Genomic DNA, 57,671 nt, shown 5'->3' on the forward strand with positions numbered 1-57,671 from the left:
GTTGATCTTCACGGTAGCCATAGCCATCCAGAATCACCAGTACCATAGGTTTTTTAGAAACCGACATTGCGACAACCTCATGCTCAAGAGTCAAAATTTGCGTAATTTTACTACAGCTGAATCGATCAAATAGCCGCAGAAGATCAAAGAAAGCGCAGGGGCAAGGTGCTTAGCGGACGCTTTTGAGGCAATTTTTTAGGTGGCAGGCCTCAGAAAATGGATTAGGTTATGGTCGCTGGCTGTATTTGCCACAACGCACAGGTATACTCCTGTCCTGGTTTTTTTAATCACTAAGTCGGAGTAGTTACCCTCCATGCAAGAAATTATGCAATTCGTTAGCCGCCATCCGGTTCTGAGCATCGCGTGGATTGGCCTGCTGGCTGCTGTGCTGTTCACCACATTTAAAGGCCTGACGTCTAAGATTAAGGTTATCACCCGTGGTGAAGCGACGCGTCTGATTAACAAAGAAGATGCCGTCGTGGTCGATCTGCGTCAGCGTGACGATTTCCGTAAAGGTCACATTGCTGGTGCTATCAACCTGTTACCTGCTGAAATCAAAGCGAACAACGTTGGCGAGCTTGAGAAACATAAAGCCCAGCCGATTATCGTTGTTGACGCGACCGGTATGCAGGCGCAGGAATCTGCCAGCGCGCTGCATAAAGCAGGCTTCGAAAACGTAACGGTTCTGAAAGAAGGTATTTCCGGCTGGAGCGGGGAAAATCTTCCTTTGGTTCGCGGTAAATAAGGAGTTCAGTAATGGCCAATATCGAGATCTACACCAAAGCAACGTGCCCGTTCTGCCACCGTGCAAAAGCGCTTCTGAACAGCAAAGGCGTAGCGTTCAAAGAACTGCCGATTGACGGTGACGCGATTAAACGCGAAGAGATGATCCAACGTAGTGGTCGTACGACGGTTCCGCAGATTTTTATTGATGCGCAGCACATTGGCGGCTGTGATGACTTGTATGCGCTCGATGCCCGTGGTGGACTCGATCCGCTGCTGAGCTAAGAGACTTTAGGACAATTAAAAAGGGTTTTTCCATGTCAGAACAAAACAACACCGAAATGACTTTCCAGATCCAGCGTATCTACACCAAGGATGTCTCTTTCGAAGCGCCAAATGCGCCACACGTTTTCCAGAAAGATTGGCAGCCAGAGGTTAAACTTGATCTTGATACCGCATCTACCCAACTGGCGGATGACGTGTATGAAGTCGTACTGCGTGTGACTGTTACTGCCTCTCTGGGCGAAGAGACTGCATTCCTGTGTGAAGTTCAGCAGGGCGGCATCTTCTCCATTGGCGGCATCGAAGGCAACCAGATGGCGCACTGCCTGGGTGCATACTGCCCGAACATTCTGTTCCCGTATGCTCGCGAATGCATCACCAGCCTGGTTTCTCGCGGTACATTCCCGCAACTGAACCTTGCGCCAGTTAACTTTGATGCGCTGTTCATGAACTATCTGCAGCAGCAAGCTGGCGAAGGTACTGAACAACATCAGGATGCCTGATGAGCACTCTTAATGCGTCAATGACTGTGATCGGTGCCGGCTCATACGGCACCGCTCTTGCCATCACGCTGGCAAGAAATGGTCACGAAGTGGTTCTCTGGGGCCACGACCCAAAACATATCGCGACGCTGCAACGCGACCGTTGCAACGTGGCGTTCCTCCCGGACGTTCCGTTCCCAGACTCCCTGCACCTTGAAAGTGACCTTGCGACCGCGCTGGCGGCCAGCCGCAACATTCTGATTGTGGTGCCGAGCCATGTGTTTGGCGAAGTACTGCGTCAGATCAAGCCGCTGATGCGCCCTGATGCGCGCATTGTATGGGCCACCAAAGGGCTGGAAGCCGAAACCGGACGCTTGTTGCAGGATGTCGCCCGCGAAGCGCTGGGTGATGACATCCCGCTGGCGGTTATCTCGGGGCCGACGTTTGCTAAAGAGCTGGCCGCTGGCCTGCCGACGGCGATCTCGCTGGCATCAACCGATCAGGCCTTCTCCGACGATCTTCAGCATTTGCTGCACTGCGGCAAAAGCTTCCGCGTTTACAGCAACCCCGATTTTATCGGTGTACAGCTGGGCGGTGCGGTGAAGAACGTGATTGCGATCGGCGCCGGAATGTCCGACGGAATTGGCTTTGGTGCCAACGCACGTACCGCACTGATTACGCGCGGCTTAACCGAGATGTCCCGCCTTGGCGCAGCACTGGGTGCCGATCCGACCACCTTCATGGGCATGGCGGGCCTGGGCGATCTGGTGCTGACCTGTACCGACAACCAGTCCCGTAACCGCCGCTTTGGCATGATGCTCGGTGAGGGCATGGATGTGAAAGGCGCGCAGGAGAAGATTGGTCAGGTGGTTGAAGGCTATCGCAATACCAAAGAAGTTCGCGAATTGGCGCACCGTTTTGGTGTCGAAATGCCAATAACCGAGGAAATTTATCAGGTATTGTATTGCGGAAAAAATGCGCGCGAGGCAGCATTGACCTTATTAGGTCGTTCGCGCAAGGATGAGCGCAGCAGTAACTAGTCGCAGGGATTCTTGTTAGCACTATGACCCGGCCAGCACAGAACTGGCCGGTCATTAACATGTCGTCTGGAGTAAGCAATGCCGTGTGAAGAACTGGATATCGTCTGGAACAATATTAAAGCTGAAGCCCGGGCTTTGGCTGACTGCGAGCCAATGCTGGCCAGTTTCTATCATGCGACGCTACTCAAGCACGAAAACCTCGGCAGCGCCCTGAGCTATATGCTCGCCAATAAACTGGCTTCCTCGATTATGCCCGCTATCGCCATTCGTGAAGTGGTGGAAGAGGCCTATGCCGCTGACCCTGAAATGATCGCTTCTGCTGCCTGTGATATCCAGGCCGTGCGCACGCGTGACCCGGCGGTGGACAAATACTCTACGCCGTTGCTGTATCTGAAGGGCTTTCATGCCTTGCAGGCGTATCGCATCGGCCACTGGCTGTGGAATGAAGGCCGCCGCGCGCTGGCTATCTTCCTGCAAAACCAGGTTTCCGTGACCTTCCAGGTGGATATTCACCCGGCAGCGAAAATTGGCCGCGGGATCATGCTTGACCACGCCACCGGCATTGTCGTCGGTGAAACCGCGGTGATTGAAGATGACGTTTCGATTCTGCAGTCGGTCACGTTAGGCGGTACCGGTAAAACCAGCGGGGATCGCCATCCGAAAATCCGTGAAGGGGTGATGATTGGCGCGGGCGCCAAGATCCTCGGCAACATCGAAGTGGGTCGTGGTGCGAAGATTGGCGCCGGTTCGGTTGTTCTGCAGCCTGTTCCGCCGCACACGACCGCCGCTGGCGTACCGGCTCGTATTGTCGGTAAACCAGACAGCGACAAACCGTCGATGGATATGGATCAGCACTTCAACGGTATTCACCATACGTTTGAGTATGGTGACGGTATTTAACTTCTGAGAATGGCGCCCGGGTATCCCAGCTGGCGCCATGCTTCATACACCACCACCGACACCGCATTTGACAGGTTCATGCTGCGGCTGTCCGGCATCATCGGAATACGAATCTTCTGCTCAGCGGGCAGGGCATCAAGAATGGTGGCCGGCAGGCCGCGCGTTTCCGGGCCAAACATCAGATAATCACCGTCCTGATAGCGCACGGCGCTATGTGCCGGCGTGCCTTTGGTGGTCAGGGCGAACATGCGCTGTGGGTTTTCGCTTTCCAGAAACGCGGCGTAATCATGATGGCGAACCACGGCCGTAAATTCATGATAATCCAGCCCCGCGCGGCGCAGACGTTTGTCGTCCCACGTAAAACCCATCGGCTCGATGATATGCAGACGAAAACCGGTGTTGGCGCACAGGCGGATAATATTGCCGGTATTCGGCGGAATTTCTGGTTCGAATAAAACGATGTTAAGCATGCTGCCCCCTTAATTGCGGGGGCAGAATAGCAGAAACCGGGCCGCTTATGCGACGCCGAGATCCTGCGAGCGGCAACGGAGCATTTTGTAGAAGGTTGCCGCGGCCGCCAGCAGGGCGGGCAGGCTAAGGATCATCAAAATGCTGTCTGCCTGCCACTGCATGGAGAGAAGCTGCGCGCTGGTCATGGTGCCCGCCACGCCACCAAAGCGGCCAATGCCCTGCATCCAGGCAATGCCCGTTGCGCGACACTCGGTAGGATAAAAGGTGGCTGCCAGCGTCTGCATTCCCGATTGCGCGCCGTTCATCGCGATCCCCATCAGGAAAATCAAGCCGCCAAACAGGGCGATATGGTTATGTTCAATGCCGAGCGCCAGAATGAGCAGCATGGTCAGGACAAAGCCACCTGCGACCACTTTGTGTGCCTCCCAGCGATCCATCATCCAGCCCGCGAGAAGGATGCCTGCGGTACCGCCGAAGGTGAACAGCGAGGTGAGCCATGCGGATTCCGCGAGGGGATAGCCCATCCCCAGCATGAGCGTCGGCATCCAGCTAAGCAGGACGTAATAAATCACCAGCCCCATAAAATAGGTTACCCATAGCATCAGGGTGCCGGGCAGCCAGGGCTGTGAAAACAGCTGTGCTACGCTCCCCTTTTTGGCGGCGACCCGATCCTCTGCGAGAAAGAAACCGGTGACACCGTCGAGGGTCGTGCGGGCGAAACGGCTGGCGATACGGCGGATCTGCATCATGTCTTTCCCGCGCTGCACCAGATATTTCACCGATTCCGGTAAAAACAGCATCAGCAGCAGCGTTAATATCAGCGGTGCTATCGCGCCGGTCAGCAGTACGCTTCGCCAGCCATGATGCGGGATAAGCCAGGATGATATCGCCCCACCGCCGGCCGCGCCCAGCGGGAAGCCGCAGTACATGGTATTAATCGCCATGGCGCGACAGCGCTGAGGGGCAAACTCTGAGATGAGGGTGATGGCGTTCGGCATGGCGGCACCCAGCCCCAGACCCGTCAGAAACCGCCATAGCGTCAGGGTGTTAAGGCTTTGTGCCCAGGCCGTCCCCAGGCTTGAAAGGCCGAAGAACAGACAAGAAAAGACCAGTACGCGCTTGCGGCCTATCCGGTCCGATACCGGGCCTGCGACCAGCGCTCCCAGCGACAGCCCGAGCAGTGCTGCGCTCAGTACCGGTCCCAGATCCTGTTTGTGTATGCCCCATTCTGCCGACAGCGTGGGCGCAATGTAGCCCATTGCTGCGGTATCGAAACCATCGATCGCCAGCACCAGAAAGCCCAGCACGATGAGCACCCAGTGAAACCCGGAAAAGGGACTGTCGTCGATCACCTGCTGAATATCCACCTGACCTGAATATCTCATACGCTCCCCTCTGATGTGATGGCGTTTTTGTGTTCTTGTATTTGCTTGTCTATACAATTGCGTGTGGCACAGATATGTCAAATTTTCTTATCCAATATGTTACCTGGATGTTATTTTTGACAAAAAAAAGCGCCCGAGGGGAGTTCGGACGCGAGGAGAGGGGGAAGGGGAATCAGACGGGCGTCAGGCTGCGTCACCCTGGGCAAGCGGTGCCAGTGCGGCGGGTAATTTACCCAACTCCTGCACCAGGGAGTCCTTGCTGATTTCGCGAATCGTTTTTGCACCGGTCAACGTCATCGCCACTTTCATCTCTTTTTCGATCAGATTGAGCAGATTCGCCACCCCTGCCTGACCAGCCGTAGCCAGTGCATAAAGATATGCGCGTCCGAGCAATACGCTGTCTGCGCCAAGGGCAATCATACGCACCACGTCAAGCCCGTTGCGGATACCGCTGTCGGCGAGGATAGCGATATCACCTTTCACCGCATCGGCAATCGCCGGCAGTGCGCGTGCGGAAGAGAGTACCCCGTCAAGCTGACGTCCACCGTGGTTAGAGACCACAATACCGTCAGCGCCAAAGCGCACGGCATCGCGGGCATCTTCCGGGTCGAGGATCCCTTTGATCACCATCGGGCCGTCCCAGAATTCGCGGATCCACTCCAGGTCTTTCCACGAGATGGACGGATCGAAATTATTCGCCAGCCAGCCGATGTAATCCTCCAGCCCGGTGGGTTTACCGAGATAGGCCGAGATATTCCCCAGATCGTGCGGGCGACCATTCACACCGACATCCCAGGCCCATTGCGGGTGCGTTACTGCCTGCCAGTAGCGACGCAGGGCAGCATTTGGGCCGCTCATCCCGGAGTGGGCATCGCGGTAACGGGCGCCAGGCGTCGGCATATCAACGGTAAAGACCAGCGTTGAACAGCCCGCGGCTTTGGCACGCTCCAGCGCGTTGCGCATAAAGCCGCGATCGCGCAGGACGTACAGCTGGAACCACATCGGACGCTGGAGGGTCGGGGCCACTTCTTCAATCGGGCAGACGGAGACGGTGGAGAGGGTAAACGGAATACCTTTAGCATCCGCTGCCGCTGCCGCCTGGACTTCACCCCGGCGGGCGTACATGCCGCACAAACCGACTGGTGCAAGGGCCACCGGCATGGAAAGCGTTTCGTTAAACAGCGTTGTCTCAAGGCTCAGCTCAGACATATCTTTCAGCACGCGCTGGCGCAGCGCCACTTCCGACAGATCTTCCACGTTGCGGCGCAGGGTGTATTCGGCATATGCCCCACCGTCGATATAGTGGAACAGGAACGGCGGCAAAATGCGCTGCGCTGCGGCGCGATAGTCACTGGCTGCTGAAATAATCATGCTTTGTTCTCCCTGGAAATATCACTGTCGCCAGGCAGACGAGTAATACGCGCCTGTCGGGCCTGATCTTCATCGAATCGTTTAATGGTGGTGTGCACGAACCCCAGATGCGCCATCATCGCTTTGCGCGCGGCCTCTGCATCCCCGGCCAGAATGGCGTTGAGTACCGCCTCGTGCTGTTCGGTCAGTTGGGCAAATACCGGCGGGACCAGATACATACGCTGGCGGCTCTGCTTCACGGAGGATTGCAACAGGTCGAAGAAACCGCGCATGGTCTGGAGCAGAACGACGTTGTGCGACGCTTCGGCAATCGCCAGATGAAACCGCACGTCCGCCTGCGAGGCGATGTCCGGGTCGCTGCTTTGGGTGGCGTCAAAGCAGGCTTTGAGCTTCTCTTTGTCGGCTTCAGTGGCCCGCATGGCCGCATGCCAGGCGGTACTGGTTTCGATGGCGTGCCGCGCTTCAATGATGTCGAAGCTGTAGTCCGGGTCGTTTTCCATCAGTGTTTTAAGCGGCTGCACGATGTTTTGCTCGGACCAGTCATCGTGCTGCCAGCGGACAAATGTGCCGCCGCCCCGACGGCTTACCAGTACCCCTTCGCTGACCAGCGTCGCCAGCGCCTCACGCAGTGAGTTACGAGATACACCCAGTTGGGCGGCGAGCTGGCGCTCGGCGGGCAATTTCATGCCCGCTTCCAGCTGTTGTGCTTCAATCAGCGCCCGTACGCGAGAGGCAATCTCGTCGGACAGGCGTCTGGGCATGACTATCATGGGATCATCCAGGTTAAGACATAGGCCTGCAGGGTCGTGATCACCCCGACCATACAGGTGAATATCAGGCTGTGTTTCACGGTAAAGCGGAACAGGTCCGACTCTTTACCGACCAGTCCCACCGCCGCACAGGCAATGGCGATGGATTGCGGTGAGATCATCTTGCCGGTCACGCCGCCGGTAGTATTGGCGGCCACCAGAAGGATGTCCGACACGCCAATCTGCTGGGCTGCCGTCGCCTGCAGGGCCGCAAACAGGGCGTTAGATGAGGTATCTGAACCGGTCAGGAACACCCCCAGCCAGCCGAGGAACGGCGAGAAGAACGTGAAGGCGTGGCCGGTATGCGCCAGCGCAAGCGCCAGTGTCGATGACAGGCCGGAATAGTTCGAGATAAACGCGAACGCCAGCACCATGCCGATGGAGTAGATCGGCAGCATCAGCTCCTTAATGGTAGCCGCAAAAGTCTGTACTGCAGCCGCTGGCTTCATGCGTAACCACACCACAGACAGGATAGCGGCAAACAGGATTGCGGTGCCGGTTGCTGAGAACCAGTCAAATTTATACACCGCGGCATACGGCGTGGCAGCGTGCACCACGGGCGGCATACGGGCGACCATCTTGTCGAGGAACGGCACGGAGATGTTAATGACCATCTCATACAGTGCGCCACCCGGTGCGAACAGGGCCTTAAACGGTGGAATACTCCAGAGCGTAACCGTGGCGGTCAGGAACAGGAACGGAGACCATGCGCGAATGATTTGTCCCGCGGTATAACCGGTACGTGCCAGGGTTTGATCGACGTGTGAAGCACCCATATCGGCGAAACGGAAGATGCGTACCGGCTGCCAGCGTTTCAGGAACAGCGTCAGGCAGACCAGCGACACCAGTGAAGAGATAATGTCCGGCAATTCGGGGCCGAGGAAATTCGAGCTGAGATACTGGGCAATGGCAAACGAGCCGCCAGCGACGACCACCGCAGGCCATGTCTCTTTCACGCCGCGCCAGCCATCCATAATCGCCATGATCCAGAACAGCACGATGATGGTCAGGAACGGCAGCTGACGGCCAACCATCTGGCCAATTTCAAAGCTGTCCAGACCGGTGACCTGCCCGGCGACCAGAATCGGGATCCCCATCGCACCAAACGCCACCGGCGCGGTGTTAACGATCAGACAAAGACCTGCGGCGTAAAGCGGGTTGAACCCCAGCCCGACTAACAGCGCCGCGGTGATGGCAACCGGTGCGCCAAACCCGGCCGCCCCTTCCAGAAAGGCCCCGAAGGAGAAACCGACAATCAGCATCTGCAAACGCTGGTCCGGGGTAATGGAAAGTATCGATGAGCGGATAATGTCGAACTGCCCGGTTTTCACCGAGATTTTGTAGACAAAGACCGCCGCGATGATGATCCACGCAATCGGCCACAGGCCGTAGAAGAAACCATAGACGACGGAGGCCAGCGCGCGATCGACCGGCATTTTATAGAAGAACAGTGCCACCATCAGCGCGATGGCAACGGTGTACGTCGCGGCCAGGTATCCCTTCAGCTTGAGCTTAATCAGCGCAAAGAAGAAGAACAGGATCGGAAGCGATGCGATCAGGCTCGACAGCCAGATATTGCCAGCCGGATCGTAGTTTTGTTGCCAGAGGCTCATGCAGGTCTCCTGAGGACCAGACAGTCTGCGTAGCGGGTGAGTCTCCGCTCATCTCTGCGTCACAAACTGTGTAAAAGTGGTCCTGCCAATATTGTGTTGTAGGGTGAATGACAATAAATGGTTAACCAGTTGTTATGAGTCGGCAATGATTTTGTGAGGGAAATTAGTGGAATTGTGAACCAGGAAAGTGATTAACGGGAGATTGGTTGGGCCAATTTTAAGCGGTGAGGGGGGCGATGCGGTGTGGTTTTCGCCCTCTCGCCTGGGAGAGAGGGCGGGGGACGATCAAAACGCGGTCTTACAAAAACCCGTCATCTCTTTCAGACCCATTTCGCGACCAAGCTCGGTCATGGGATGAACCACCACCAGGCCACGGACGCTTTTCTTCAGCTTGCCCATGTCGGCCTGCTCTTTTTTAGTGATGGCGCGACGGTGCGGCATGCTCAACAGCTTTTGGGCTTCGTTGCTCAGCTTCTGGCCTTTGACTTCGCGCAGACGCTCGATTTCCGCTTCAAGCTTCTCACTCTCTTTCTCCAGCTCGGCATACTTCTCGGCGGACTCAACCAGTGAGAGACCAGCCATCTGGTGGCGGATCAGATCCAGGCGGTCGCTCAGGCGTTTAATTTCGTTCTTTTCGACTTCTTTCATGACAAATAACTCTGAAAACGGGGAATTTACAGGGAAGGATACACCAATGTGAGCAGGCTTACTTCTGAAACGCTTTTTTTAAGCTGATTCGGGAAATCAGCTCAGTCAGGGAAAGGACCATTGTGGAACGGACAACCTGTTGATAACGCAGCTTTTGCATCGCGTACAGCTCAGGGTCACTGTTATCAAAATGGGGAGCAGGGGGAAGCGCGGAGACGCAGTGTAGCTCGCCGAAGGGGCCAAGGATCTCATCATCGGTAAAGGTGTACTCATTACCGTCATGATTTAACTCTTCGCGCAGCGCCATCAGCAGCTCGGCATCTTCATACTCTTGTCGGTTCAACACGCCAAGACCATAAATCAGCTTCAGACGTACCGATAAATCGCCCAGCGGTCCGTCTCCGTCCAGTAACGGTTCTACAGCATATTTTACCGCGTAGTCGTCTTTGCGAAACACCTGAAGTACCAGAATATTCACCGCCTCGGTTAGCAACTCGACGGCGGCAATCAGGAAACTTCGTACGGTTTTGCCAGCATTCAGACGCTCAAGCACACGATTTTCAAAGGCCTGGGTTTGTTCCATTATTGCCTGCATATCTGACAATCTGTTATTTGGGCGCAGGCTATCCTGCGCCGCACTCTGCATCATTTGATTGCGTTGTAAGCGTTCACCGCCTCCACAACCACGTCGCTGTTGGCATCCAGACCCGAGATCTGCGCCAGCGCACCCTGCGGGCCTTTATCGTTAATCAGCTGAGCCAGCTCCTGCGCCTGTGGATCCTGTTCGCTGCGGTAATGCATCGCGGCGGCAATCCCTTTCACCAGGTTGGCGTGCGCAAGACCATACTCCAGCGTGCCCAGCAGCGGTTTAATCAGGCGATCGCCCGCGCTCAGTTTACGCAGTGGCTGACGGCCTACGCGCTCAACGTCATCTTTCAGATACGGGTTTTCAAAACGACCGAGGATTTTCTGGATGTATGCTGCATGTTTCTCAGCATCAAAACCGTAGCGTTTGATCAGCACCGCGCCGCTCTCTTCCATTGCCCCTTTAACCACCGCACGGATGCTCTCATCGAGGATCGCGTCACGAATGGTCTGATGACCGGCCAATTTTCCGAGGTACGCGGTTATAGCATGCCCGGTGTTCAGCGTGAAGAGTTTACGTTCGACAAAGGCCATCAGGTTATCGGTTAATTCCATCCCCGGAATGGTTGGCAGCGCGCCTTTAAACTGGGTTTTATCAACGATCCACTCGCTGAAGGTTTCCACGGTCACTTCCAGCGGATCGTGGGTGGCGGATTCTGATGGCGGAACGATGCGGTCAACGGCGGAATCCACAAAGCCGACGTGCGCTTCCACCCAGGCTTTATCTTCATCCGCGACGGCGGCGAGCACATGGCCTTTCAGCTGCGTGGTGCCGCGCACCATGTTTTCACAGGCGATGATGTTCAGCGGTGTGTCGATGCCCTGCGCTTTACGTTTTGCCAGGCCTTTCGCCACCGCAGGGGCAATGCGCTCAAGCACCACCGGACCAACGGCCGTGGTCACCAGATCGACACTGGCGATGAGGTCGATAACGTCTTCGCCAATGCTGCTTACCGCATTAACGCCAGACACCGTCTCAACCTGCTCGTTTTCGCCTACCACGTGTACCTGATAGCTATGACGGGCATTCAGGGCATCCAGGACTACCTGATTCACATCGGCGAATGTCAGCGTAATGCCTGCGTCTGCCAGCAGTTTACCGATAAAGCCACGACCGATATTACCTGCGCCAAAATGTAATGCTTTCATAGTATTAACCTTAATCAATGTTTTTACCCGAGAGGGCTGGGGTGAGGCTTTGCCCTCACCCTAACCCTCTCCCCACAGGGGGAGAGGGAAGAGGTTCCGTTACTTGTTCAACAGCGCCAGCACTTCTTCCACGCTGGTGGTGTTGGCCAGACGTTCAATGACAGAGTCGTCATCCAGCGCGTTGGTCAGGCTGGTAATCACCTGGATGTGCTCGTTGTTGCGAGCGGCGATACCAATCACCAGGCGGGCGATGTCGTCTTCTTCTTCACCGAAGCGTACACCATCCGGATACTGGCAGAACACCACGCCGGTTTTCAGTACGCGATCTTTCGCTTCAACCGTACCGTGTGGAACCGCAATGGATTCACCCAGATAGGTTGGGGTCAGCTTTTCACGCTCCAGCATCGCGTCAACGTATTCAGGCTGCACGTAGCCGCCTTTCACCAGCTGTTCACCGGCAAAGCGAATCGCCTCTTCCTTGTGGGACGCCGTGCGGCCCAGGAAGATGTTTTCTGCGCCCAGGCGGAACAGGTGGCTGTCGTTCGCGTCAAAGCTGTCTTTCAGGCTATCGCGGACTTTGACTTCGTTATCTTCATGACGCTGTGCCGCCACCAGACGTTCGGTCAGGTTGGTGTACAGGCCGCTGTCCAGGAAGTTGGTCAGCGAAATGTGCTGTGCCTGAGGAACCTGACGCATCGCACGTTCGGTCAGATCGCGGTGCGTAATCACCAGGTCAACATCTGCAGGCAGGCTGTTGATGGCGCTGTTGGTGACGGAGATGTTGGTCAGACCCGCATCCTGCACTTTCTTACGCAGCACGCCGGCACCCATGGCGCTGGAACCCATACCCGCGTCACAGGCCACGATGATTTTACGTACGTGGCTCAGGTCGTTAGAGACATCGCCCGCCGCCAGCGGCGTGGCGCCTTTTGATTCGGCTTTCATGTCATGCATACGACGGGTTGCCGCTTCGATATCGTCATCTTCTTTCACTTTGCTGGTTTTCAGCAGGATAGAAGAGACCACGAAGGAGACGGCCATTGCCGCACAGATGGCTGCGATGTTAGCGAAATAGGCACCTTTCGGGGTCATCGCCAGGACCGCCAGGATGGAGCCTGGAGAGGCCGGAGAAACCAGACCACCGCCCAGCACGCTCAGGGTGAACACGCCCGTCATACCGCCGAGGATAACGGCCAGGATCAGACGTGGGTTCATCAGCACGTAAGGGAAGTAAATTTCGTGGATACCGCCCAGGAAGTGGATGATAGCCGCACCGCCCGCAGACTGTTTCGCACTGCCGCGACCAAAGAACATGTACGCCAGCAGAACACCCATGCCCGGGCCCGGGTTGGCTTCAATCAGGAAGAAGATGGACTTGCCGAGGTCATGAGACTGCTGAATACCCAGCGGTGAGAAGATACCGTGGTTAATGGCGTTGTTGAGGAACAGGATTTTCGCCGGTTCAACAAAGATAGACGCCAGCGGCAGCATGTCGTGCGCAACCATGAAGTTAACGCCTGCCGCCAGAACTTTGGACAGCACTTCAACCGCAGGGCCAATGCCGAGGAACGCCAGAATCGCGAGGATCATACCGATGATGCCCGCAGAGAAGTTGTTCACCAGCATTTCGAAGCCGGATTTGATCTTGCCATCAACCCAGACGTCGAATTTCTTAATTGCCCAGCCGCCCAGAGGGCCCGCAATCATTGCACCGAGGAACATCGGCATATCCGCACCGACGATAACCCCCATCGTCGTGATGGCACCCACAACGCCACCACGGTCTCCACCCACCAGACGACCCCCGGTAAACCCGATAAGCAGCGGCAGCAGGTAGGTAATCATTGGGCCAACAAGTTTCGCCAGCGTTTCGTTAGGCAACCACCCTGTCGGAATGAACAACGCAGTGATGATACCCCACGCGATAAACGCGCCGATATTTGGCATCACCATATTGCTGAGGAAACGACCAAAGCTTTGAACTTTGATCTTGAAATCGGATGACATAAAACACCCCTTCTTCTGTTTACGCTTAGGCTTGCGGCCCGAGGTTTATTGTTAATGAGGCGGCAGAGGTAGCCGGGCCCTGTTCTGATGCTGTGAAATCTGGCACTGAATCGTTCAACTGTCCAGACGACGGAAATTTGTGTGATATGAATCACGTAAATGTAGGGGGTGCAGACATGAATGAAGTGATCTTCGTCACAAAAATGGTGGATAAAAAAAATACGATGGCGATAAATAACGCAAAAACCACCCACTTCTGTGATGTAAATCACATTTGGTTGTCGTGAGTTTGTTTCTGGATTGTGACTAATTTCACAAAAAATTTTTATGCAGAATTCTCCGGATGTGATCGGCGACAAATTCTGCCTGGCGATTCAACGCCAGGATGTCATGAAGTCACACATAAAGCTAAAAAATGACTTTTCATGTGTGGTATGGCGAAAAGCAATAAGGTACGTTACGCTCATATTGTAAGGTTAAGTCTATTATTATTCAGGATATATTTTGACACGCTTATAAACTTGCATGGAGATATTATAAAAAACGATACTCCCCGGCTCTGAAATATAAGTACACCTCGTATTTATAAAAAATTAATTAGGTTGCGTACCGTTTTATTAATTTAATGAGTTGACGTTGTTTAAGTGAGGAGAATATGTTTCTCAACTATTTTGCGCTGGGCGTATTGATTTTTGTATTTCTGGTTCTTTTTTACGGAATCATCGCCATCCATGATATTCCTTATAATATGGCCAAAAAACGGAATCATCCCCATGCGGATGCCATTCATACGGCGGGATGGATTAGCCTGTTTACTCTCCATGCGATTTGGCCGTTCCTGTGGATTTGGGCCACGTTGTACCGCGAAGATCGCGGCTGGGGGATGCAGAACCACATCTCAAAACCTGATGAGGTCCCGGGTATGGATGCTCTGACTAAACGTGTGGCCGAATTAGAACAAAAACTGGCAGCGGTACCTCCCACGGCTGACAAGAATACGCTGGAGCACTAATCATGGATCTGCTGATTATTTTGACCTATGTGGCCTTTGCATGGGCCATTTTTAAAATATTCCGTATTCCGGTAAACCAGTGGACCCTCGCGACCGCAACATTAGGTGGGGTGTTTATTGTCGCCGGGCTTATCCTGTTGATGAACTATAACCATCCCTATACCTTTACGGCGCAAAAAGCGGTTATTTCCATTCCGATTACGCCGCAGGTTACTGGGGTAGTGAGTGAAGTTACCGATAAAAATAACCAGCTAATTAAAAAAGGCGAAGTGTTATTTAAACTTGATCCGGGCCGCTATCAGGCGCGCGTCGACAGACTGCAGGCCGACCTGGTCACCGCCACGCACAATATCGACAATCTCAAAGCGCAGCTTGCGGAAGCGGTCGCCAATACCACGCGCGTGTCCGCTGAACGTGACCGCCTGTATAAAGATTACCAGCGCTACCTGAAAGGCAGCCGGGCAAAGGTTAACCCGTTCTCTGAAAGCGATATCGACAACGCACGGCAAAACTATCTGGCGCAGGATGCGCTGGTAAAAGGCTCGGTGGCTGAACAGACGCAAATACAAAGTCAGTTAGACAGTATGGTCAACGGTGAGCAATCCCAGGTTGCTTCCCTGCGTGCTCAGCTTGCTGAAGCGAAATACAACCTGGATCAGACCGTGGTGCGTGCGCCGAGCAATGGCTATATCACGCAGGTGCTGATTCGTCCGGGGACCTATGCTGCCGCGCTGCCGCTGCGCCCGGTCATGGTCTTTATTCCTGAACAGAAACGCCAGATTGTGGCCCAGTTCCGTCAGAACTCGCTGCTGCGTCTGAAGCCGGGCGACGAAGCGGAAGTGGTCTTCAACGCGCTGCCGGGCCAGGTCTTCTCCGGCAAGCTCACCAGTATTCTGCCGGTGGTGCCGGGGGGGTCATACCAGGCGCAGGGTGCGCTGCAGTCGCTGACCGTGATCCCTGGCACCGATGGCGTATTAGGCACTATCGAGCTGGAGCCGAATGCTGATGTCGATGCGCTGCCCGACGGCATTTATGCTCAGGTGGCGGTCTATTCGGATCACTTTGCTCACGTCTCGGTAATGCGTAAGGTGCTGCTGCGTATGACCAGCTGGATGCACTACCTCTATCTCGATCACTAACCCCTTCAGGGCAGGAATGCGACACGCATACCTGCCCTTTTTTCATCGCTTGATCCATACTGACTTTTTTCGGCATCAAGGATCAGGCAATGAAACTTATCGGCAGCTACACCAGTCCCTTCGTGCGAAAAATCTCGATTCTCCTGCTGGAGAAAGGGATTGAATTCGAGTTCGTCAATGAACAGCCTTATCACGCTGAAAACGGTGTGGCGCAGTACAACCCGCTGGGAAAAGTGCCGGCGCTGGTAACAGACGAAGGCCAGTACTGGTTTGATTCCCCCATTATTGCGGAGTACATCGAGCTGCTCGGCGTGGCCCCGGCGATGTTACCGGCCGATCCAAACGCGGCGCTGGCAATGAAGCAAATTGAAGCGCTGGCCGACGGTATTATGGATGCGGCGTTAACGTCCGTACGCGAGCAGGCAAGACCCGCCGCCCAGCAGTCTGAAACGGAACTGTTACGCCAGCGTGAAAAAATCAGCCGCAGCCTGGACTGGTGCGAACAGCTTATCCGGGAGGGAAAAATTCAACCCGATAGCCTGAACCTGGCAACGATAGCCATTGCCTGCGCCATCGGTTATCTCAATTTCCGCCACGTTTCCCCCGGCTGGTGCGTCGACCGTCCATTGCTGGTGAAGCTTGCAGAAACGCTCTTTCAGCGCGAGAGCTTTGCCCGTACCGAACCGCCAAAGGCTTGATGCGGGTTATAACACTTCGCAGCAGGAGGCGGTACAATCCCTTCTTATGTTGACTCCCTCTCCCGTCGGGAGGGGGGATGATATTTACTCGCCAGGCGCTTTCATGACAACTCATCACTCCCTGTACAGCCAGATCCCTGCAACCGACCGTCTTCTTCGCGAGCCGCGCGTACATGCTGCCGTTGCGCGGTTCGGCCATACCGCGACGGTTGAAATATTACGTCTGCTTCAGGACGAAGCCCGCAGCCATATTCAGACAGAAAATGCATTGCCGGACTGGTGTGCGGCGTGGGGGCAGGAAGTGGAGCTGAGGCTCGAGGAGAAAGCACAAAGCGCGTTACGCCCGGTCATCAACCTGACGGGAACCGTGCTGCACACCAACCTTGGTCGCGCTCAACAGGCAGAAGAGGCCGTCGCTGCGGTCGTGCAGGCCATGCGTTCCCCCGTGACGCTTGAGTACGATCTGGACGGCGCAGGGCGCGGACATCGCGATCGGGCGCTGGCGGACCTGCTCTGCGAGCTGACCGGCGCAGAAGATGCCTGCATCGTGAATAACAACGCGGCGGCGGTACTGTTAATGCTGGCAGCGACCGCCAGCGGTAAAGAGGTGGTGGTTTCCCGTGGCGAGCTGGTCGAGATTGGCGGTGCGTTTCGCATTCCGGATGTTATGCGCCAGGCGGGCTGTACCCTGCATGAAGTGGGCACCACCAACCGCACGCATGCAAAAGATTATCGCGCGGCAGTGAATGAAAATACCGGGCTGCTGATGAAGGTCCACACCAGTAATTACCAGATAGCCGGATTCACCAAAACCGTTGAAGAGGCGGAGCTGGCGGAGCTGGGCCGTGAGCTGGGTGTGCCGGTGGTGGCCGACCTCGGTAGCGGTTCGCTGGTCGATCTGAGCCAGTACGGTCTGCCAAAAGAGCCCATGCCGCAGGAGATGATTGCGGCGGGCGTCAGTCTCGTGAGTTTCTCCGGCGACAAACTGCTTGGCGGCCCGCAGGCGGGGATTATCGTGGGTAAATGTGCGCTTATTGCGAAGCTGCAGCAGCACCCGCTCAAGCGTGCACTGCGGGCCGATAAAATGACGCTTGCCGCGCTGGAAGCGACGCTGCGCCTTTATCTCCACCCGGAAAAACTGGCTGAACGTCTGCCCACGCTGCGCCTGCTGGCCCGTGATGCCGCCTCAATTCGCGCCCAGGGTGAACTGCTCTTGCCACACGTTGCGCCGCACTACCCCGATTTTGACGTGCGCCTTGAAGCTTGTCAGTCGCAGATCGGCAGCGGTTCACTGCCGGTGGACAGGCTGCCCAGCGCGGCGCTCACGTTTACACCCCGTGACGGGCGCGGCAGCCAGCTTGACGCTTTGTCGGCGCACTGGCGTGCCTTGCCAGCACCGGTTATCGGGCGCATTTACGATGGCCGAATGTGGCTGGATCTACGCTGTCTTGAAGATGAAGCGCGATTTCTGGAGATGCTGTTGAAATGATTATTGCCACCGCCGGTCACGTCGACCACGGAAAAACCACCTTATTACAGGCCCTGACCGGGGTGAATGCCGATCGTCTGCCGGAAGAGAAAAAACGCGGCATGACCATCGATCTGGGCTATGCCTACTGGCCTCAGCCTGATGGCCGGGTGCTGGGTTTTATTGATGTACCGGGACACGAGAAGTTTCTTTCTAACATGCTGGCGGGCGTCGGTGGCATCGATCATGCTCTGCTGGTGGTGGCCTGTGATGACGGCGTGATGGCGCAAACGCGTGAACATCTGGCAATTTTACAGCTGACGGGCAACCCGCAGCTGACCGTTGCGCTGACCAAAGCTGACCGCGTCGATGAGGCGCGACTCAACGCGGTGCGTGAAACCGTGCAGGCGACCTTGCGGGAGTATGGATTTGCCGATGCGCCATTGTTCGTTACCGTGGCGACAGAAGGGCGCGGTATTGACGAACTTCGCCACCATTTGCAGCGGCTTACTTCACGCGAGCATGCCAGCCATCATCGTTTCCGTCTGGCGATCGACCGGGCCTTTACCGTTAAAGGCGCGGGGCTGGTGGTCACCGGTACCGCGCTGAGCGGTGAAGTGAACGTGGGCGATACCTTATGGCTCACGGGTGCCAACGCCCCGATGCGTGTGCGCGGTTTGCATGCACAGAACCAGCCCGTAGAGCATGCCCATGCCGGGCAGCGGATCGCGCTCAATATTGCGGGCGATGCGGAAAAAGAGAAGCTTAACCGTGGCGACTGGCTGCTGGCCGGTGTACCGCCAGAGCCTTCTGAGCGGGCGATCGTCGCCCTGCAGACGCATGTGCCGCTGACCCAATGGCAGCCGCTGCATATCCACCACGCGGCCAGCCATATCACCGGGCGCGTGTCACTGCTGGAAAACGACCTTGCCGAACTGGTTTTCGATTCGCCACTGTGGCTCGCGGATAATGACCGTCTGGTACTGCGTGACATTTCGGCCCGGGAGACGCTGGCCGGGGCGCGGGTAGTAGCGCTCAACCCGCCGCGTCGCGGCAAGCGCAAGCCGGAGTATCTGCAATGGCTGGGAGCGCTGGCGCAGGCCGCGGATGATAAAGCCGCGTTGCTTGTTCATCTTGAGCGCGGTGCCGTCAATCTGAGCGATTTCGCATGGGCTCGTCAGCTCAGCGCGGAAGGATTACGCCTGCTGACCCAGGAGCCCGGTTTTATTCAGGCGGGTAACAATTTACTGAATGCCCCGGTCGCAGCATGCTGGCAGCGCAAGGTACTGACCACGCTCGCCACTTACCATGAACAGCATCAGGATGAACCCGGCCCGGGACGTGAACGCCTGCGACGCATGGCGTTGCCGATGGAAAACGATGCGCTGGTGCTGCTGCTGATTGAAAACATGCGCGAAAGTGGGCTGATAAAAAGCCACCACGGCTGGCTGCATCTGCCGGATCACAAAGCCGGGTTCAACGCCGGGCAAGAGGCGATATGGCAGAAAGTGGCCCCGCTGTTTGGCGACGAGCCGTGGTGGGTTCGCGATCTCGCACGTGAAACGAATACCGACGAACAGGTGATGCGCCAGGTATTGCGCCATGCGGCGCAGCAGGGGTTAATCGTCGCGATCGTGAAAGATCGTTATTACCGTAACGATCGCATTGTGGCGTTTGCTAACCTGATCCGCGAGCTGGATCAGGCGCGAGGCACGACCTGTGCAGCAGATTTCCGCGATCGGCTGAACGTCGGGCGCAAGCTGGCGATTCAGATCCTGGAATATTTCAACCGCATCGGCTTTACCCGTCGTCGTGGCAACGATCATTTATTGCGGGATTCGTTATTATTTCCTGAAACTCCGTGACCCCCGTCGTAAACACCGTTACCGGCTGGCGAGAAAATCGCCAGCCGGAACTACCCTTGCTGTACACCAACAGCAAGGAGACGGTCATGACAAACAATCCTCCCTCATCGCGTATCCAGCCTGGCGAGTATGGTTTTCCCCTCAAGCTGAAGCCCCGTTATGAAAACTTTATCGGCGGCGACTGGGTTGCACCCGTCGGCGGCGAATACTATTCCAATCTGACGCCCGTTACCGGCCAGCCGCTGTGTGAGATAGCCAGCTCCGGCAAGGGGGATATCGATCTGGCGCTGGACGCCGCGCACAAAGCCAAAGACAAATGGGGGCATACCTCTGTTCAGGACAGAGCGGCGATATTGTTCAAAATCGCTGACCGGATGGAACAGAATCTGGAGCTGCTGGCAACGGCGGAAACCTGGGATAACGGTAAGCCAATCCGTGAAACGATGGCGGCAGACGTGCCGCTGGCCATTGACCACTTCCGCTATTTTGCCTCCTGTATTCGTGCTCAGGAGGGCGGAATTAGCGAGGTAGACAGCGACACCGTGGCGTACCACTTCCACGAACCGCTGGGGGTGGTGGGGCAGATCATTCCGTGGAACTTCCCGTTGCTGATGGCGAGCTGGAAAATGGCGCCTGCCCTGGCGGCGGGTAACTGCATTGTGCTCAAACCGGCCCGCCTGACCCCGCTGTCAGTCCTGCTGCTGATGGAAGTCATTGGCGACCTTCTCCCGCCAGGCGTGATTAACGTGGTGAACGGGGCGGGGGGTGAGATAGGGGAATATCTGGCGACCTCAAAACGGATCGCCAAAGTCGCGTTTACCGGGTCGACGGAAGTGGGTCAGCAGATCATGCAGTACGCGACCCAGAACATCATTCCAGTGACCCTGGAGCTGGGCGGTAAATCGCCGAACATTTTCTTCGCCGACGTCATGGAGGAAGAGGATGCCTTCTTCGATAAAGCCCTGGAAGGCTTTGCGCTGTTTGCTTTTAACCAGGGTGAAGTCTGTACCTGCCCAAGCCGCGCGCTGGTGCAGGAGTCTATCTATGAGCGCTTTATGGAGCGAGCCATTCGCCGCGTCGAGTCTATCCGCAGCGGTAACCCGCTTGATAACGTGACCCAGATGGGCGCGCAGGTCTCGCACGGGCAGATGGACACTATCCTCAACTACATTGATATCGGCAAGAAAGAAGGGGCGGATGTCCTGACCGGCGGTCGGCGTAAAATGCTGGGCGGCGATCTGCAGGACGGGTATTACCTGGAGCCGACGATCCTGTTCGGCAAAAACAACATGCGCGTTTTCCAGGAGGAAATTTTCGGACCGGTGCTGGCCGTCACCACCTTCAAAACGATGGAAGAGGCGCTGGAGATTGCTAACGATACGCCGTATGGCCTCGGGGCTGGCGTCTGGAGCCGCAACGGTAATCTGGCTTATAAAATGGGGCGGGGCATTCAGGCCGGGCGCGTGTGGACCAACTGCTACCATGCTTATCCGGCGCACGCGGCTTTTGGGGGCTATAAGCAGTCGGGCATCGGGCGTGAAACCCACAAGATGATGCTGGAGCATTACCAGCAGACGAAATGCCTGCTGGTGAGTTATTCCGATAAACCTCTGGGGCTGTTCTAACCCTCCAGCTCAGGCTGCCCCTGGGCAGCCTGAGCAATTTGCTGACGCAGGCAGTTCAGTACGCCGTCCAGAATGTACTGCACGCGCCAGGGCTGGTATTCACGTTTGCGGAATATCGCCGTCAGGTCGAGCCACCACTCTTCCTGATGGGGGAAGCAGGGAACCAGAGAACCACTCTTAAGCTCTTTTTTCAGGCTTTCTTTCGGCGCAAAAACAATACCGAGATTATTTCGTGCCAGTTCCAGCGCCGTCTGCGTATTGTCGCAAATATAATTCCCGGTCACTCTGTAATCATATACGGTCTCGCTGCCGTGGACGCGAAAACGCCAGATGTTCGCCTCATCCACCAGCATCGAGTCTATTAAAATACAGGAGTGATTCATTAAATCTTCAGGTCCGGTTAAGGGGTGGTTTTTCAAATATTCTTCAGTGGCAAACGCCGTGACGGAATATTTCGTTAACACACTGGCGACCAGACTTTCATCTTTCGGCTGAGCATAGGTAATGAGAATATCGCAATCATCGGGGAACGAGACCCCTTCGGAATATTCATTACGATCCAGGTTGTACGTTTTTAACGAGATGCGGATATCACCGATGTCCTCAATCTGATGGATCACGTGTCGCGCCAGATACATCACGATACCCGTTGGGGCGTAAATGGTCACTTTTCCGCGCTTCTCATGCTTATAATCAGCAATGAAATTAATGAGCTGGCTATTTTTATCCAGCGTGGCGTCAATGTAGGGGAGTAACGCTTCGCCAAACTGGGTTAGCGCCAGTTGACGGGTCGTGCGCTCAAATACCTTAAGACCGACACGCGTTTCAAAATCAGAAAGGTATTTACTGACGTTAGCCTGTGCCATGCCCAGCAGGGCTGCGGCATCGCCAATACTGTGGGTGGCTGCGATGACGGAAATAATTTTTAACTCGCGTGGTTTTAGCTGGAACTTATTCATCATGCGCACCCATCTATATGTTTTTATATATAATATTATATAAACTGCAGCGTTGCATTGGCAAATTTGTAACCATTATTATTCGCCTCGCTTGTTTGGCGTCTAAATGGATTACATGTAATGACTATTAAATACAATTTACTCATCGCAGCCACGTTATTTGCAACATCATCTGCAATGGCTGGTGACTTTTCACTTGGGGCGGGGGCTGTATTTAATGAGTCGCCTTATAAAGGTTATAACGAAAATACCACGGCGGTACCGTTAATTAGCTATGAAGGCGACCGGTTTTATATTCGCCAGACCACCGGCGGATGGATCCTGTGGAAAGACGAAAAAAATGAATTCAGCATGACCGCATCGTGGATGCCACTGCGATTTGATCCTGAAGATAACGACGACGCTCAGATGAAACACCTCGATGAGCGTAAAGCATCAGCGTTTCTCGGCGGGGCGTACTACCGCCATGAACACTGGGGCTCGCTGAAAGTGGCGGTCTCGGGTGATGCGATGGATGAGAGCGGCGGCGTGATCGGTGAAATCTCATACTTCCGTCCGGTTCGGATGGAACGTCTGACGCTGACGCCATCGGTAGGTATTTTCTACAGCGACGAAAGCTATAACGATTACTACTACGGCGTATCCGGCAATGAGTCTCGCCGCTCAGGCCTCAATGAATACACCGCAGGTGATAGCTGGACGCCGTATGTGGGTCTCGCGGCTAAATATCAGTTAACCCAGAATCTGTTCATCAACGCCAGCGCGGTCTATACCGTGTTACCTGACGACGTGAAGAACAGTCCGATGATCGACCGCGAAGACAGTTTCGCGCTGATGACCGGCATGTCCTGGCGTTTCTGATCTAAAGCCGGGTGGCGATTGCCTTACCCGGCCTCGGTTTTTATCTCCCGCGCCTGTGGGAGAGGGTTGGGGTGAGGCTGACAGGATAGATGCCTTCAGGCCTCATCCACCCAAATCCGCATTTCCCCTTCTCCCCGGTTTGCCCAGCTGAACCACGGAATAAAGGTCAACGTCCGGGGCTGGCGCTGCACCGGGGCGCGATCGTACTGCCACAGTGCCTGCGTGCCTTCCTCATCAGCGTGACGCGCGATGCCCTCCGCCTGAATCAGTATCTTGTGCGCAAAGATCCCTTTTCCTTCAAAGACCCGAAATTCGCTCTGCTCAGGCAGGGAGAGGTTATGCAGGTTCGCGCCATTGTCGGCCTCTTCCAGGCAGTAGACCAGCGGGCCACGCTGCAGCGCGACTTTGCCGGCCTGCTGGCGTACCAGCGGGTTACCGTACACGCGCCGGACCGGCATGGGTAAGGTCAGCGTAAGGGTATCTCCCTCCTGCCAGCGGCGGGTGAGGTACAGATACCCCCGGGAGACATCACCCGTGACACTTTCGCCGTTCAGTGACACAGCCGGGCTTGCGCACCAGTCCGGTAAACGTAGTGCCAGCGTGTGGGTCACCGGGACAGGTGAGGTGATCTCGATGTTGACCTCTTCCTGCCATGGATAATTACCGCTAATCCGTAGCTGTAAGGTGCCCTCATCTACCGGTATGGCGACGTCGTTCCCCACATAGAGGTTGATAAAGAGCGCGTTCTGACGAACGGTATAGAGATAGTGGCCCAGCGAAGTGAGCACGCGGGCGATATTGGGCGGGCAACAGGCGCAGCCGAACCAGCGCTGGCGAACCGGCTTAACGTGGTCGTAGACATGATTAAATGCCAGCGTTTTAGGGTGTACCTCCAGCGGGTTCACATAGAAGAAATGTTTACCGTCCAGCGCCATGCCGCCCAGTACCGTGTTGTATAAGGCACGCTCCATCACGTCGGCGTACTGGCTGTCCGCTTCCATCTCCAGCATCCGGCGGGCAAACATCATCAGGCCAATGGAGGCGCAGCTTTCGGCATATACCGTATCGTTAGGCAAATCGTAATCGCTGCTGAAGGCTTCGCCACTGCTTTGCGAGCCGATCCCGCCGGTAATATAGAGCTGTCGCTGGGCCATGTTATTCCACAGCCGCAGGCAGTCCTGGCGTTTACCCTCGTCATGACACAGGCGAGCAAGATGCGCCATGCCCGCCATCAGATAGACAAATCGAACCGCGTGGCCGATGGCGGTATGTTGTTCGGCAAGCGGTTGATGCGCCTGGCTATAGGCTTTGTCCTTGACCATCCACGCCGGGCCGTATGTGTTCCAGTACGATGTCCGGCCCCGTTTCTCATATTCGATATCGTAGAAATGAGGCTGTGTGCCGCGCGTGTCGATAAAATATTTCACAAGGGCCAGGTAACGTGGTTCCTGAGTGACGTCGTAAAGCCGCATCAGCGCCAGCTCAATTTCCGGATGGCCCGGATAACCGTGAAGCTGCTCCTCGCCGGGGCCAAAGACCCGGTCGATATGGTCCGCCAGTTTGCATACCACCTCCAGCAGACGGCGTTTTCCGGTCCCCTGAAAATAGGCCACGCCAGCTTCAATCATATGTCCGGCGCAATACAATTCGTGGCATTCGGCGAGATTCGTCCAGCGCTCACCGGGTGCTTTCACCGTGAAGTAGGTGTTGAGATAGCCATCGTCGCACTGCGCCGCCGCAATCAGCTCAATCACCTCATCGGCGGTTTTTTCACGTTCCGGGTCGGGCTTCTGGCACAACGACCACGCGACGGCTTCCAGCCATTTCGCCACGTCGCTGTCCTGAAACACCATCCCATAGAACTCCCCCTGTTCCAGCCCTGCCGCAATGCGGAAGTTGGTGATGGCGTGACTCGGTTCGGCTTCGGTAACGCGATCGTTTAGCGCATCCCACTGGTAGGGGATCACCACATCACGCACCAGCCGCTGATACTGGCCGAGAAACGGGTCGTTGATGTTCAGTGTGTGCAGGTCGGCTTCCATTATGGACATGTCATTCTCCTCAGGACGATACGTGACGCTGGCGCAGATCGGTGGCAATGCGCGACATCATGGGATTGTTGAGTCTGCACCAGCGGATTGAGACCGCCAGCAGCAGGTGGAAAAGGGCGGGGAGCAGCGTCTCCATCGCAGTAATTCCCTGTAACGAGGCTGGCGTCTGGTTGCCCGCGCCCGGCTGGTAGGCGACGGCGATAAACACCAGGCTGATGATCCCGGCGCTGGACGCCCAGGCGAGCTTGATGAAAAACAGATTGAAAGCGAAGTTCATGCCAGATGAACGTACCCCGTTTTTCCACTCACCATAGTCATCTGCAAATGCCATCAGCGAGAAGTGCAGGGGCAGGGTAAAACCGAGAATGACACCGTTACTCAGAATAACGATCAGCCAGAGCATCTGATGAGCCGGACCGCCTGGCAGAAACCACATACCCGCCGCGAGCGCGGCCAGCACGAGGTTGGTGTAGTAATAGAGTTTGACGGTATCAATCCGGCGAGAAAGGGGATTCACGATCACCGCGCCGAGAATGGCCGCAAAGGTCACCATCGTGAAGAACAGCGAGGTATAAGCGGTACTGCCCTGGAGCACGTAGGTGATGAAGTACATGTAGCCGCCGCCACGAATGTTGAAGACGTTGATCAGCAGGAATGACATCACCAGCATCAGCAGGAGCTGATCGTTGTTGCGCAGGCCGGCCAGGTGCTCGCGTAAGGTGAATTTGCCCATCAGCGCCAGCGGGACGCGCTCACGCACCCAGAAGAAGCAGCAGAGGAACATCACCACGGCGATGGCGCACAACACCCCAACGCCGAGCTGATAACCTCGCGCGGCGTTGCCCTCGCCCAGCGCTGCGACCAGCCACGGCAGGCCAACAGAGACCAAAAAGCCCGCCACACCGCACAGCACAAAGCGCCATGACTGGCAGGAGATGACCTCGCTGTGGCGGGTGGTCATGGTGTTGATCAGCGCGCAGTAGGGCACGTTGATGGCGGTATAGCCCACTGACAACAGCAGATAGGTACCAAACGCCCAGGCGATTTTCACCCCCATGCTGGCGTCAGGCACGGTGAAGGTCAGTACACCGATAACCCCGACAGGAAGCGCCACCCACAGCTGCCACGGGCGAAAACGCCCCCAACGGCTTTGTGTTCGGTCGGCAATCACCCCCATCACCGGATCGGAAATGGCATCAAACACGCGCAGGGCAATAAACAGCGTGCCAACGAGCGCAGGCGTCAGACCAAAAACGTCGGTGTAGAAGAAGGTAAGAAAATTCATGATCAGGCAGGTAATGACCGTGCCACCCGCGTCACCCAGGCCGTAGCCTATTTTTTCGCGGACTGACAGGCGGTCATCCATAGCCCCTTGTACGACCTGTGATTCTGTAATCGGTGTGGAAGTCATGAGGTAACTCCTCGGTAATCGATTTTTATCGTATTTATGCAAGGTACCCCATTCATTCTGCACCGAACGCTCAGGCCAACAAGGGAAGGGAAAAGTATAAAAAGGTGACGATTCCGACCTGATGATAAATTTGTGATTTCGATCGGGAAGGCAGGAAGATATTCATTAATAATCAAAGCATAAGATGAATATTAATGGCAATCAGAGCGGAATGGTGAATATCCATGCTTGAATTATCCATAGCGCTTCCGATTAAAGTGCAAAATGGTGGGCTCTTTATTTCCCGGGGCGTGGGCCGGCATCCGGCGCGCAAATTAACCTCGTGGGAGATTATCTTCGTCGAAAAAGGGACATTAACGATCCAGGAAGAAAACACGCTCTTTGAGGTGAAAGCGGGAGAGAGCTTACTGCTCTGGCCGGCGCGTCGACACGTGGGGACAGAAGATTTCCCGGCGGACCTGCGGTTCTACTGGCTGCATTTTGAGGTCGAAGCGCAATCGTCGCCTTTGCCACATGCTTTTCCGGTGGCCATTGAACAACATTGCTGCGTGCGCGATGCTCAATATGTGATTGCGCTATTCCGGCAATTCCTGAGTGAGCAGGAAAAATTACAGCGAAGCGTGGCGCTGGAAATGATTTTGCTGCTGATTTTACAGCAAGTGTCGATCTCCTCAGGTTATGAAGACAGAGCCGATGAAGCCGGCGCGGCCATGGCATGGAAGGCAAAACAGCTTATTCGCACGCAGTTTCATCTGCCGCTTTCCACATCGCAACTGGCAAAAGCCTTGCACTGCAATGCCGATTATCTGGGACGCGTATTTCGCCGGACCTTTCACTTAACCCTGACGGAAGCGATCCATCGCCAGCGCGTCAGGGCGGCAGAAAAGCTGTTGCTGAACGACTCCGCGTCCCTGACCGAAGTGGCAACCCGCTGCGGTTTTAATGATGTCGGGTATTTCCGGCAGATATTTTCAAAGCATACCGGCTTAACGCCCGCCGTCTGGAAACGGCGGTACTGTAAGGAGCATATTAATTCCGGGTGATCACTGCCCGTAGTAGGCATTTGCTCCATGCTTGCGCAGGTAATGTTTATCGAGCAATTCCTGCTGCATCGTCGGTAGCTGTGGCGCAAGCTGGCGTGAAAACAGCCCCATAAAGGCGCACTCTTCCAGCACCACAGCGTTATGTACCGCATCGGCCGCATTTTTTCCCCAGGTGAACGGGCCGTGAGAATGGACCAGCACCGCCGGGATCTGCATCGGGTTTACGTCGCGCTCCTCAAAGGTTTTGATGATCACTTCACCGGTCTGGTATTCGTATTCACCCGCAATTTCAGCCGGGGTCATCAACCGCGTGCAGGGGATCGCACCATAAAAATAGTCAGCGTGCGTGGTACCCCATGCCGGTAAATCCTGCCCTGCCTGCGCCCAGACAGTGGCGTGGCGGGAATGGGTATGCACAATGCCGCCAATTTCAGGGTAACGGCGATACAGCGCCAGGTGGGTTGGCGTGTCGGAAGAGGGTTTTTTAACCCCCTCGACCACCTGGCCCGTGGCAATGTCCACCACCACCATATCCTCTGCGGACATCACGTCATACTCCACGCCGGAGGGTTTAATCACCATCAGGCCGCGTTCACGATCCACCGCACTGACGTTGCCCCAGGTGAAAGTCACCAGCTGGTGGGCGGGCAGCGCCAGGTTTGCCGCCAGGACCTCGGCTTTGAGTTGTTCTAACATGTCATCCCTCCTTCCTGCATCCGGGCTTCAATCCAGCGGCGTGCCTGGATGATTTCCAGTACCGGCTCTTTGGCTTTTTCAGTCCACATTTCAATCAGAAATACGCCGCGATAATTGAGCTGATTCAGCGTGTTAAATATGCCCACGAAATCGACGCACCCCTCACCGAACGGTACGTCACGAAACTGTCCGGGGCTTTGTTCAGTCACGGGCTGGGTATCTTTCAGGTGGATGGCGGCGATGCGATCGATGCCCAGCGTCAGCTCGGCGGCCACATCGTTACCCCACGCGCTCAGGTTGCCGACGTCCGGATAAACGCTGAACCATGGTGAAGCGAGCATTTCGTCCCACTTTTTCCATTTGCTGATGGAGTTCATAAACGCGGTATCCATGATCTCCACTGCCAGCATGACCTGCGCGGCGGCGGCCTGCTCCACGGCCCATGCCAGCCCTTCGGCAAAGCGTTGCCGGGTGCCTTCGTCATGTTCTTCGTAATAGACGTCATACCCGGCAAGCTGGATGGTGCGAATACCGAGATCGCGCGCCAGACGGATGGCTTTGGTCATGATGGCGCGTGCGCGCTCGCGGACGGTCTCGTCCCGGCTACCAAACGGGAAACGGCGGTGGGCAGACAGACACATCGACGGGATCGCGACCCCGGTTTCCAGCATCGCCTCAACCAGAGAGGCGCGCTGCGCGGTGTTCCATTCAAGGCGGGACAAACGCTCATCAGTTTCATCGATCGACATCTCGACAAAATCAAATCCGCAGCTTTTTGCCAGCACCAGGCGCTCTGGCCAGGTGAGCGCTTTCGGCAGCGCTTTTTCGTAGATACCTAACGGATGCTGACGCATGGTTACTCCCCCCAGATGTCGCGGATGTGTGAATGGAATGCATGGGCCACCTGCGGTGGGTTAGCCGCGCCTGTCAGTGCCCGTCCGGCAATAAACGCTTTCACATTGATCTGCTTAAACAGCGGCAGGTCGGCGGGGGTAATGCCGCCGGTGATCGAGAGCTGCAGGCCGATATCCGAGAGGGCTTTCATGCTGGCGAGATCCACCTCGCCCCACTGCTGGCCGCTGGCCTGTGCGTCGCGCCCACGGTGATAAATGGCCTGTGTGACCCCGATACGGTGCCATTCTCGCGCATCATCCAGCGTCCAGTGACCAAACAGCTCCATCTGAATTTCCCCGCCGCAGCGCAGAGCCACCTCGTGACCCTTCTCGACGGTTGCCAGCGGCGCGGCGCAGATGATGGTCATCCAGTTCGCGCCTGCGCCAAACGCCTGTTCAGCCAGCGTTTCTCCGGCATCGGCCACTTTCCAGTCAGCCACGATCGTTTTTTTCGGACACTGCTGGCGCAGTGCGCGCACGGCATTAAGCCCTTCGGTGAGACACAAAATGGTGCCTGCTTCGATGATATCGACGTGATCCGCAAGCCGCTCGACGTCGCGCTGTGCGGCCTGAATTGAGGTATGGTCGAGCGCCAGCTGCAGTAATGGTCGGCTCATAGGTCGTGCTCCTTAACATGGGCGTGATAGCCCTGTAGTGCTGAAATCAGTAGCTGGTAGCACTGATACTTGCGCTGGTAGGCCGCATGGGCATGCTTGTCGGGTGTGATGACGCGAATGTGATGTCTGACAGCCTGCTGCGCGGTGCGGAAATCGGGATAAACGCCGGTACCCACCAGCGCGGCCAGCGCCGCGCCGGAACAGCCGGTCTCTTCGACCTGTGGCAGTTCTATTGCCAGACCGCTGACGTCCGCGAGCATTTGCATCCACACATCTGAATGGGCAGGGCCGCCGGTTACGCGCAATGCCTGCACGTGCGTGAAGCGCTGTAGCATGCGGTTAAGATGGGTCATGTGGCTGAAGACCACACCTTCATAGACCGCCTGCAACAGATGCGCGCGGGTGTGCAGGGCCTGCATGCCGTAAAACCCGCAGGTCATCTCCAGCCCGGCGTTGCTGCCATAGAGGAACGGCAGGAAGAGCAGATCGCTTCCGGCTTTCGGCAGGCTGGCCACGGCCTGGTTGATCGCATCGAATGACATGTCGCCCCACTGTGTGGTCAGCCATTCGAGGTTACCGGACGAGGTGGGGCTGGCTTCGTGAACGATGTAGTGCTGCGGATGAACGTAGCGCCCATACACATAGGGATACGGCTCGTTATGGCCTATACCGTTGGCGATCCCGCTGGTGACAGCCCAGGTGCCCATCACGGCGTTGAGCGTGCTGTCGTCATGTAACCCGGCGCAGATCGCGGTGGAAACCACATCAAACAGCCCCCCCACAACGGGTGTACCCGCTGCGAGACCGGTCAGGGCGGCGGCCTGAGCGGTGATTTCCCCGCACATTTCTGCTGAACCGACGATCGGCGGCAGCGCGCCGTCAATTTCGTCGATGCCGAGCCAGCGTGTGAGCTGCGGATCGTACTGCCCGGTGTTCATGTTGTAGAGATTGGATTCAGAGATGTTGCTCTCTTCACACCCTTTAACGCCGGTGAGGCACCAGCGCAGGTAGTCGTGCGCCATCATCACACAGCCAATCTGCTGATAACGGTGCGGTTCATTCTCTTTCACCCAACGCAGGAGGGAGGCGGGATGCCCCGTCCATAGCGTCTGGCGCGTATGCGGATAAAGCTTTTCAGGAATACCGTCCTGCTGCCAGCGCTGTACAATCTCCAGCGCCCGGCGGTCAGAGGAGAGGATGGCGTTGCCGAGCGGCTGGTCATACTTGTCCAGTAAAAACAGTCCTTTACCCTGTGCCGATATCCCGACGCCTTTGATTTGTGCGCCGCCAATGTCGGCATTTTTAAGCAGCAGGGCGACGGTGGTGTGGCACTGCTGCCAGAGTTGGTGCATATCCCGCTCAGCGTGGCCTGCGTGTGGGCTGAGTGTGGCAACCGCGCGGCGCTCAATACAGACTTCCTGGCCCTGGCTGGTGTACAGACCGGCTTTCAGATACGTTCCGCCACAATCGATACCCAGCCAGAAGGGCTCTTTTTCACTCATCGTTGACTCTCTTGTCTTACGCCCTCTCTTCAGGAGAGGGCGGGGGGATCAGGCTGCGTGCTTATGCGGGTTCACGCCGGGGTTGGGTTCCGCTCCGGCATCGCATTTCGCCGGTAGCATCAGGGCGAGCAGCGAGGCCAGCGCCAGCGAAACCGCGAGGCAGTACACCCCGGCATCTTTGCTGTAGAGGGTAATCAGCACGCCCACCGCGTAAGGGCCGCAGAACCCACCGAGGTTACCCAGGGCGTTAATCACGCCGCGAGCGCCACCGGCCATCTCTGCGCTGAACAGGCGCGCCGGAATCGTCCAGAACACACCCGCAGCGGACTGCAGGAAGAAGCCACAGCCCACCAGCGCGGCATAGGCCAGCCAGATGTTCTCTTTCAACGCCACGGAGAGGAACATGCAGAGCGCGAAGCCAATCAGTGGCAGGGAGACGAACAGCTTGCGCTTGCCGGTACGGTCAGACAGTGAAGAGAACAGGAACATGCCCGCAATGGCACCGACATAAGGCAGGATGGCGAGCATTCCCACCTGGCCGATGCTGGTATGCGTCAGCTCTTTGAGAATGGTCGGCAGCCAGAGGGTGTAACCGTAAATCCCGGTCTGGTAGAAGAAGTTCAGGGCAATCAGCTGCCACATGGTTTTGTCGGACAGAACCGCACTCAGCGAGGCATTTTTCACCGCTTTTCCGGCAATAGCCTGCTGTTCTGCGGCCAGCGTTTGTATCAGATAATTTTTCTCGGCCTCGGAGATCCAGCGAGCCTCCTGCGGGCGGTCGTAGACGGTGAACACCCAGAGCACCAGCACCACAATGGACATCAGCCCTTCAATGATGAACAACCAGCGCCAGTCGAGTGCGGTGATAATCCAGCCCGACAGGGGCGCGGTGATGATGCCCGCAATGGGAACAAACATGATGACAATCGCATTGGCGCGGCCGCGTTCGGCATCCGGGAACCAGTTACTGATCATCGTGAGCACCACGGGCAGCATCCCGCCTTCTGCCACACCGAGTAAGAAGCGCAGTGCCAGCAGTTGATACTGGTTGGTCACAACGCCGGTCAGGACCGAAATCACCGCCCAGGCAACCAGCGACCAGCCAATAAACTTCTTACCGCTGCCATGCACGGCAATCTTGCCGCCGGGCACCTGCAGGAACAGATAACCGATAAAGAAGATCCCACCCGCCAGGCCTGCCATGGTGGCAGAGATACCTAACTCTTCATCCATACCGCCTGGCATCGCAAATGCGATATTCACGCGGTCCATATATGAAATAATACAGGCGATAAGAATAGGCGGAATGATTCTTAACCAGCGCTGGCGCGGAATATCCGCTTGTAGAGCATGAGTAGAAATATTCATATTTAATATCTCAGTGAATGTAACCGGAATAAGATTTTTATTGTTATTGCGTTGCTTTTTTCATTTCACTAATGCCGTCGCGCAAAATAGCGATGCGATGGCTGACGTTAGCATTAGCATTTATTTCCAGTAATTTAATACCGGAGAATTTCAATGTTGCGGCACTCGCCGCAGTAAAAAGTGCTTTTACCTGGTCGGTGGTCATTAAACTGTCGGCGCAGAACGGGGAAAATGGCGCGTGCAGATCCTGCCATTCGCCGTACGCTCCGCGAACGGAGGTCCCGGAGAACATCAGTGCGCCCAGCTTCCCGGCTTCAAGTGCGGCTTTAACATGTTCAGGCGGCAGCGCGGTATTGCGTCCTTCGATAGCCGACCGCGCCCAGTTGATGCATACGCTGATATCCGTTTCTTTCACCACCTCAAGCACCTGCGCTAAGGGCAAAAACCCCTTGCGTGGCGCGGGGCCGGTCATGGCATCGCAGTGTTCAAGCATCAGGTCGCATGACCAGTCCCATGAGGTGATTTCGCGTACAGAACGGGAAAACGCAGCGGTAGCTTGTTCAACAGACGGGTTTCCCGCCTGCGGCGCGGCCTGCATCTCCAGGGCGATAATTTTGCCTGGAAAGCGAGTATTGATGGCATCAATCTTTCGCAGCAGATGGCGGTAATAGTCAACGCAGGCTTTGCGCTGTTCTTCATCGGCAGAGGCCAGGCCAAACGCGCCATTTGTGCTGCGGCGGCGCATGGTTTCCATCACCGCGGTAACCACCATTTGCCAGTCCCCCGGCGTATGGCGGAACAGCCATTCGTCACCCAACGGATGGAGATCCTCAAGACACGGTTGCTCCAGCCCGCGAATGTCTGGCGTGTCGGAAAGCTCTCGCCAGAAGTCCTGCTCTTCTTGTTCCCCTTGCTGATGAAACGAGGGTGCGCAGGGGTACGCACCAATTATAAAACCGGTGTTAGTCATTTCGCATTCCCAATAGAGTTCAGAAAATTAATCTATTTCGCTGATTGCTACTTTCACCACAATTTTACGAATTGCCGATGCCTTATTTTTAATGCAGGCAGGACGGTGAACATCCTGCGGAAAAAATATGGCGTACGTGCCGGGCGTCATTTCTATAAATGATTCATTTTCGCTGCCGTGATAAAAAATAATATCCCGCTGTTCCAGCAGTGATTCGCTTATTTCGTTATTGCCGGTATCAATGGCGACACCGATTTTCTCTTCACCCCATGCCAGAAACTGAATGTCCAGATAGCGACGGTGCACTTCGGGACGGTTCTCATCCCACGTCCGGGTGGTGAGGTCGAGCACCTGAGCAAAAATGTTACGTCCGTCAATCTCCACCACGCCAGGTGCCAGCGCCGTGAAATCCGTGGTGCGCAGAAAATCGAGCGCTTTCTCTATCGCCCGCGGCAGGCGACACGGATTTGGCTGCGAAATATGTCCTAAAATCATGGCCCACTCCTTACAGAGACTGGATTTTCGCCCACACGCTGTCGTCAATGGTGATGCCGTTGCGGCGGTTCTCTTCGAGCAGACGTGTGAATTCATGACCCGGCAGTCGAACCGCGACGTTGTCATCAGCCCGCTCGGCGTTGATGATAAAGTCCATGATGCGCTGCAGTTTGGCATCGCGGGTGGGTCCGTCGATCAAACGATCGACCTCGATGGCGATAAAGATTTGTGACACGCCATATTCGTCGCTGTTGTCCTGGGTCACTTCCGCAACGGAGGATCCGTTGGAGAGCAGGGTTGCGATCATGTCGAGGACGATGGATAAGCCCGATCCTTTCCAGTAGCCCATCGGCAGAATGCGGCGGTTTTTCTCGATCACGCCAGGTTCTCTGGTGAGGTGCCCTTCATCGTCAAACCCCCCATCCACCGGCAACGTGCGTCCGGCCAGGCGATTCACTTCCAGCATGCCGTAGGAGAACATTGACATCGACATATCGACCATTGTGATCGGCGTAGACGGAATCGCCACGATCAGAGGGTTAGTGCCGATGCAGCACGCTTTTGAGCCCCAGGCTGGCATGACGGCAATGGAGTTAGTCCAGCAGATCCCGATGTACCCCTTCTCTGCGGCCTGCCAGCCGTAGCTGCCGCCGCGCATCCAGTGGTTGGCGTTTCGCAGTGCCACCAGGCCGATACCGTGGTCGGCGGCCAGTTCGGTGGCGCGATCCATCATCTTTTTCGCCGTCAGGTTGCCAATCGAACGTCGGGCATCCCACTGTTCGATGGCACCTAGCGAGGTCACCCGTGTTGGCTGGGCATCAGGAATGATGTCGCCGGCATCAAGCTGCTGAATGAAACGAGGGAAGCGGTTAACCCCGTGTGAATAGACGCCCGATTCCGTGGTGCGGGCAAACATCTCCGCGCAGGCGTCGGCGGTGTCCGCTTTTACGCCGCGATCGACCAGGACCCGCCTGAACGCCGCTTTTAACTCTTCAAAGGTCACTTTCATCCCTGTTCTCCTGTTTTTGTCGGGGCAAGTGCGAGTGCTTTTTTATCGCTAAATTTCACTATGCGAAATCTGATTTCAAATATAGCGATCAAATTTTGCCAGATCAACGACATTCATGATTTTCAAAATCGATTAAAATCAACTGGTTGTGTTTTTTCTGTTGAGATCGTGAACTGAACCACACTTTGCGCTACCATCAGGACGCGATAAAAAGGAGCCATTGGATGAGCACGAAAGAGAGCGAAATGACGCAAGAAAAAGAGAGGCCAGCAGGTAGCCAGAGCTTGTTTCGCGGCCTGATGCTGATTGAGATCCTCAGCAACTACCCGAACGGGTGTCCGTTGGCCCATTTATCGGAACTGGCAGGGCTGAATAAAAGCACCGTGCACCGCTTACTGCAGGGATTACAGTCGTGCGGGTACGTTACCCCGGCGCCTGCAGCGGGCAGCTACCGCCTGACCACCAAATTTATCGCCGTCGGGCAAAAGGCGCTGTCGTCGCTGAATATCATTCACGTGGCGGCCCCGCACCTTGAGACGCTGAATATCGCCACCGGTGAGACGGTGAACTTCTCAAGCCGCGAGGACGATCACGCGATTCTGATTTATAAGCTGGAGCCCACAACCGGTATGCTGCGCACGCGTGCTTACATCGGTCAGCATATGCCGCTCTATTGTTCGGCGATGGGCAAAATCTACATGGCGTTTGGTCATCAGGACTATGTGGCGAGCTACTGGCAGAGCCATCAGGAGCAGATCCAGCCGCTCACCCGCAACACGATTACCGAACTGAGCGCGATGTATGACGAGCTGGCGGAAATCCGCGAGCACAGCATGGCGATGGATAAAGAAGAGAACGAGCTGGGCGTCTCCTGTCTTGCCGTACCGGTGTTTGATATTCATGGCCGCGTGCCGTACGCGATCTCCATTTCGCTCTCGACGTCCCGCATGAAGCAAATTGGTGAAAAAAACCTGCTGAAACCGCTGCGGGAAACGGCAGAGGCTATCTCAAAAGAGTTGGGTTTTAACGTGCGCGGAGCGTGACAGATGAACCGATTTATCCTGGCTGATACGGAAAAATGCATTGGCTGTCGTACCTGCGAAGTGGCCTGCGTGGTGTCGCATCAGGGAATGCTTTCTGCAGGCGCGTTTACGCCCCGCATTCGGGTGGTCAAAGGCGGCGCATTCACTACGGCTGTGGGCTGCCATCAGTGTGAAGATGCCCCTTGTGCCGCTGTTTGTCCGACACAGGCGATTCGCCACACCGCGGGTGCCTGGCGGGTGGAGCCGGCGCGCTGTATTGGCTGTAAAAGTTGTGTGGTAGCGTGCCCGTTTGGGGCAATGCAGGTTCAGCGAGTGGGGAACCGCGTTCAGGCGGTGAAATGTGATTTGTGCGCAGATCGCGAGGCTGGACCCGCCTGTGTGGAGGCGTGCCCAACCCACGCGCTGCGCTGCGTTGACCCCGCCAGATTACGCACCGAACGGCTGCATAATCTGGCGTAACGCGTTACTGGCTATCTTCGCGCCAGGCGTACTCGATCTCTTCGGCGAGAATTTTCACGCCCGCTTCGATTTTCTCCGGATCGGGCACGTAGTTCATGCGCATGCACTGATGCGTATGCGGCCACGGCTTATCCAGACCCGGGAAGAAGTAATCACCCGGCACCATCAACACGCCGCGCTTTTTCAGGCGCTGGTAGAGAAGCTCGGTGGTGATCGGCAGATCCTTAAACCACAGCCACAGGAAAATTGCCCCTTCAGGTTTGTGGATCAGGCAGCGTTCTTCCGGTAAGTAGCGGCGAAGAATGGCGATCGTTTCCTGTACCCGCTGGTAATAGAACGGCTTGATAACCTCGTTCGACAGGCGCAGCAGGTCATTACGTTTGATCATTTCGCACATCATCGCCGGGCCGATTCCCCCCGGGGAAAGGCTGATAATGCCGTTCATGTTGGTAATGGCGGTGATGATTTTTTCATTGGCGATGATGATCCCGCAACGGCTGCCCGGCAGACCCAGCTTGGAAAGGCTCATACACAGGACGATGTTCGGGTTCCACAGCGGACGTGCTTCGCTGAAGATGATCCCCGGGAACGGCACGCCATAAGCGTTATCAATCACCAGCGGGATGTCGTGCTGATTCGCCAGCGCATCCAGCTTCATCAGTTCGTCGTCGGTGATGACGTTGCCCGTTGGGTTGGTTGGACGTGATACGCAGATCATGCCCGTCTCTTCACCAATATGCAGATGTTCAAAGTCGACATGATATTTGAACTGGCCTTCTGGCAGCAGCTCAATATTCGGGCGCGCCGAGACGAACAGATCCTCTTCGAGGCCGGAATCGGCATAGCCGATGTACTCTGGCGCCAGCGGGAACAGCACTTTTTTGGTGGTGCCGTCGGCGCGACGGCCTGCGAACAGATTAAACAAGTAGAAAAATGCGCTCTGACTGCCGTTTGTCAGTGCAATATTCTGTGGTTCGATATCCCAACCCAGCTCTTTGCGCAGCATTTCAGCAAGCAGTGTCAGCAGTTCGGTTTTACCCTGCGGGCCATCGTAGTTGCAAAGCGCATCGGTTGCTTTCCCGCTTTCCAGCATCTGAGCCAGCAGCGTCTGAAAATAGGTGTTCATCTCCGGGATTTGAGCCGGGTTTCCGCCGCCGAGCATGATGGCGCCTGGTGTGCGCAGCCCGTCGTTGAGGTCCTCCATCAGGCGAGTAATGCCTGAATGGCGGGTGAATTTGTCGCCGAAAAGTGAAAACGTCATAGCAGGTGATCTGTCGAGCTTATTTTGAAAGTGGGTAACCATAACGCTAGCACCGTGCTGGTGCAAATCGAGAGATGCGGTCGGGATTGTTGTTTTATGTGGCGGGAAGGTATTTAGGTAGTGGATTGTTCTGGTAAAATATCCCTCTCCCGGAGGGGGAGAGGGAACCGGTTGGCGTCGTTATTGATTACCCGCCCACACCACCATGACCTTATCGCCATTGTGCTCGCGAACGAAGCCGTAGCCTTCTTTCAGCGACAGCGTGGTTTGTTTGCCTTCACCTATTGCGGGATGACGGGCGCGGAACTGGCCCAGAACCTGCCAGTGGGCGACGGTTAAGGCCTGCTTGCCCGTCACGTCCTGCCAGTTCATATCTGAGCGGGTGCCCTGTAATGGATCGGACCCTGTCGGTCCGAATGGCCGCTCGGATTCATCTCCGTAGTAAATTTGTACGCTGCCCGGTGCGAGCAGGAGCAGCTCTGCGGCACGCTGGCCGCCTTCACGGAAAAGGCGTGTGTCATGCGACGAGAGATAGCTCAGGACATTGAAGCTTTGCAGTTTTTCCGCCATCTGCTGCCAGGTCAGGTCGATGTCCGCCAGACAACCGACCGCTTTTGCTGCCTGCTCCTGATAATCAAAGTTGATCATCGCGTCAAACCCGTGGCGGTAATAATCGCTTTGCATCACGCCGTGGCCCCATGACTCGCCGGTCATCCAGAACGGGGTATTGTCGAGTTTTTTGTCGGGGTTCGCGCCTTTCCAGGCTGCCAGCGCCTGGCTTGCCTGATCTTTCAACTGCTGCCAGGCCTCGAGTTCCACGTGTTTTGCCGTATCCACACGGAAACCGTCAATGCCATAGTCGCGTACCCACTGGCTGAGCCAGTGGGTCAGGTAATCACGCGGGGTGTAGCCCGAAATGGCCTTCGCGTGGGTATCAGGTTTATGTTGGTAGAAGTTGGGTAAACCGGAAGGGGTCGTCGACTCCGTTTTCAGGTCCGGCAGGAACGCCAGCGACAGGGTTAAATCGTCGAAGCCGGGATTGTCATAGTCACCAATGTCGGTGCGGATCCACTTTTTACCCCACCATTTTTCCCAGGCGGCTTTGTCGCTGAAGTTGATGTAATCGTTGAAGCTGTGCCAGCTTTGGCCTGCTCCCGGCTTCCAGTCCGTCCAGTGCTCGCCCAGCGTTTTTTTCAGTTCATCACCCTGCAGATAAAGGGCCCCAAACTGGAACGCCTGCATGTCTGCGAGCGTCGCGTAACCCGTGTGGTTCATGACGATATCAAACAGGATGCGGATACCGCGTTTATGCGCTTCATCGACAAGGTGGCGTAAATCATCTTCGGTGCCCATGTTGCCATCAAGCGTGGTCCAGTCCTGGGTGTAGTAGCCATGATAGGCGTAGTGGGGGAAGTCACCTTTGGTGCCACCGCCAACCCAGCCGTGGATCTGCTCCAGCGGGGAGCTTATCCAGAGCGCATTCACGCCCAGCTGCTGTAAATAATCGAGCCGGGTTGTAAGCCCCTTGAGATCGCCACCGTGGAAGGTGCCGATCTCCTGCATGCCATCTTTGTGGCGTCCATAGCTGTTATCGTTAGAGGGATCGCCGTTGACAAAGCGGTCAGTCAGCACGAAATAGACGGTGGCGTTTTGCCAGCTAAAGGGCGCGGGTTTGTCGGTCTCAGCGCGTTCAAGCAGCAGCAGACCGTTGCTGTTGGCGGCGGGTTGCAGGGTGATTTTCCCATTCTGCACTGTTGCAGTCTGTTTGCTGTAGAAATCACGGACCACCGATCCTTCCGGGAAATCGTTGCCAACTTCAAGCGTCAGGGGCTTACCGTCCCACTTCGGACACTGGCGGGTAACGTTTGCAACCGACGGTTCCGCTGCGCTTTGAATAGTCAGCATCAGTGTGGGCGTACCGGAGCGGGTATCGACACGCATCTGATACTCGCCGTCGCGGAACAGTCGCCACTGCGGCGGCGTGCCGTCACATTTTTTAAGCGACAGCATCTCATTGAGTTTTATTGCATCCGTTGGCTGCCAGCACGTGTTGTCAAAACTCAGCGTAAGAGGGCGAGTACCCTTCGCAAGCTTTGCCTGGCTGGTGAATATCCCGGTACCTTCGGCGCTAAAGGCGTTGAAACCCGGTGATGACCAGTCAGCATGAGCCAGTGCGGGTAACATCAGAAAAGCTAATGCGGTGCGTTTCATTCCATTTTCCTGTCGCGGCATTTTTGACCAGTGTGCCATCAGGTGTGGGGTAAAAACTCATCCCCCGGGGCTTTCTGCAAGGATGACGCGTGAGGATGAGTGATCCCGCGCAAAATTAGGAAGTTATCTGCGAGTTCGCGCACAATTTTTCAGAATTGATGCTTATGTGAGCAGGTTTCAGGTGACATAGTTTCGGAATTGGACTATTTCTATACGTGCTCTTGCAGTCTATTTTTGTTATGATTTGAGATTCCGCTCTCAAATTTGTGAAAAAAATAAGGTGTTGGAATGTTTATATCCGACCAGGAGACCTAATGATATCGACTCCCATTCGACGATATGGGGCCGCGATACTCATGTTACTCACCATGGCATTTTCGGGTGAGGTGCTTGCGAAGACGCACACGGATACAACGAGTAAGAAAGCCCACGTAATAAAGACGACAAGTAGTAAGGTTAGCAGTAAACAAGAGTATTCTCGCAATAGTGCAAAGAGTAGTTCACTTCCTGATTTGCGAAAATACCCTTCCGGAACACCAAGGAAAAAAGCGTTTCTCCGGACGGTAATGCCTTACATCACAAGTCAAAACGCCGCGATTACTGCGGATCGTAACTGGTTGATTGCCAAACAGTACGACAGCCGTTGGTCGCCATCAGAACGCGCGCGTCTGAAAGATATCACCAAACGCTACAAGGTGAGCTGGAACGGTAACACGCGCCGTGTGCCGTGGAACTCTCTCTTAGAGCGTGTCGACATTATCCCGGGGAGCATGGTTGCGACCATGGCTGCAGCCGAAAGTGGCTGGGGCACCTCGAAACTGGCGCGTAATAACAACAACCTGTTTGGTATGAAATGTATCAAGGGGCGTTGTAACAATGCACCAGGTAAGGTGAAAGGCTATTCTCAGTTTGAATCGGTGAAAGATTCCGTGAATGCCTACGTGGTGAATCTGAACACGCATCCGGCCTACTCATCGTTCCGTAAATCGCGCGCTCAGCTGCGTAAAGCGGATCAGGAAGTGACGGCCAGCACGATGATCCACAAGCTGAAAGGTTATTCGACCAAGGGACAGAGCTATAACAACTATCTGTTCGCGATGTACCAGGATAACCAGCGATTAATCGCCGCACATATGTAATTCAAAAAAACGCCTTCCATCGGAAGGCGTTTTCTTTTCTCTTTTTTCTACATCATCACTTCGCTGTGACGCTCCCGGTACTCTTTTGGCGTACTTTCATACTCCTTTCGGAACACCGAATAAAAATATTGCAGCGACGGGTAACCGCACATCTGTGAGATTTCGTTGATCGACAATGAGGTGGAGATCAGCAGGCTGCGTGCTTTCTCCAGTTTCTCGGCGTGGATGACCGCATGAATGGTTTCGCCCACTTCCTCTTTAAACCGCTTCTCCAGATTCGAACGGGAAATGCCCACCGAGTCCAGCACCTGATCGACCTTAATCCCTTTGCAGGCGTTGTTGCGAATGTAGTGCATGGCCTGAATAACTGCCGGGTCGCTTAAGGAGCGGTAATCCGTTGAACGGCGTTCGACTACACGGACAGGGGGAACCAGTAAGCGCTGAAGCGGCAACGCTTCTTTATCCAGCAGACGATGCAGTAACTTCGCCGCCTGATAACCCATCTGACGCGTACCCTGTGCAACGGACGAGAGCGCCACGCGAGAGAGGTAACGCGTCAGCTCCTCGTTATCGATGCCAATGACGCACAGTTTTTCCGGCACCGGAATGTGTAAATGTTCGCAGACCTGCAAAACGTGGCGGGCACGAGCATCCGTGACGGCAATAATGCCGGTTTGCGGCGGCAGGGTTTGCAGCCAGTCCGCCAGTCGGTTTTGCGCGTGCTGCCAGTTTTCCGGCGCGGTCTCCAGCCCCTGATAAACCACGCCGCGGTACTTCTCCTGCGCGACAAGCTGGCAGAAAGCATGTTCGCGCTCAACTGCCCAGCGCTTGCCGCTGGTTGACGGTAAACCATAAAACGCGAAGCGATGGACGCCTTTCTCTTTCAAATGCAGGAAGGCGGTCTCAACCAGCGCATGGTTATCGGTGGCGATATAGTGAACCGGCGGATAGTGCTCGGGCGCATGGTAAGACCCGCCGACGCCAACAATCGGAACGTCGACGTCAGTCAGCAATTGCTCAATGACGGGGTCGTCGTAGTCAGCGATGACCCCATCGCCCAGCCACTCTTTGATGTTTTCGAGACGGGTTCGGAAATCTTCTTCGATAAAAATATCCCACTCGGATTGCGACGCCTGCAAATATTCACCAACGCCCTCCACCACCTGACGGTCGTAGGCTTTGTTGGCATTGAATAACAACGTGATGCGGTGACGCTTTTCAAACATGGCTAACTTCCCAAATAAGTCACAATATTGTTATCAGGCTCGTCGCTTGGTTGCAGAGTCCATCCAGACTGCCAGCAAAAGAATGGCCCCCTTGACGATATACTGCCAAAACGTCGGGACGTCCATCATACTCATCCCGTTATCCAACGAAGCCATGATAAATGCCCCCATCACCGCGCCTGCCACGCTGCCGACACCGCCTGCGAGGCTGGTGCCGCCAATGACGCAGGCGGCGATAGCATCCAGCTCGGCGATGTTCCCGGCCGAGGGAGAACCCGCCCCCAGACGCGAGCTGAGGATCAACCCGGCGATAGCAACCATCAGGCCGTTAATGGCGAAGACGGCGAGTTTGGTGCGCTCGACGTTGATCCCTGAAAGACGAGCAGCCTCAAGGTTGCCGCCGATGGCATAAATACGGCGACCAAACGCGGTACGCGTGGCCATAAACATCCCGGCCAGCAGCAACAGTGCCAGCAGCAATACCGGCGTCGGGACACCGCGATAGTCGTTCAGAAGCCAGATTGCGCCCAGTACAATGACCGCAGTGAGTGCCTGACGACCGACTGTGGACGTTGACGCTGGCGATGCCAGACCCAACGCCTGACGGCGCATTCGCCCACGCCACTGCCAGACCACAAACGCCAGCAACCCAATCACACCGAACGTAAAGCCGATGCTATCGGCGAGGTAGCTCTGACCAATTTGTGACATGGCTGCGCTGGTAGGGGAGACGGTGGTGCCGTTGGTGATGCCAATTAGGATCCCGCGGAAGGCCAGCATCCCCGCCAGCGTGACAATGAACGACGGGACTTTACGGTAGGCAACCCACCAGCCGTTCCAGGCGCCCAGCAGCAGGCCCAGCACCAGCGTAACCGCAATGGTCAGCGGCAGTGGCCAGCCAAGCCAGACGTCAAAAATGGCCGCCACGCCACCGAGCAGACCCATCATCGACCCCACCGACAGGTCGATTTCCGCCGAGATAATCACGAATACCATGCCCACCGCGAGGATGCCGGTAATGGCAGTCTGACGCAGCAGGTTAGAGACGTTACGCGCGCTTAAATACGAGCCATCGGTCATCCAGGTAAAGAACAACATGATGGCAATAATCGCCGCGATCATCACGAAAACCTGCAGGTTCAGCGCTTTTAGCCCGGCAAACGCGCCGGGCGTCGGAACAGCGACTTTAATATCAGACGGATTGCTTTTCGACATGACGTTCGCTCCTTAAAGCGGCTTCCATCACCTGCTCCTGCGTCAGGTTCTGGTTAATCAGATTGGCTTTCAGTTTTCCCTCGTGCATGACCAGCACGCGATCGCTCAGGCCGAGCACTTCGGGTAACTCAGACGAGATGACAATGACGGCAATCCCTTGCTGTACAAGCTGATTAATCAGTTTGTAGATTTCGTACTTGGCGCCGATATCGATCCCACGCGTCGGCTCGTCCAGGATCAATATGCGTGGGTTGAGAAGCAGGCAGCGCGCCAGGATTGCCTTCTGCTGGTTGCCCCCGCTCAGACGTCCAATGGCCAGTTCCGGGGAGGATGTTTTGACCTTGAGTCTGGCGAGCGACTGGAGAATGCACTGCTGCTCAGCAGCATCATCGAGGCTGCTCAGCGCACCGGAGAACCTATCGAGCGCGGCAAGCGTGATGTTTTTACCCACCGCCATGACCGGGACGATGCCATCTTTCTTGCGATCTTCCGGTACCATGGCGATACCGTGGGCAATCGCCTGCTGGCAGTTCTCGATTTTTACCGGCTGTCCGTCGATAAAAATACGGCCTTCCCAGCGACCCGGCCATACGCCAAACAGGCACTGGACGGCTTCAGTTCGCCCGGCCCCGACTAACCCCGCAATACCGAGGATTTCGCCGCTGTGAAGGGAAAACGAGACGTCATTAACGCGCTTGATGTGGCGGTTAACGGGATGCCACGCGGTGAGGTTTTCCACCCGTAACACTTCGTCACCCGTGGTGTGCGGTTCGTTTGGATAGAGCGCCGTGAGCTCGCGCCCCACCATCATGGTGATAATGTCATCTTCACTCATGCCGGCAGCTTCACGTGTGCCGATGTGCTGACCGTCGCGGATCACACAGATGGTGTCCGAAATGGCTTTTACCTCATTGAGCTTGTGCGAAATGTAGATGCACGCAATGCCGTGGTTTTGCAGATCGCGAATGATATTGAGCAGGACGGCTGTTTCCTGCTCGGTGAGGGAGGCCGTTGGCTCATCGAGGATCAGCAGCCTTACCTGTTTGTTCAGCGCCTTGGCGATTTCAACCAGCTGTTGTTGCCCGAGGCCAAGATCACCGACGCGCGTATCCGGGGAAATCGCGAGACTTACCTGGGCCAGCAGTTTTTCACAGCGTAGCGTCATGGTGTCGTAATCCAGTACGCCATGACGTGAAATTTCGGCCCCCAGAAAAATGTTCTCCAGCACGGTGAGGTGCTTCACCAGCGCCAGCTCCTGGTGGATGATGGCGATGCCTTTGCGTTCGGTATCGCGAATGTGTGTCGCCTGAATCACTTCACCGGCAAAGACAATTTCGCCTTCGTAACTGCCGTGCGGGTAGATCCCACACAACACTTTCATCAACGTCGATTTGCCCGATCCGTTTTCGCCACACAGCGAGACCACTTCGCCGGGATTGAGCCGCAGACTGACGTTGTCGACCGCTTTCACCGCGCCAAAGCGCTTGGTGATGCTTTTCATTTCAAGTAAATAAGGCATAACTGCTCCACATGGCCCGAGGGAAGAACAGTACAACTCTATGCGCCCCCGCAGAGCAGGGGCGCGCTGGATTACAGTTCACTCTTCTTGTGGAAACCGTCTTTAATGACGGTGGCGTCAATGTTCTCTTTATTGACTTCAATGGGGGTGAGCAGACGAGCCGGAACATCTTTAAGCCCGTTATTCAGCGTCGCGTCTGCCTTAGGTTGCTTACCATTTCCCAGCTCCACGGCAATTTCCGCCGCCGTATTCGCAAGCTGGGTAATCGGTTTGTAGACGGTCATGGTTTGTGTGCCTGCCATGATGCGTTTGACGCCCGCGAGGTCGGCATCCTGACCCGAAATAGCCACTTTACCTGCCAGGCCCTGGGCGCTGAGTGCCTGGATTGCGCCCCCTGCGGTGGCATCGTTGGATGCGACGACAGCATCGATTTTGTTGTTGTTGGCGGTTAAGGCGTTTTCCATGATTTTCAGCGCGTTTTCTGGCAGCCAGCCATCCGCCCACTGATCGCCGACCACTTTAATCTTACCGCTGTCGATATACGGCTTCAGGACTTTCATTTGCCCTTCGCGGAACAGCTTGGCGTTGTTATCAACCGGCGAGCCGCCCATCAGGAAATAATTGCCCTGAGGTACTTTGCCGATCAGGCTTTTAGCCTGTAATTCACCCACTTTTTCATTGTCGAACGAAATATAATAATCGATATCCGCATTATTAATCATGCGGTCATAGGCTAAGACTTTTATGCCTTCTTGTTTGGCTTCTTTAACGACGTTACTTAATACCTGGCCGTTATAAGGGATAATGACCAGCACATCGACGCCGCGGTTGATCATATTCTCAATTTGCGACATTTGCGTTTCTTCGTTGCCGTTCGCGGATTGCACAAACACATTCGCGCCAAGTGATTCCGCTTTTTTCACAAAAATATCGCGATCTTTCTGCCAGCGTTCAAGGCGCAGATCGTCAATCGCCATGCCAATTTTGACTTCCTTGGCATGTCCGGCAAAGCTTGCAAGGAGGAGCGTAGTGCAGAAAGTAAGGGACAGGTTCTTTATCTTCATAATTATAGGGCCTTTTTGTAGGGGTATGTGTTGCTGAGATAAAAGAAATATTCACTGCTGGGACGCAGCAAATTTTTAACGGGGAAAGGCGGGCTGGCAATTACAGATTTTTATCTTCGCATTATGATATTTGGTTTATTTCTGAATTTATGACCGCGATCGAATTTTAAAATACGTAACGTCTTAATTACATTTGATTATGGAAGAGGGACCGAAAAATAGTTTGCCTGCACATTATTTTGCGAGCCAGCGCACAGTTGTGCATTCTCTCAATAGCAGTGTGAAATAACGTAATTGAGCAAGCCAAAATGTCTATTCACTATTACTCCTGTATCAACGACTCGCCGCATACCCTGATTATGGAGCTCAATATGCAAGCTTATTTCGACCAACTCGATCGTGTTCGTTACGAAGGCCCGAAAACAACCAATCCTTTAGCATTTCGTCACTACAACCCGGATGAGCTGGTGCTGGGTAAGCGCATGGAAGATCATTTGCGCTTTGCCGCCTGTTACTGGCATACCTTCTGCTGGAACGGAGCCGATATGTTCGGCGTGGGTTCCTTTGACCGTCCATGGCAGCAGCCGGGTGAGGCCATCGAGCTGGCGAAGCGTAAAGCCGATGTCGCCTTTGAATTCTTCCACAAACTGAACGTGCCGTACTACTGCTTCCATGACGTGGATGTGTCGCCGGAAGGCGCCTCACTGAAAGAGTATCTGAACAATTTCGCGCAGATGGTGGATGTGCTGGCGGCTAAACAGCAGCAAAGCGGCGTGAAGCTGCTGTGGGGCACGGCCAACTGCTTTACCAACCCACGCTATGGCGCGGGTGCGGCAACCAATCCGGATCCGGAAGTGTTTAGCTGGGCGGCAACGCAGGTGGTTACCGCAATGAACGCCACGCATCAGCTGGGCGGCGAAAACTATGTGCTGTGGGGCGGTCGTGAAGGCTATGAAACCCTGCTCAACACCGACCTGCGTCAGGAGCGCGAGCAGATTGGCCGCTTTATGCAGATGGTGGTCGACCATAAACACAAAATCGGTTTCCGCGGTACGCTGCTGATCGAACCGAAGCCTCAGGAACCTACGAAGCACCAGTACGACTACGACGTTGCTACCGTGTACGGCTTCCTGAAACAGTTCGGCCTGGAAAAAGAGATCAAAGTTAACATTGAAGCCAACCATGCCACGCTGGCCGGCCACTCTTTCCATCACGAGATCGCGTCTGCTATCGCGCTGGGTATCTTCGGTTCTGTTGATGCTAACCGCGGCGATGCGCAACTGGGTTGGGATACCGACCAGTTCCCGAACAGCGTGGAAGAGAATGCGCTGGTGATGTATGAAATTATCAAAGCGGGGGGTTTCACCACCGGCGGGCTGAACTTCGATGCCAAAGTGCGCCGTCAGAGCACCGACAAATACGACCTGTTCTACGGCCATATTGGCGCAATGGATACCATGGCGCTGGCGCTGAAAGTCGCCGCCCGTATGATTGAAGACGGTGAACTGGATAAACGTGTCGCGAAGCGTTATAGCGGCTGGAACAGTGAGCTGGGCCAGCAAATTTTGAAAGGCCAGTTATCGCTTGCGGACGTCGCGAAGTACGCTGAACAACATCAACTGGCACCGCAGCATCAGAGCGGGCATCAGGAGCTGCTGGAAAACCTGGTTAATCACTACCTGTTCGATAAATAACAGCGAGTAGATAATAACGTAAGCCCGGTAAGTGTCGCGCCACCGGGCATTTCTGTTAAAGGAGTCACCGAATGTATATCGGGATTGATCTTGGCACATCGGGTGTGAAAGCCATCCTGTTAAGCGAGCAGGGCGACGTGTTAGCAACGCAGACAGAAAAGCTGCAGGTCTCACGTCCGCATCCGCTATGGTCGGAACAGGATCCGGAGCAGTGGTGGCTGGCAACGGATCGTGCAATCAAAGCGCTAGGTGAACAGCACAGTCTGCGTGACGTCAAAGCCCTCGGCATTGCCGGGCAAATGCACGGCGCGACGTTACTGGACAGTCAGCATCACGTCCTGCGACCGGCCATTCTCTGGAACGATGGTCGCTGTGCGGAAGAGTGCGCACTCCTTGAAGAGCGAGTACCCACCTCCCGCAGTATTACCGGCAACCTGATGATGCCCGGTTTTACCGCACCAAAGTTACTGTGGGTACACCGCCACGAGCCGGAAATTTTCCGTCAGGTGGCGAAAGTTTTACTGCCAAAAGATTATCTGCGTTTTCGTATGACGGGTGATTTCGCCAGCGACATGTCCGATGCTGCCGGCACGATGTGGCTCGACGTGGCCAAACGTGACTGGAGCGAGGCCATGCTCGATGCCTGCCATCTGACTCGCGAACATATGCCAGCGCTCTATGAGGGCAGTGAGATAACGGGTACCTTACAGCCTGCCGTCGCAGAACGCTGGAATATGCCTGCTGTCCCGGTGGTGGCCGGTGGCGGTGACAACGCGGCGGGTGCCGTGGGGGTCGGGATGGTGGAAGCCGGGCAGGCGATGCTTTCGCTGGGAACGTCTGGCGTCTATTTTGCGGTCAGCGAGGGTTATCGCAGTAATCCTGAAAGTGCCGTTCACAGTTTCTGCCATGCGCTGCCGGGAAAATGGCATCTGATGTCGGTTATGTTGAGCGCCGCCTCTTGCCTTGACTGGGCCGCGAAACTGACCGGGATGGCTGATGTTCCGGCACTGATTGCTGCTGCACAGCAGGCGGATGAAAGTGCGGGTACCGTCTGGTTTTTACCCTATCTTTCCGGCGAGCGCACGCCGCATAACAACCCGGAAGCGAAAGGGGTATTCTTTGGGTTAACCCATCAGCATGGCCCGGCGGAACTGGCTCGTGCCGTTCTGGAAGGCGTGGGATATGCCCTGGCGGACGGAATGGACGTGGTACATGACTGCGGTGTGACGCCGGCGAGTATCACCCTGATTGGCGGCGGTGCGCGCAGCAGCTACTGGCGCCAGATGCTGTCTGATATCAGCGGACTGCAGCTCGATTTTCGTACCGGTGGTGATGTGGGGCCTGCGCTCGGTGCAGCGCGACTGGCACAGATTGCCATGAACCCGGAAACGCCGCTTTCTCAGCTGTTACCGCAGCTTCAACTGGAACAGGCGCATCTGCCTGACGCGGCACGTCATGCGCGTTATGCGCAAAGACGCGAGGTCTTTCGCAAAATCTACCAACAGCTGCTGCCGCTGATGTCGTAAATACGGTTGTCTGTCAGAGGCACGAGGTTGTCCTTTTTTGGTCTGTGCGGGCCTTTATTTCCTTGCCAGTATGGTGTCATACCCACTGGCGAGGAGATTCAACATGTCACGTACTGCATTAATCAACATCGATACTCAGCAGTCTTTTCATCATCGTCATTACTGGCAGGAGGACGAAATTCCTGCCTTTCAGCAGGCGATGCTGGGGCTGATTGAGGGCTGCCAGGCGCGTGGCATTCCTGTCGTTGATATTTTCCATGTAGATGAAGACGGTCCGTTCACACTGCAAAGCGGCTATGTCAAACCGATGGCCTTTTTACGTCATCAGCCGGACGTGGTCTTCCGGAAACACGTCCATAATGCGTTCACGGATACCGGGCTTGACCGCTGGCTGCGTGAGCGAGACATTAATCAGCTCATCGTGTGCGGCATTCGCACGGAACAATGCTGTGAAACCACTGCGCGGGTGGCATCCGATCTGGGCTATGCTGTGACCTTTGTTAGCGAGGCAACGCTCACGTTTCCAATGACGCACAAGGGGATAACCCTGAGCGCAGAGGAACTGCGTCATCGTACCGAGACGGTACTGGCCGGGCGGTTTGCCGACATTAAAACGGTTGCGGAGACGCTGGAGTTACTGTAATGAGCATCGACGTCTGGTTTGTGATGTTGCCCGGGGTGCTGTCATTAGACATGACGGGCCCGGCAGAGACCTTTGTGCTGGCCGGGGACGCGTTTCGCCTGCATTACATTGGTCCGCAGGCAGAGGTTCCGACGTCGATTGGTCTGATGATGGGCGGTATTCAGCCGCTGCCGGAAAGCTTGCCTGAGGGCAGTTTGCTGGTGCTTCCGGGGGTAAGCGACTCCCGCTTTCAGTTCTCAACGCCGCAGGCGCAGCTGATCCAGCACTGGTTAATGCGCCTGCAGCCAAAAATTCATCGTCAGGATATCACCGTCATGTGTGTCTGTTCAGGGGCGTTGCTGGCGGCAAAATCGGGCTTGCTGAACCACCGGCAGTGCACAACGCATCATGACGTTATAAGCCGTTTGCGTACGGCGGCTCCGACGGCAATCATCAAAGAAAACCGGATCTTCGTGCAGGATGAGAATATCTGGACCAGCGCCGGCATCACCTCGGGCATCGACCTGGCGCTGCATATGATTAACCGTCTGTGTGGCGCAGAAAAAGCGCTGGCCGTGGCGCGCGAAATGGTGGTCTGGTTTCGTCGCTCCGGGGACGATCCCCAGCTGTCGCCATGGTTACGTTACCGCAATCATCTTCACCCGGCCATTCATCGTGCGCAGGATGCGCTTACCACCGAGCCGCACAAAGCCTGGGCTTTACCCGAGATTGCCGCTCTGGCGCATGTCAGCCCGCGCCATTTAACGCGGCTTTTTCAGACGCATTTAGGGATAAGCGTTCGCGACTATCTGGAGCAGTTGCGTCTGGCGGTGGCTGAACAGTGGCTGTTGCAAGGGTGTGGCGTGGAACAGGCCTCACTGGCCGCGGGGTTTTCCTCCCCGCGCCAGTATCATCGTGCCCGACAGCGCAGCGTTAACTGACGAAGCGGCGGGTGTCGACCTTCTGCAGCAGCATTGACAGCAGCAGGCTCGCCATCAGCGTGACGGTAAAAATCCAGAGGATATCCAGCACCGGCCAGCTTTTGAACTCGACCCCTCTCGTTCTCAGGGCGTGGATCACCAGCGCGTGAAAACCGTATATTCCGAGCGAGTGTCGGGAGATAACGCTCAGCACCGGAAGGGGGCGTGCGTTCAGGGTGTTTTTGGCGAGCGTAAGCAGGGATACGGCACAGATGAAGACCATCGGGCCGCAATACAGGTACCAGGTATCGGCAAAATTGCCGCGCCATTGCAGTTCATGCAGCGTCCCACGCGAAATGACGATCACGCCGATGATAAACAGCGCTGCACATAGCCCGTTCATGCCGCGTTTTTGGGTGTCCATCATCCCGATAGCTCGCCCCAGCATGCCGTAGAGTACGTAGTAAAAGGTATCGCCGTTGATATAGAGATTGACCGGTAACCATTCAAAACCATCAATTTTCTGCGAGACCGTATTCGGGTTGGCTATGATGCCAATGACCACCATCAGCGCCAGCAGCATTTTCCCGCTCACGGTTTTCACCTGAATCAGTGGGGAAACCAGATAGATAACGATAATGGCGAAGAAAAACCACAGATGGTAGAAGACGGGTTTTTGCAGAAGGTATTTGAGAGATAGCCCGGCGTTAATCGAGGTGAACAGGGTGATATAGAGCAAGGCCACGGCGCTGTAGAAGCCCAGACAGGCGGCGATGCGGATAAAATGCCGCGGTTGCGCGCTACGCTCGCCAAAAAAGAGAAAGCCGGAAATCATAAAGAACAACGGCACACTGACCCGCGATGCGGAGTTAAGAATATTGGCTATATCCCAGTTAACAGGGCTGATACTGTGCGCATTGGTGACATACCAGGTCGTCGTGTGGATCATGACCACCATCAGACACGCTATTCCTCGCAGATTATCAATCCAGCTAATTTTTGACGACATCAGTTCCTCATCATCCCTTGTAAATTCAGTGTGACTGCGATTGTATTGAAGCCTCTCTCTGGAAAATTCTGAGTTTTATTGAGCAGCCTTGTTTGAAAGCCGCGAGGTTCGCAGAATGCCAGGGCATAATCTATAAAAGCTTTGCTACTAAAAATAACAGCCACTGAACAGGGCGGTAATAAAAATGATGATGAAGCGTGCGGCGTCACTCTTTCTGCTGTTTATCCTGGCAGGATGCAGTACGCCACCCTCTGCACCCGTGCAAAAAGCACAGCAGGGAAAAATCAGCCCGGAACGCTCCCTGAATATGGAGCAGTTCTGTAAGGATCAGGCTGCGCGCCGCTATAACTCGGATGCGCAGAACATTGATGTCACCGGATTTGAGCGATTCCAGGGGAGTTATGAGCTGAAAGGCCATACGTCCCGTAAAGAGGGCTTTGTCTGTTCGTTTGACGCAGACGGTCAGTTTTTACATCTCTCCATGCGCTAAGCCGCTCGCATAATCAACAGCCAGACGCCGGCAACTGCCTGGCGTGGTGGCTTATTTCCCCAATTTTCCCTAAACAAACCCGTTTCGTACTGTATATCTTGCAGGCAGCGGGTATACTGGTCCCTTCCATTTAAAACCACACGTATCCAGCACGACATACTATGCAAAAGTTTGATACCAAGACCTTCCAGGGCCTGATCCTGACCTTACAGGATTACTGGGCTCGTCAGGGCTGTACCATTGTTCAACCTTTGGACATGGAAGTAGGCGCAGGCACTTCACACCCAATGACCAGCTTACGCGCGTTGGGGCCGGAGCCAATGGCGACTGCTTATGTGCAACCTTCACGTCGTCCGACCGATGGCCGTTACGGCGAAAACCCGAACCGTCTGCAGCATTACTATCAGTTCCAGGTGGTGATTAAGCCATCGCCAGACAACATTCAGGAACTGTACCTCGGGTCACTGAAAGAGCTGGGTATGGATCCAACCATTCACGATATCCGTTTCGTGGAAGATAACTGGGAGAACCCAACGCTGGGTGCCTGGGGTCTGGGTTGGGAAGTGTGGCTGAACGGTATGGAAGTGACGCAGTTCACTTACTTCCAGCAGGTTGGCGGTCTGGAATGTAAACCGATTACCGGCGAAATCACCTACGGTCTGGAACGTCTGGCCATGTATATTCAGGGCGTAGACAGCGTTTACGACCTGGTCTGGAGCGACGGCCCGCTGGGTAAAACCACCTACGGCGACGTGTTCCATCAGAACGAAGTGGAGCAATCCACTTATAACTTCGAATACGCGGATGTGGACTTCTTGTTCACCTGCTTCGAGCAGTACGAGAAAGAAGCGCAGCAGTTGCTGGCGCTGGAGTCTCCGCTGCCGCTGCCTGCTTACGAGCGTATTCTGAAGGCCGCCCACAGCTTCAACCTGCTGGACGCCCGCAAAGCCATCTCCGTGACTGAACGTCAGCGCTACATTCTGCGTATTCGTACCCTGACCAAAGCCGTTGCAGAAGCGTACTATGCGTCCCGTGAAGCCCTTGGCTTCCCGATGTGCAACCGAAACAAATAAGAGGCGGCCATGTCTGAGAAAACTTTCCTGGTGGAAATTGGCACCGAAGAGCTGCCACCAAAAGCCCTGCGCAGCCTGGCTGAATCTTTTGCTGCGAACGTGACTGCTGAGCTGGATAACGCTGGCCTGGCACACGGTAAAATTGAATGGTTTGCTGCTCCGCGTCGTCTGGCGCTGAAAGTGGCGAACCTGGCGGCGTCTCAGCCGGATCGTGAAGTTGAAAAACGTGGCCCGGCGATTGCTCAGGCGTTTGATGCTGAAGGCAAGCCAAGCAAAGCGGCTGAAGGCTGGGCGCGTGGTTGTGGTATCACCGTCGATCAGGCTGAGCGTCTGACCACCGATAAAGGCGAGTGGCTGCTGTACCGTGCACATGTGAAAGGTGAAAGTGCGCAAGCGCTGCTGCCTGACATGATCGCCACGTCACTGGCCAAGCTGCCGATTCCAAAACTGATGCGCTGGGGCGCAAGCGACGTGCACTTCGTGCGTCCTGTGCACACCGTGACGCTGCTGCTGGGCGATACCGTTATTCCGGCCACCATCCTGGGTGTGGCGTCCGATCGCGTGATCCGTGGGCACCGCTTCATGGGCGAGCCTGAGTTCACCATCGACAATGCTGACCAGTATCCGCAGATCCTGCTGGAACGCGGTAAAGTTATTGCTGACTACGAACAGCGTAAAGCCAAAATCAAGGCGGATGCGGAAGACGCGGCGCGTAAGATTGGCGGTAAAGCGGATCTGAGCGACAGCCTGCTGGAAGAAGTAACCTCTCTGGTTGAATGGCCAGTGGTACTGACCGCGAAGTTCGAAGAGAAATTCCTGGCCGTGCCGGCTGAAGCGCTGGTGTACACCATGAAGGGTGACCAGAAGTACTTCCCGGTTTATGCCAACGACGGCAAGCTGCTGCCAAACTTCATCTTCGTGGCGAACATTGAATCAAAAGATCCGATCCAGATTATCTCCGGTAACGAGAAAGTGGTGCGTCCACGTCTGGCGGATGCCGAGTTCTTCTTCAACACCGACCGTAAAAAGCGTCTTGAAGATCACCTGCCACGTCTGCAGACCGTGCTGTTCCAGCAACAGCTGGGTACGCTGCGCGACAAGACTGACCGTATTGCGGAGCTGTCTGGCTGGATCGCACGTGAAATCGGTGCGGATGTGAACCACGCAACGCGCGCGGGTTTACTGTCCAAGTGTGACCTGATGACCAATATGGTGTTCGAATTTACCGACACCCAGGGTGTGATGGGGATGCACTACGCGCGTCACGACGGTGAAGCGGAAGATGTGGCCGTGGCCCTGAACGAGCAGTATCAGCCGCGCTTCGCGGGTGACGCGCTGCCGTCTAATCCGGTGGCCTGTGCGGTCGCGATTGCCGATAAGATGGACACCCTTGCAGGTATCTTTGGCATCGGCCAGCATCCAAAAGGCGACAAAGACCCGTTTGCGCTGCGTCGTGCTGCCCTGGGCGTGCTGCGTATCATCGTTGAAAAGAACCTGAACCTGGATCTGCAGACCCTGACTGAAGAAGCGGTACGTCTGTACGGTGATAAGCTGACCAACGCCAACGTGGTCGACGATGTGATCGACTTTATGCTTGGTCGCTTCCGTGCGTGGTATCAGGACGAAGGTTACACCGTCGATACCATTCAGGCGGTACTGGCTCGTCGTCCAACCCGTCCGGCAGATTTCGATGCGCGTATGAAGGCGGTTTCCCACTTCCGTACGCTGGAAGCGGCATCCGCACTGGCAGCGGCTAACAAGCGTGTCTCTAACATTCTGGCGAAATCCGACGAAACGCTGAACGAGCGTGTGAACGCTGCGACGCTGAAAGAGCCAGAAGAGATCGCCCTGGCGATGCAGGTTGTGGTACTGCGTGACAAGCTGGAGCCGTATTTCGCCGAAGGCCGCTACCAGGAAGCCCTGGTGGAGCTGGCGGAACTGCGTGATGTCATCGATGCCTTCTTCGAGAAAGTGATGGTGAACGTGGAAGATAAAGAGCTGCGTATCAACCGTCTCTCTATGCTCGAAAAACTGCGTGAGCTGTTCCTGCGCGTGGCGGATATTTCGCTGCTGCAGTAACGTGCATGTGCCCGGTGACGGGCCAGCAGATGAGAAAAACCCGCTTCGGCGGGTTTTTTTATGTCTCGTTTTTTTGTGGACCAGCTAAGCGCAGTGCAATCGCCTAAAAATTCACCTTGAAATGGTCAGCAAATTACCGTTATCCTGTTTCTCGTTATATTTCTCCCTCAGGAGCGCATCCCGAAAATGAACAAACACGACTGATGAATTTCGATCCTTGCTAAACGCGACCGCGTCGGCAGGGGATGTTTTGATTTCATTCAGGAGTGCTTATGGCTCATTTTGCGCAATCCCCTTCTTTTATTTTGCATCAGGTGACCTGTCAGTTTGCGACGGGCGATACCCTTTTTGGTCCGCTGAATCTTTCTCTGGCGCCGTCACTGTGCGCGCTGGTTGGCCGCAACGGCAGCGGTAAAACACGTCTGCTACGTTTGCTGGCAGGGTGTGATGAACCTGCCAGCGGTCATATCGAACGTTTTGCAACGCACGCTTATGTGGCACAACAGCCCGATATCTCCCCGCGAACCACGCTTGCTGAGCTGCTGGGGTATGAGGCGATTTTTGCGGCGCGTAAGCGCATCGACAGCGGTGACTACCAGCCCGATGATTTGGCGTTACTCGACGGACACTGGGATGTAGCAGAACGTCTGAGCGAGGCGTTTTTCCACGCAAAACTTCCACCATTTGACCCGGATAAATCAGCCATGGAACTCAGCGGCGGCGAGCGCATTCGCGCGTTGCTCTGTGGCGCGTTTACGGCTGATGCGGATTATCTGCTGCTGGACGAACCCACCAACCATCTCGACCGGCAGGGACGTGAGTGGTTCTACGACCAGCTCGCCCGTTATCAGGGGGGCGTGCTGGTGGCCTCCCACGACCGTGAACTGCTGGCGAAGGTACCGCGTATTCTTGAACTGAGCGCCTCGGGTCTTCGCCACTACGGTGGCAGTTACGACGACTATACGCATCAGCGGGACGCCGAACAGCAGGCAGCCCGTGCGGCACTGGAACATGCGGCAACAGAACGCAAACGCACCCGCGCGCGGATGCAAAAAGAGCATGACGAAAGCCAGCGGCGTTCGGCGAAGACGTTACGTACGGTCGATAACCTTAATATCGCCTCGTTCGAGCGGGTCAGATACAAAATGGCCGCCAAAGAGCGCATTGGCACCTGGAAAAAACAGCATGGCGATCAACATGAAGCGCTGAATGCCGCGGTGAACAAGGCCCGGGAGCGAGTTGAAGAGGAGAATCCGGTGATGTTCACGTTGCCTGGAAGCCAGATTGCTGAGGGGAAACAGGTGCTGGTGATGGAGGGGCTGGTGCTGCCACACGTCACTCTCCCGCCGACCAACTGGCGAATGGACGGACCGATGCGCGTGGCGCTAAAAGGACCAAACGGCTGCGGTAAATCGACGCTTTTAAAAGCCATTCTCGGCGAAGTGGCTCCGCTCTCAGGAACGTGTAAGGTATCGGTAAACTGCGCTTATCTCGATCAACATCTGTCGCAGCTCGATCTTTCGCAGTCGGTGATGGCGCATCTCAATCTGAGTCATACACCTCTGGAAGAGGGTGTGCTGCGAACCCGTTTAGCGCAGCTTCAGCTGGGCGCTGACAAAGTGGCGCTTCCGCTGGCTGAGCTGAGCGGCGGGGAACGTCTCAAGGCTGCTCTGGCCTGTGTCTTGTGGCGTGAAGACGCTACGCAGCTTTTACTGCTGGATGAACCGACCAACCATCTGGATCTGGCCTCGGTCGAGGCGATTGAAGCCGCACTGGCCGGTTTCCCCGGGGCATTGCTGGTGGTTTCTCACGATGAGGCTTTTTTGCGGGGGTTAGCATTGACGCATGAACTGGTCTGGGAAGAAGCGGGTTGGCGGTGTGCCCCCCTTTAAACACAAGCCCCCGCAAAGGCGG

At 55.6% G+C, this 57,671-nt stretch carries 52 protein-coding genes (1 of these 52 cut by a window edge); 24 read left to right on the forward strand and 28 right to left on the reverse strand.

Translation table 11 applies throughout. The features are described from left to right. Positions 1–67 carry the beginning of a 2,3-bisphosphoglycerate-independent phosphoglycerate mutase gene (gene gpmM / locus AB6731_RS17785; protein WP_020882671.1) on the reverse strand. Its footprint begins 1,478 nt before the window's first position, so the window shows 67 of its 1,545 coding nt (coding positions 1–67); the start codon lies at positions 65–67; its stop codon lies off the left edge, out of view. A gap of 246 nt (positions 68–313) precedes the next feature. Here gpmM and AB6731_RS17790 point away from each other — a divergent pair, with 246 nt between their 5' ends. From AB6731_RS17790 to cysE, 5 genes are all read left to right on the forward strand, one after another. Then, positions 314–745: a rhodanese-like domain-containing protein gene (locus tag AB6731_RS17790; RefSeq protein WP_014168077.1), complete on the forward strand. Its 432-nt coding sequence runs from the start codon at positions 314–316 to the stop codon at positions 743–745. An 11-nt stretch (positions 746–756) separates the two neighbouring features. Further along, complete coding sequence (grxC, locus tag AB6731_RS17795) at positions 757–1,008, forward strand: glutaredoxin 3 (protein WP_014168078.1); 252 nt, start codon at positions 757–759, stop codon at positions 1,006–1,008. Positions 1,009–1,040: 32 nt separating this feature from the next. Continuing rightward, positions 1,041–1,508, forward strand: a complete 468-nt coding sequence (secB, locus tag AB6731_RS17800) for a protein-export chaperone SecB (protein WP_014168079.1) — start codon at positions 1,041–1,043, stop codon at positions 1,506–1,508. Then, entirely contained in the window at positions 1,508–2,527 is a 1,020-nt protein-coding gene (gene gpsA / locus AB6731_RS17805; protein ID WP_014168080.1) for an NAD(P)H-dependent glycerol-3-phosphate dehydrogenase, read from the forward strand. Before secB ends, gpsA begins: the two co-directional genes overlap by 1 nt. A gap of 78 nt (positions 2,528–2,605) precedes the next feature. After that, positions 2,606–3,427, forward strand: a complete 822-nt coding sequence (cysE, locus tag AB6731_RS17810) for a serine O-acetyltransferase (protein ID WP_008502718.1) — start codon at positions 2,606–2,608, stop codon at positions 3,425–3,427. On the opposite strand, the gene trmL is transcribed toward cysE, so the two are convergent. The 9 genes from trmL to AB6731_RS17855 form a co-directional block, all read right to left on the reverse strand. Next, on the reverse strand, positions 3,424–3,897 hold the full coding sequence (gene trmL, locus AB6731_RS17815; protein WP_014168081.1) for a tRNA (uridine(34)/cytosine(34)/5-carboxymethylaminomethyluridine(34)-2'-O)-methyltransferase TrmL: 474 nt from the start codon (positions 3,895–3,897) through the stop codon (positions 3,424–3,426). The two genes, cysE and trmL, sit on opposite strands and share 4 nt — an antisense overlap. Before the next feature lie 45 nt (positions 3,898–3,942). After that, entirely contained in the window at positions 3,943–5,283 is a 1,341-nt protein-coding gene (locus AB6731_RS17820) for an aromatic acid/H+ symport family MFS transporter (protein ID WP_025206448.1), read from the reverse strand. A 183-nt stretch (positions 5,284–5,466) separates the two neighbouring features. Further along, entirely contained in the window at positions 5,467–6,654 is a 1,188-nt protein-coding gene (gene lldD / locus AB6731_RS17825) for an FMN-dependent L-lactate dehydrogenase LldD (protein WP_025206447.1), read from the reverse strand. After that, the gene (lldR, locus tag AB6731_RS17830; RefSeq protein ID WP_333062786.1) at positions 6,651–7,424 is read right to left on the reverse strand and encodes a transcriptional regulator LldR; all 774 of its coding nucleotides are present in this window, start codon (positions 7,422–7,424) and stop codon (positions 6,651–6,653) included. Before lldR ends, lldD begins: the two co-directional genes overlap by 4 nt. Further along, the gene (gene lldP / locus AB6731_RS17835) at positions 7,421–9,076 is read right to left on the reverse strand and encodes an L-lactate permease (protein WP_032680001.1); all 1,656 of its coding nucleotides are present in this window, start codon (positions 9,074–9,076) and stop codon (positions 7,421–7,423) included. The genes lldR and lldP overlap by 4 nt, the downstream gene beginning before the upstream one ends. 285 nt (positions 9,077–9,361) lie before the next feature. Further along, positions 9,362–9,724, reverse strand: coding sequence for a YibL family ribosome-associated protein (locus AB6731_RS17840; protein ID WP_014168086.1), 363 nt, complete (start codon positions 9,722–9,724; stop codon positions 9,362–9,364). A 58-nt stretch (positions 9,725–9,782) separates the two neighbouring features. Next, complete coding sequence (gene mtlR / locus AB6731_RS17845; RefSeq protein ID WP_192879999.1) at positions 9,783–10,370, reverse strand: mannitol operon repressor MtlR; 588 nt, start codon at positions 10,368–10,370, stop codon at positions 9,783–9,785. Then, a complete protein-coding gene (mtlD, locus tag AB6731_RS17850) occupies positions 10,370–11,518 on the reverse strand; it encodes a mannitol-1-phosphate 5-dehydrogenase (protein WP_020882667.1) in 1,149 nt (382 codons plus the stop codon). Before mtlD ends, mtlR begins: the two co-directional genes overlap by 1 nt. Positions 11,519–11,617: 99 nt before the next feature. Continuing rightward, entirely contained in the window at positions 11,618–13,525 is a 1,908-nt protein-coding gene (locus AB6731_RS17855) for a PTS mannitol transporter subunit IICBA (RefSeq protein WP_014168089.1), read from the reverse strand. 655 nt (positions 13,526–14,180) lie between these two features. On the opposite strand from AB6731_RS17855, the gene AB6731_RS17860 reads away from it, so the two are divergent. The 6 genes from AB6731_RS17860 (at position 14,181) to AB6731_RS17885 (ending at position 21,332) form a co-directional block, all read left to right on the forward strand. Continuing rightward, on the forward strand, positions 14,181–14,537 hold the full coding sequence (locus AB6731_RS17860) for a DUF3302 domain-containing protein (RefSeq protein ID WP_014168090.1): 357 nt from the start codon (positions 14,181–14,183) through the stop codon (positions 14,535–14,537). A 2-nt stretch (positions 14,538–14,539) separates the two neighbouring features. After that, positions 14,540–15,676, forward strand: a complete 1,137-nt coding sequence (locus AB6731_RS17865) for an HlyD family secretion protein (RefSeq protein ID WP_014168091.1) — start codon at positions 14,540–14,542, stop codon at positions 15,674–15,676. An 89-nt stretch (positions 15,677–15,765) separates the two neighbouring features. Next, on the forward strand, positions 15,766–16,374 hold the full coding sequence (locus AB6731_RS17870; RefSeq protein ID WP_014168092.1) for a glutathione S-transferase: 609 nt from the start codon (positions 15,766–15,768) through the stop codon (positions 16,372–16,374). Positions 16,375–16,477: 103 nt separating this feature from the next. Next, positions 16,478–17,863, forward strand: coding sequence for an L-seryl-tRNA(Sec) selenium transferase (gene selA / locus AB6731_RS17875; RefSeq protein WP_333097984.1), 1,386 nt, complete (start codon positions 16,478–16,480; stop codon positions 17,861–17,863). Next, positions 17,860–19,707, forward strand: a complete 1,848-nt coding sequence (gene selB, locus AB6731_RS17880; RefSeq protein ID WP_025206443.1) for a selenocysteine-specific translation elongation factor — start codon at positions 17,860–17,862, stop codon at positions 19,705–19,707. Before selA ends, selB begins: the two co-directional genes overlap by 4 nt. Positions 19,708–19,793: 86 nt before the next feature. After that, the gene (locus AB6731_RS17885; protein ID WP_020882663.1) at positions 19,794–21,332 is read left to right on the forward strand and encodes an aldehyde dehydrogenase family protein; all 1,539 of its coding nucleotides are present in this window, start codon (positions 19,794–19,796) and stop codon (positions 21,330–21,332) included. Here the strand turns inward: AB6731_RS17885 and AB6731_RS17890 are convergent. After that, positions 21,329–22,294: a LysR family transcriptional regulator gene (locus AB6731_RS17890; RefSeq protein ID WP_059305611.1), complete on the reverse strand. Its 966-nt coding sequence runs from the start codon at positions 22,292–22,294 to the stop codon at positions 21,329–21,331. The genes AB6731_RS17885 and AB6731_RS17890 overlap by 4 nt on opposite strands. A gap of 117 nt (positions 22,295–22,411) precedes the next feature. Here AB6731_RS17890 and AB6731_RS17895 point away from each other — a divergent pair, with 117 nt between their 5' ends. Next, on the forward strand, positions 22,412–23,152 hold the full coding sequence (locus AB6731_RS17895; protein ID WP_014168097.1) for a MipA/OmpV family protein: 741 nt from the start codon (positions 22,412–22,414) through the stop codon (positions 23,150–23,152). Positions 23,153–23,247: 95 nt separating this feature from the next. Here the strand turns inward: AB6731_RS17895 and AB6731_RS17900 are convergent, their stop codons facing one another. After that, positions 23,248–25,203: a glycoside hydrolase family 127 protein gene (locus AB6731_RS17900; protein WP_371006623.1), complete on the reverse strand. Its 1,956-nt coding sequence runs from the start codon at positions 25,201–25,203 to the stop codon at positions 23,248–23,250. 10 nt (positions 25,204–25,213) lie between these two features. Continuing rightward, positions 25,214–26,614, reverse strand: coding sequence for an MFS transporter (locus AB6731_RS17905; RefSeq protein WP_020882660.1), 1,401 nt, complete (start codon positions 26,612–26,614; stop codon positions 25,214–25,216). Between the two features lie 224 nt (positions 26,615–26,838). Here AB6731_RS17905 and AB6731_RS17910 point away from each other — a divergent pair, with 224 nt between their 5' ends. Continuing rightward, positions 26,839–27,657, forward strand: coding sequence for a helix-turn-helix domain-containing protein (locus tag AB6731_RS17910; RefSeq protein WP_025206441.1), 819 nt, complete (start codon positions 26,839–26,841; stop codon positions 27,655–27,657). Here AB6731_RS17910 and araD read toward each other — a convergent pair whose 3' ends face one another. The 8 genes from araD to yiaK are packed head-to-tail and all read right to left on the reverse strand — an operon-like array spanning position 27,658 to position 35,207. Then, the gene (araD, locus tag AB6731_RS17915; RefSeq protein WP_014168101.1) at positions 27,658–28,353 is read right to left on the reverse strand and encodes an L-ribulose-5-phosphate 4-epimerase; all 696 of its coding nucleotides are present in this window, start codon (positions 28,351–28,353) and stop codon (positions 27,658–27,660) included. It abuts the gene before it with no gap. After that, a complete protein-coding gene (locus tag AB6731_RS17920) occupies positions 28,347–29,207 on the reverse strand; it encodes an L-ribulose-5-phosphate 3-epimerase (protein ID WP_181216246.1) in 861 nt (286 codons plus the stop codon). The genes araD and AB6731_RS17920 overlap by 7 nt, the downstream gene beginning before the upstream one ends. Positions 29,208–29,209: 2 nt before the next feature. Beyond that, a complete protein-coding gene (gene ulaD / locus AB6731_RS17925; protein ID WP_371006624.1) occupies positions 29,210–29,863 on the reverse strand; it encodes a 3-keto-L-gulonate-6-phosphate decarboxylase UlaD in 654 nt (217 codons plus the stop codon). Next, positions 29,860–31,365, reverse strand: coding sequence for an FGGY-family carbohydrate kinase (locus tag AB6731_RS17930; RefSeq protein WP_371006625.1), 1,506 nt, complete (start codon positions 31,363–31,365; stop codon positions 29,860–29,862). Before AB6731_RS17930 ends, ulaD begins: the two co-directional genes overlap by 4 nt. A gap of 48 nt (positions 31,366–31,413) precedes the next feature. Continuing rightward, the gene (locus AB6731_RS17935; protein WP_014168105.1) at positions 31,414–32,733 is read right to left on the reverse strand and encodes an MFS transporter; all 1,320 of its coding nucleotides are present in this window, start codon (positions 32,731–32,733) and stop codon (positions 31,414–31,416) included. A 43-nt stretch (positions 32,734–32,776) separates the two neighbouring features. Then, the gene (locus tag AB6731_RS17940; RefSeq protein WP_371006626.1) at positions 32,777–33,703 is read right to left on the reverse strand and encodes a DUF4862 family protein; all 927 of its coding nucleotides are present in this window, start codon (positions 33,701–33,703) and stop codon (positions 32,777–32,779) included. A gap of 27 nt (positions 33,704–33,730) precedes the next feature. Continuing rightward, positions 33,731–34,198, reverse strand: coding sequence for a YhcH/YjgK/YiaL family protein (locus AB6731_RS17945; RefSeq protein ID WP_371006627.1), 468 nt, complete (start codon positions 34,196–34,198; stop codon positions 33,731–33,733). A gap of 10 nt (positions 34,199–34,208) precedes the next feature. Then, the gene (gene yiaK / locus AB6731_RS17950; protein WP_014168108.1) at positions 34,209–35,207 is read right to left on the reverse strand and encodes a 3-dehydro-L-gulonate 2-dehydrogenase; all 999 of its coding nucleotides are present in this window, start codon (positions 35,205–35,207) and stop codon (positions 34,209–34,211) included. Positions 35,208–35,431: 224 nt separating this feature from the next. Here yiaK and yiaJ point away from each other — a divergent pair, with 224 nt between their 5' ends. Continuing rightward, positions 35,432–36,250 (forward strand): IclR family transcriptional regulator YiaJ, encoded by an 819-nt coding sequence (gene yiaJ / locus AB6731_RS17955; protein WP_020882654.1) that lies wholly within the window; start codon positions 35,432–35,434, stop codon positions 36,248–36,250. A 3-nt stretch (positions 36,251–36,253) separates the two neighbouring features. Continuing rightward, positions 36,254–36,709 (forward strand): 4Fe-4S binding protein, encoded by a 456-nt coding sequence (locus AB6731_RS17960; RefSeq protein WP_219372582.1) that lies wholly within the window; start codon positions 36,254–36,256, stop codon positions 36,707–36,709. Between the two features lie 4 nt (positions 36,710–36,713). On the opposite strand, the gene avtA is transcribed toward AB6731_RS17960, so the two are convergent. Together avtA and AB6731_RS17970 are read right to left on the reverse strand one after the other, a co-directional pair. Then, entirely contained in the window at positions 36,714–37,970 is a 1,257-nt protein-coding gene (gene avtA, locus AB6731_RS17965; protein ID WP_020882652.1) for a valine--pyruvate transaminase, read from the reverse strand. A gap of 180 nt (positions 37,971–38,150) precedes the next feature. Further along, positions 38,151–40,181: an alpha-amylase gene (locus AB6731_RS17970; protein ID WP_371006628.1), complete on the reverse strand. Its 2,031-nt coding sequence runs from the start codon at positions 40,179–40,181 to the stop codon at positions 38,151–38,153. 314 nt (positions 40,182–40,495) lie between these two features. On the opposite strand from AB6731_RS17970, the gene AB6731_RS17975 reads away from it, so the two are divergent. Further along, a complete protein-coding gene (locus AB6731_RS17975) occupies positions 40,496–41,320 on the forward strand; it encodes a protein bax (protein ID WP_020882650.1) in 825 nt (274 codons plus the stop codon). Positions 41,321–41,367: 47 nt separating this feature from the next. On the opposite strand, the gene xylR is transcribed toward AB6731_RS17975, so the two are convergent. The 4 genes from xylR to xylF all read right to left on the reverse strand — a co-directional run bounded on the left by xylR (position 41,368) and on the right by xylF (position 46,344). Further along, the gene (xylR, locus tag AB6731_RS17980; RefSeq protein ID WP_020882649.1) at positions 41,368–42,546 is read right to left on the reverse strand and encodes a D-xylose utilization transcriptional activator XylR; all 1,179 of its coding nucleotides are present in this window, start codon (positions 42,544–42,546) and stop codon (positions 41,368–41,370) included. Between the two features lie 33 nt (positions 42,547–42,579). Then, complete coding sequence (gene xylH / locus AB6731_RS17985) at positions 42,580–43,761, reverse strand: xylose ABC transporter permease XylH (RefSeq protein ID WP_333193305.1); 1,182 nt, start codon at positions 43,759–43,761, stop codon at positions 42,580–42,582. Further along, positions 43,739–45,280 carry a xylose ABC transporter ATP-binding protein gene (locus AB6731_RS17990; RefSeq protein ID WP_020882648.1) on the reverse strand — a complete coding sequence of 514 codons (1,542 nt, stop codon included), beginning with the start codon at positions 45,278–45,280 and terminating at the stop codon, positions 43,739–43,741. Before AB6731_RS17990 ends, xylH begins: the two co-directional genes overlap by 23 nt. A gap of 71 nt (positions 45,281–45,351) precedes the next feature. Then, a complete protein-coding gene (gene xylF / locus AB6731_RS17995) occupies positions 45,352–46,344 on the reverse strand; it encodes a D-xylose ABC transporter substrate-binding protein (protein WP_371006629.1) in 993 nt (330 codons plus the stop codon). A 371-nt stretch (positions 46,345–46,715) separates the two neighbouring features. Here xylF and xylA point away from each other — a divergent pair, with 371 nt between their 5' ends. From xylA to AB6731_RS18015, 4 genes are all read left to right on the forward strand, one after another. After that, a complete protein-coding gene (xylA, locus tag AB6731_RS18000) occupies positions 46,716–48,038 on the forward strand; it encodes a xylose isomerase (protein ID WP_086462926.1) in 1,323 nt (440 codons plus the stop codon). A 71-nt stretch (positions 48,039–48,109) separates the two neighbouring features. After that, positions 48,110–49,564, forward strand: a complete 1,455-nt coding sequence (gene xylB, locus AB6731_RS18005; RefSeq protein ID WP_025206427.1) for a xylulokinase — start codon at positions 48,110–48,112, stop codon at positions 49,562–49,564. Between the two features lie 103 nt (positions 49,565–49,667). Beyond that, the gene (locus AB6731_RS18010) at positions 49,668–50,207 is read left to right on the forward strand and encodes an isochorismatase family protein (protein ID WP_049023121.1); all 540 of its coding nucleotides are present in this window, start codon (positions 49,668–49,670) and stop codon (positions 50,205–50,207) included. Next, positions 50,207–51,127: a GlxA family transcriptional regulator gene (locus AB6731_RS18015; RefSeq protein WP_371006630.1), complete on the forward strand. Its 921-nt coding sequence runs from the start codon at positions 50,207–50,209 to the stop codon at positions 51,125–51,127. Before AB6731_RS18010 ends, AB6731_RS18015 begins: the two co-directional genes overlap by 1 nt. Here the strand turns inward: AB6731_RS18015 and AB6731_RS18020 are convergent. Beyond that, positions 51,120–52,115 carry an acyltransferase gene (locus AB6731_RS18020; protein ID WP_014168123.1) on the reverse strand — a complete coding sequence of 332 codons (996 nt, stop codon included), beginning with the start codon at positions 52,113–52,115 and terminating at the stop codon, positions 51,120–51,122. The two genes, AB6731_RS18015 and AB6731_RS18020, sit on opposite strands and share 8 nt — an antisense overlap. Before the next feature lie 184 nt (positions 52,116–52,299). On the opposite strand from AB6731_RS18020, the gene AB6731_RS18025 reads away from it, so the two are divergent. From AB6731_RS18025 to AB6731_RS18040, 4 genes are all read left to right on the forward strand, one after another. After that, positions 52,300–52,605 carry a YsaB family lipoprotein gene (locus AB6731_RS18025; protein WP_014168124.1) on the forward strand — a complete coding sequence of 102 codons (306 nt, stop codon included), beginning with the start codon at positions 52,300–52,302 and terminating at the stop codon, positions 52,603–52,605. A gap of 161 nt (positions 52,606–52,766) precedes the next feature. Next, positions 52,767–53,678 carry a glycine--tRNA ligase subunit alpha gene (gene glyQ / locus AB6731_RS18030; protein ID WP_014168125.1) on the forward strand — a complete coding sequence of 304 codons (912 nt, stop codon included), beginning with the start codon at positions 52,767–52,769 and terminating at the stop codon, positions 53,676–53,678. A 9-nt stretch (positions 53,679–53,687) separates the two neighbouring features. After that, entirely contained in the window at positions 53,688–55,757 is a 2,070-nt protein-coding gene (glyS, locus tag AB6731_RS18035) for a glycine--tRNA ligase subunit beta (protein WP_371006631.1), read from the forward strand. 272 nt (positions 55,758–56,029) lie between these two features. Further along, complete coding sequence (locus tag AB6731_RS18040; RefSeq protein ID WP_047954901.1) at positions 56,030–57,649, forward strand: ABC-F family ATP-binding cassette domain-containing protein; 1,620 nt, start codon at positions 56,030–56,032, stop codon at positions 57,647–57,649. Positions 57,650–57,671 lie beyond the last annotated feature (22 nt).

It is taken from the genome of Enterobacter sp. RCC_40, assembly GCF_041360735.1.
Taxonomy (GTDB): Bacteria; Pseudomonadota; Gammaproteobacteria; order Enterobacterales; family Enterobacteriaceae; genus Enterobacter; species Enterobacter ludwigii.

Bases quoted from the DNA above. Each gene is read 5' to 3' on its own strand.
- AB6731_RS17790 (WP_014168077.1), top strand. From the start codon at position 314: ATGCAAGAAATTATGCAATTCGTTAGCCGCCATCCGGTTCTGAGCATC.
- grxC (WP_014168078.1), top strand. From the start codon at position 757: ATGGCCAATATCGAGATCTACACCAAAGCAACGTGCCCGTTCTGCCAC.
- secB (WP_014168079.1), top strand. From the start codon at position 1,041: ATGTCAGAACAAAACAACACCGAAATGACTTTCCAGATCCAGCGTATC.
- gpsA (WP_014168080.1), top strand. From the start codon at position 1,508: ATGAGCACTCTTAATGCGTCAATGACTGTGATCGGTGCCGGCTCATAC.
- cysE (WP_008502718.1), top strand. From the start codon at position 2,606: ATGCCGTGTGAAGAACTGGATATCGTCTGGAACAATATTAAAGCTGAA.
- trmL (WP_014168081.1), bottom strand. From the start codon at position 3,897: ATGCTTAACATCGTTTTATTCGAACCAGAAATTCCGCCGAATACCGGC.
- AB6731_RS17820 (WP_025206448.1), bottom strand. From the start codon at position 5,283: ATGAGATATTCAGGTCAGGTGGATATTCAGCAGGTGATCGACGACAGT.
- lldD (WP_025206447.1), bottom strand. From the start codon at position 6,654: ATGATTATTTCAGCAGCCAGTGACTATCGCGCCGCAGCGCAGCGCATT.
- lldR (WP_333062786.1), bottom strand. From the start codon at position 7,424: ATGATAGTCATGCCCAGACGCCTGTCCGACGAGATTGCCTCTCGCGTA.
- lldP (WP_032680001.1), bottom strand. From the start codon at position 9,076: ATGAGCCTCTGGCAACAAAACTACGATCCGGCTGGCAATATCTGGCTG.
- AB6731_RS17840 (WP_014168086.1), bottom strand. From the start codon at position 9,724: ATGAAAGAAGTCGAAAAGAACGAAATTAAACGCCTGAGCGACCGCCTG.
- mtlR (WP_192879999.1), bottom strand. From the start codon at position 10,370: ATGCAGAGTGCGGCGCAGGATAGCCTGCGCCCAAATAACAGATTGTCA.
- mtlD (WP_020882667.1), bottom strand. From the start codon at position 11,518: ATGAAAGCATTACATTTTGGCGCAGGTAATATCGGTCGTGGCTTTATC.
- AB6731_RS17855 (WP_014168089.1), bottom strand. From the start codon at position 13,525: ATGTCATCCGATTTCAAGATCAAAGTTCAAAGCTTTGGTCGTTTCCTC.
- AB6731_RS17860 (WP_014168090.1), top strand. From the start codon at position 14,181: ATGTTTCTCAACTATTTTGCGCTGGGCGTATTGATTTTTGTATTTCTG.
- AB6731_RS17865 (WP_014168091.1), top strand. From the start codon at position 14,540: ATGGATCTGCTGATTATTTTGACCTATGTGGCCTTTGCATGGGCCATT.
- AB6731_RS17870 (WP_014168092.1), top strand. From the start codon at position 15,766: ATGAAACTTATCGGCAGCTACACCAGTCCCTTCGTGCGAAAAATCTCG.
- selA (WP_333097984.1), top strand. From the start codon at position 16,478: ATGACAACTCATCACTCCCTGTACAGCCAGATCCCTGCAACCGACCGT.
- selB (WP_025206443.1), top strand. From the start codon at position 17,860: ATGATTATTGCCACCGCCGGTCACGTCGACCACGGAAAAACCACCTTA.
- AB6731_RS17885 (WP_020882663.1), top strand. From the start codon at position 19,794: ATGACAAACAATCCTCCCTCATCGCGTATCCAGCCTGGCGAGTATGGT.
- AB6731_RS17890 (WP_059305611.1), bottom strand. From the start codon at position 22,294: ATGATGAATAAGTTCCAGCTAAAACCACGCGAGTTAAAAATTATTTCC.
- AB6731_RS17895 (WP_014168097.1), top strand. From the start codon at position 22,412: ATGACTATTAAATACAATTTACTCATCGCAGCCACGTTATTTGCAACA.
- AB6731_RS17900 (WP_371006623.1), bottom strand. From the start codon at position 25,203: ATGTCCATAATGGAAGCCGACCTGCACACACTGAACATCAACGACCCG.
- AB6731_RS17905 (WP_020882660.1), bottom strand. From the start codon at position 26,614: ATGACTTCCACACCGATTACAGAATCACAGGTCGTACAAGGGGCTATG.
- AB6731_RS17910 (WP_025206441.1), top strand. From the start codon at position 26,839: ATGCTTGAATTATCCATAGCGCTTCCGATTAAAGTGCAAAATGGTGGG.
- araD (WP_014168101.1), bottom strand. From the start codon at position 28,353: ATGTTAGAACAACTCAAAGCCGAGGTCCTGGCGGCAAACCTGGCGCTG.
- AB6731_RS17920 (WP_181216246.1), bottom strand. From the start codon at position 29,207: ATGCGTCAGCATCCGTTAGGTATCTACGAAAAAGCGCTGCCGAAAGCG.
- ulaD (WP_371006624.1), bottom strand. From the start codon at position 29,863: ATGAGCCGACCATTACTGCAGCTGGCGCTCGACCATACCTCAATTCAG.
- AB6731_RS17930 (WP_371006625.1), bottom strand. From the start codon at position 31,365: ATGAGTGAAAAAGAGCCCTTCTGGCTGGGTATCGATTGTGGCGGAACG.
- AB6731_RS17935 (WP_014168105.1), bottom strand. From the start codon at position 32,733: ATGAATATTTCTACTCATGCTCTACAAGCGGATATTCCGCGCCAGCGC.
- AB6731_RS17940 (WP_371006626.1), bottom strand. From the start codon at position 33,703: ATGACTAACACCGGTTTTATAATTGGTGCGTACCCCTGCGCACCCTCG.
- AB6731_RS17945 (WP_371006627.1), bottom strand. From the start codon at position 34,198: ATGATTTTAGGACATATTTCGCAGCCAAATCCGTGTCGCCTGCCGCGG.
- yiaK (WP_014168108.1), bottom strand. From the start codon at position 35,207: ATGAAAGTGACCTTTGAAGAGTTAAAAGCGGCGTTCAGGCGGGTCCTG.
- yiaJ (WP_020882654.1), top strand. From the start codon at position 35,432: ATGAGCACGAAAGAGAGCGAAATGACGCAAGAAAAAGAGAGGCCAGCA.
- AB6731_RS17960 (WP_219372582.1), top strand. From the start codon at position 36,254: ATGAACCGATTTATCCTGGCTGATACGGAAAAATGCATTGGCTGTCGT.
- avtA (WP_020882652.1), bottom strand. From the start codon at position 37,970: ATGACGTTTTCACTTTTCGGCGACAAATTCACCCGCCATTCAGGCATT.
- AB6731_RS17970 (WP_371006628.1), bottom strand. From the start codon at position 40,181: ATGAAACGCACCGCATTAGCTTTTCTGATGTTACCCGCACTGGCTCAT.
- AB6731_RS17975 (WP_020882650.1), top strand. From the start codon at position 40,496: ATGATATCGACTCCCATTCGACGATATGGGGCCGCGATACTCATGTTA.
- xylR (WP_020882649.1), bottom strand. From the start codon at position 42,546: ATGTTTGAAAAGCGTCACCGCATCACGTTGTTATTCAATGCCAACAAA.
- xylH (WP_333193305.1), bottom strand. From the start codon at position 43,761: ATGTCGAAAAGCAATCCGTCTGATATTAAAGTCGCTGTTCCGACGCCC.
- AB6731_RS17990 (WP_020882648.1), bottom strand. From the start codon at position 45,280: ATGCCTTATTTACTTGAAATGAAAAGCATCACCAAGCGCTTTGGCGCG.
- xylF (WP_371006629.1), bottom strand. From the start codon at position 46,344: ATGAAGATAAAGAACCTGTCCCTTACTTTCTGCACTACGCTCCTCCTT.
- xylA (WP_086462926.1), top strand. From the start codon at position 46,716: ATGCAAGCTTATTTCGACCAACTCGATCGTGTTCGTTACGAAGGCCCG.
- xylB (WP_025206427.1), top strand. From the start codon at position 48,110: ATGTATATCGGGATTGATCTTGGCACATCGGGTGTGAAAGCCATCCTG.
- AB6731_RS18010 (WP_049023121.1), top strand. From the start codon at position 49,668: ATGTCACGTACTGCATTAATCAACATCGATACTCAGCAGTCTTTTCAT.
- AB6731_RS18015 (WP_371006630.1), top strand. From the start codon at position 50,207: ATGAGCATCGACGTCTGGTTTGTGATGTTGCCCGGGGTGCTGTCATTA.
- AB6731_RS18020 (WP_014168123.1), bottom strand. From the start codon at position 52,115: ATGTCGTCAAAAATTAGCTGGATTGATAATCTGCGAGGAATAGCGTGT.
- AB6731_RS18025 (WP_014168124.1), top strand. From the start codon at position 52,300: ATGATGATGAAGCGTGCGGCGTCACTCTTTCTGCTGTTTATCCTGGCA.
- glyQ (WP_014168125.1), top strand. From the start codon at position 52,767: ATGCAAAAGTTTGATACCAAGACCTTCCAGGGCCTGATCCTGACCTTA.
- glyS (WP_371006631.1), top strand. From the start codon at position 53,688: ATGTCTGAGAAAACTTTCCTGGTGGAAATTGGCACCGAAGAGCTGCCA.
- AB6731_RS18040 (WP_047954901.1), top strand. From the start codon at position 56,030: ATGGCTCATTTTGCGCAATCCCCTTCTTTTATTTTGCATCAGGTGACC.